Source organism: Pseudoalteromonas sp. NS-SX12 (assembly GCF_057367955.1).
On record NZ_CM170634.1, the window covers coordinates 2,382,127 to 2,439,797 of the forward strand.

The 57,671-nt window shown below is 40.9% G+C and carries 49 protein-coding genes (2 of these 49 only partly in view); 31 read left to right on the forward strand and 18 right to left on the reverse strand.

Going from position 1 to position 57,671, the window contains the following annotated elements; all coding sequences use genetic code 11:
• The 5 genes from AC2IOM_RS11035 to glnS all read left to right on the forward strand — a co-directional run.
• A protein-coding gene (locus AC2IOM_RS11035) for a 2-oxoglutarate dehydrogenase E1 component (RefSeq protein WP_486358380.1) crosses the window boundary here: on the forward strand, nucleotides 1-2,785 show its 3' portion. The gene continues 29 nt to the left of window position 1, outside the view; 2,785 of the gene's 2,814 nt are visible here — the last part of the coding sequence; the start codon falls outside the window, past its left edge; its stop codon occupies nucleotides 2,783-2,785.
• Nucleotides 2,786-2,795: 10 nt separating this feature from the next.
• Nucleotides 2,796-4,277: a 2-oxoglutarate dehydrogenase complex dihydrolipoyllysine-residue succinyltransferase gene (gene odhB, locus AC2IOM_RS11040; protein ID WP_486358381.1), complete on the forward strand. Its 1,482-nt coding sequence runs from the start codon at nucleotides 2,796-2,798 to the stop codon at nucleotides 4,275-4,277.
• Between the two features lie 166 nt (nucleotides 4,278-4,443).
• On the forward strand, nucleotides 4,444-5,610 hold the full coding sequence (sucC, locus tag AC2IOM_RS11045; RefSeq protein ID WP_010560047.1) for an ADP-forming succinate--CoA ligase subunit beta: 1,167 nt from the start codon (nucleotides 4,444-4,446) through the stop codon (nucleotides 5,608-5,610).
• Nucleotides 5,610-6,482 carry a succinate--CoA ligase subunit alpha gene (gene sucD / locus AC2IOM_RS11050; protein ID WP_010560048.1) on the forward strand — a complete coding sequence of 291 codons (873 nt, stop codon included), beginning with the start codon at nucleotides 5,610-5,612 and terminating at the stop codon, nucleotides 6,480-6,482. The genes sucC and sucD overlap by 1 nt, the downstream gene beginning before the upstream one ends.
• A 337-nt stretch (nucleotides 6,483-6,819) precedes the next feature.
• Nucleotides 6,820-8,487, forward strand: a complete 1,668-nt coding sequence (gene glnS / locus AC2IOM_RS11055; RefSeq protein WP_486358382.1) for a glutamine--tRNA ligase — start codon at nucleotides 6,820-6,822, stop codon at nucleotides 8,485-8,487.
• Nucleotides 8,488-8,577: 90 nt separating this feature from the next.
• On the opposite strand, the gene AC2IOM_RS11060 is transcribed toward glnS, so the two are convergent.
• The 4 genes from AC2IOM_RS11060 to AC2IOM_RS11075 form a co-directional block, all read right to left on the reverse strand.
• A complete protein-coding gene (locus AC2IOM_RS11060) occupies nucleotides 8,578-10,302 on the reverse strand; it encodes a proline--tRNA ligase (RefSeq protein WP_010560051.1) in 1,725 nt (574 codons plus the stop codon).
• A gap of 80 nt (nucleotides 10,303-10,382) precedes the next feature.
• Nucleotides 10,383-11,105 carry a tRNA (N6-threonylcarbamoyladenosine(37)-N6)-methyltransferase TrmO gene (tsaA, locus tag AC2IOM_RS11065; RefSeq protein ID WP_486358383.1) on the reverse strand — a complete coding sequence of 241 codons (723 nt, stop codon included), beginning with the start codon at nucleotides 11,103-11,105 and terminating at the stop codon, nucleotides 10,383-10,385.
• Between the two features lie 66 nt (nucleotides 11,106-11,171).
• A complete protein-coding gene (locus AC2IOM_RS11070; protein ID WP_010560053.1) occupies nucleotides 11,172-11,648 on the reverse strand; it encodes an acyl-CoA thioesterase in 477 nt (158 codons plus the stop codon).
• A 118-nt stretch (nucleotides 11,649-11,766) separates the two neighbouring features.
• Nucleotides 11,767-13,413 carry an electron transfer flavoprotein-ubiquinone oxidoreductase gene (locus tag AC2IOM_RS11075; protein WP_486358384.1) on the reverse strand — a complete coding sequence of 549 codons (1,647 nt, stop codon included), beginning with the start codon at nucleotides 13,411-13,413 and terminating at the stop codon, nucleotides 11,767-11,769.
• Nucleotides 13,414-13,582: 169 nt separating this feature from the next.
• Here AC2IOM_RS11075 and AC2IOM_RS11080 point away from each other — a divergent pair, with 169 nt between their 5' ends.
• A complete protein-coding gene (locus tag AC2IOM_RS11080) occupies nucleotides 13,583-14,332 on the forward strand; it encodes an electron transfer flavoprotein subunit beta/FixA family protein (protein WP_100913414.1) in 750 nt (249 codons plus the stop codon).
• Nucleotides 14,332-15,258, forward strand: a complete 927-nt coding sequence (locus tag AC2IOM_RS11085) for an electron transfer flavoprotein subunit alpha/FixB family protein (protein WP_100913413.1) — start codon at nucleotides 14,332-14,334, stop codon at nucleotides 15,256-15,258. The genes AC2IOM_RS11080 and AC2IOM_RS11085 overlap by 1 nt, the downstream gene beginning before the upstream one ends.
• Nucleotides 15,259-15,783: 525 nt before the next feature.
• Here AC2IOM_RS11085 and asnS read toward each other — a convergent pair.
• Complete coding sequence (gene asnS / locus AC2IOM_RS11090; protein ID WP_486358385.1) at nucleotides 15,784-17,181, reverse strand: asparagine--tRNA ligase; 1,398 nt, start codon at nucleotides 17,179-17,181, stop codon at nucleotides 15,784-15,786.
• Nucleotides 17,182-17,350: 169 nt separating this feature from the next.
• Between asnS and AC2IOM_RS11095 the strand changes: the two genes are divergently transcribed.
• Both AC2IOM_RS11095 and AC2IOM_RS11100 read left to right on the forward strand, forming a co-directional pair.
• On the forward strand, nucleotides 17,351-17,698 hold the full coding sequence (locus tag AC2IOM_RS11095; protein ID WP_486358386.1) for a hypothetical protein: 348 nt from the start codon (nucleotides 17,351-17,353) through the stop codon (nucleotides 17,696-17,698).
• Nucleotides 17,695-18,126, forward strand: a complete 432-nt coding sequence (locus tag AC2IOM_RS11100; RefSeq protein ID WP_486358387.1) for an AAA family ATPase — start codon at nucleotides 17,695-17,697, stop codon at nucleotides 18,124-18,126. The genes AC2IOM_RS11095 and AC2IOM_RS11100 overlap by 4 nt, the downstream gene beginning before the upstream one ends.
• A gap of 18 nt (nucleotides 18,127-18,144) precedes the next feature.
• On the opposite strand, the gene bioA is transcribed toward AC2IOM_RS11100, so the two are convergent.
• Nucleotides 18,145-19,422: an adenosylmethionine--8-amino-7-oxononanoate transaminase gene (gene bioA, locus AC2IOM_RS11105; RefSeq protein WP_486358388.1), complete on the reverse strand. Its 1,278-nt coding sequence runs from the start codon at nucleotides 19,420-19,422 to the stop codon at nucleotides 18,145-18,147.
• A 96-nt stretch (nucleotides 19,423-19,518) separates the two neighbouring features.
• On the opposite strand from bioA, the gene bioB reads away from it, so the two are divergent.
• The 5 genes from bioB (at nucleotide 19,519) to htpX (ending at nucleotide 24,230) form a co-directional block, all read left to right on the forward strand.
• Nucleotides 19,519-20,559, forward strand: coding sequence for a biotin synthase BioB (gene bioB, locus AC2IOM_RS11110; protein WP_105171355.1), 1,041 nt, complete (start codon nucleotides 19,519-19,521; stop codon nucleotides 20,557-20,559).
• Nucleotides 20,560-21,690 carry an 8-amino-7-oxononanoate synthase gene (locus AC2IOM_RS11115; RefSeq protein ID WP_486358389.1) on the forward strand — a complete coding sequence of 377 codons (1,131 nt, stop codon included), beginning with the start codon at nucleotides 20,560-20,562 and terminating at the stop codon, nucleotides 21,688-21,690. It begins immediately after the preceding gene.
• On the forward strand, nucleotides 21,687-22,445 hold the full coding sequence (bioC, locus tag AC2IOM_RS11120) for a malonyl-ACP O-methyltransferase BioC (RefSeq protein ID WP_486358390.1): 759 nt from the start codon (nucleotides 21,687-21,689) through the stop codon (nucleotides 22,443-22,445). The genes AC2IOM_RS11115 and bioC overlap by 4 nt, the downstream gene beginning before the upstream one ends.
• Nucleotides 22,442-23,128: a dethiobiotin synthase gene (gene bioD, locus AC2IOM_RS11125; protein ID WP_486358391.1), complete on the forward strand. Its 687-nt coding sequence runs from the start codon at nucleotides 22,442-22,444 to the stop codon at nucleotides 23,126-23,128. Before bioC ends, bioD begins: the two co-directional genes overlap by 4 nt.
• Nucleotides 23,129-23,369: 241 nt before the next feature.
• Complete coding sequence (gene htpX / locus AC2IOM_RS11130) at nucleotides 23,370-24,230, forward strand: protease HtpX (protein ID WP_138632575.1); 861 nt, start codon at nucleotides 23,370-23,372, stop codon at nucleotides 24,228-24,230.
• A 32-nt stretch (nucleotides 24,231-24,262) separates the two neighbouring features.
• Here htpX and AC2IOM_RS11135 read toward each other — a convergent pair whose 3' ends face one another.
• Entirely contained in the window at nucleotides 24,263-24,466 is a 204-nt protein-coding gene (locus AC2IOM_RS11135; protein ID WP_010560066.1) for a hypothetical protein, read from the reverse strand.
• Nucleotides 24,467-24,676: 210 nt separating this feature from the next.
• Here AC2IOM_RS11135 and purE point away from each other — a divergent pair, with 210 nt between their 5' ends.
• Nucleotides 24,677-25,159, forward strand: coding sequence for a 5-(carboxyamino)imidazole ribonucleotide mutase (gene purE, locus AC2IOM_RS11140; RefSeq protein WP_010560067.1), 483 nt, complete (start codon nucleotides 24,677-24,679; stop codon nucleotides 25,157-25,159).
• A gap of 1 nt (nucleotide 25,160) precedes the next feature.
• Nucleotides 25,161-26,306: a 5-(carboxyamino)imidazole ribonucleotide synthase gene (locus AC2IOM_RS11145; protein ID WP_486358392.1), complete on the forward strand. Its 1,146-nt coding sequence runs from the start codon at nucleotides 25,161-25,163 to the stop codon at nucleotides 26,304-26,306.
• 105 nt (nucleotides 26,307-26,411) lie between these two features.
• On the opposite strand, the gene AC2IOM_RS11150 is transcribed toward AC2IOM_RS11145, so the two are convergent.
• Nucleotides 26,412-26,705: a hypothetical protein gene (locus AC2IOM_RS11150; RefSeq protein WP_010560069.1), complete on the reverse strand. Its 294-nt coding sequence runs from the start codon at nucleotides 26,703-26,705 to the stop codon at nucleotides 26,412-26,414.
• A gap of 306 nt (nucleotides 26,706-27,011) precedes the next feature.
• On the opposite strand from AC2IOM_RS11150, the gene AC2IOM_RS11155 reads away from it, so the two are divergent.
• Nucleotides 27,012-29,489, forward strand: a complete 2,478-nt coding sequence (locus AC2IOM_RS11155; protein ID WP_486358393.1) for a S9 family peptidase — start codon at nucleotides 27,012-27,014, stop codon at nucleotides 29,487-29,489.
• A gap of 26 nt (nucleotides 29,490-29,515) precedes the next feature.
• On the opposite strand, the gene rrtA is transcribed toward AC2IOM_RS11155, so the two are convergent.
• The gene (gene rrtA, locus AC2IOM_RS11160; RefSeq protein WP_486358394.1) at nucleotides 29,516-30,106 is read right to left on the reverse strand and encodes a rhombosortase; all 591 of its coding nucleotides are present in this window, start codon (nucleotides 30,104-30,106) and stop codon (nucleotides 29,516-29,518) included.
• A gap of 66 nt (nucleotides 30,107-30,172) precedes the next feature.
• On the opposite strand from rrtA, the gene ggt reads away from it, so the two are divergent.
• Nucleotides 30,173-31,912 (forward strand): gamma-glutamyltransferase, encoded by a 1,740-nt coding sequence (gene ggt / locus AC2IOM_RS11165; RefSeq protein WP_486358395.1) that lies wholly within the window; start codon nucleotides 30,173-30,175, stop codon nucleotides 31,910-31,912.
• A 185-nt stretch (nucleotides 31,913-32,097) separates the two neighbouring features.
• A complete protein-coding gene (locus tag AC2IOM_RS11170) occupies nucleotides 32,098-33,792 on the forward strand; it encodes an NAD-dependent malic enzyme (protein ID WP_486358396.1) in 1,695 nt (564 codons plus the stop codon).
• A gap of 50 nt (nucleotides 33,793-33,842) precedes the next feature.
• Here AC2IOM_RS11170 and AC2IOM_RS11175 read toward each other — a convergent pair whose 3' ends face one another.
• The 7 genes from AC2IOM_RS11175 to ubiG form a co-directional block, all read right to left on the reverse strand.
• Nucleotides 33,843-34,556: a nucleoside-binding protein gene (locus tag AC2IOM_RS11175; RefSeq protein WP_486358397.1), complete on the reverse strand. Its 714-nt coding sequence runs from the start codon at nucleotides 34,554-34,556 to the stop codon at nucleotides 33,843-33,845.
• Between the two features lie 233 nt (nucleotides 34,557-34,789).
• Nucleotides 34,790-37,237 (reverse strand): TonB-dependent receptor, encoded by a 2,448-nt coding sequence (locus AC2IOM_RS11180; RefSeq protein ID WP_486358398.1) that lies wholly within the window; start codon nucleotides 37,235-37,237, stop codon nucleotides 34,790-34,792.
• Nucleotides 37,238-37,393: 156 nt separating this feature from the next.
• On the reverse strand, nucleotides 37,394-37,657 hold the full coding sequence (gene yfaE, locus AC2IOM_RS11185) for a class I ribonucleotide reductase maintenance protein YfaE (RefSeq protein WP_010560077.1): 264 nt from the start codon (nucleotides 37,655-37,657) through the stop codon (nucleotides 37,394-37,396).
• The gene (nrdB, locus tag AC2IOM_RS11190; protein WP_010560078.1) at nucleotides 37,657-38,787 is read right to left on the reverse strand and encodes a class Ia ribonucleoside-diphosphate reductase subunit beta; all 1,131 of its coding nucleotides are present in this window, start codon (nucleotides 38,785-38,787) and stop codon (nucleotides 37,657-37,659) included. The genes yfaE and nrdB overlap by 1 nt, the downstream gene beginning before the upstream one ends.
• Before the next feature lie 64 nt (nucleotides 38,788-38,851).
• Entirely contained in the window at nucleotides 38,852-41,137 is a 2,286-nt protein-coding gene (gene nrdA / locus AC2IOM_RS11195; protein WP_105171367.1) for a class 1a ribonucleoside-diphosphate reductase subunit alpha, read from the reverse strand.
• A 401-nt stretch (nucleotides 41,138-41,538) separates the two neighbouring features.
• On the reverse strand, nucleotides 41,539-42,213 hold the full coding sequence (locus AC2IOM_RS11200) for an HAD family hydrolase (RefSeq protein ID WP_486358399.1): 675 nt from the start codon (nucleotides 42,211-42,213) through the stop codon (nucleotides 41,539-41,541).
• 1 nt (nucleotide 42,214) lies between these two features.
• Entirely contained in the window at nucleotides 42,215-42,925 is a 711-nt protein-coding gene (gene ubiG, locus AC2IOM_RS11205) for a bifunctional 2-polyprenyl-6-hydroxyphenol methylase/3-demethylubiquinol 3-O-methyltransferase UbiG (RefSeq protein WP_486358400.1), read from the reverse strand.
• 154 nt (nucleotides 42,926-43,079) lie between these two features.
• Here ubiG and gyrA point away from each other — a divergent pair, with 154 nt between their 5' ends.
• From gyrA to AC2IOM_RS11255, 10 genes are all read left to right on the forward strand, one after another.
• Nucleotides 43,080-45,776 carry a DNA gyrase subunit A gene (gene gyrA, locus AC2IOM_RS11210; RefSeq protein WP_486358401.1) on the forward strand — a complete coding sequence of 899 codons (2,697 nt, stop codon included), beginning with the start codon at nucleotides 43,080-43,082 and terminating at the stop codon, nucleotides 45,774-45,776.
• Between the two features lie 121 nt (nucleotides 45,777-45,897).
• Nucleotides 45,898-46,977, forward strand: coding sequence for a 3-phosphoserine/phosphohydroxythreonine transaminase (serC, locus tag AC2IOM_RS11215; protein ID WP_486358402.1), 1,080 nt, complete (start codon nucleotides 45,898-45,900; stop codon nucleotides 46,975-46,977).
• Nucleotides 46,977-48,254 (forward strand): 3-phosphoshikimate 1-carboxyvinyltransferase, encoded by a 1,278-nt coding sequence (gene aroA / locus AC2IOM_RS11220; RefSeq protein ID WP_486358403.1) that lies wholly within the window; start codon nucleotides 46,977-46,979, stop codon nucleotides 48,252-48,254. The genes serC and aroA overlap by 1 nt, the downstream gene beginning before the upstream one ends.
• Before the next feature lie 108 nt (nucleotides 48,255-48,362).
• Entirely contained in the window at nucleotides 48,363-49,052 is a 690-nt protein-coding gene (cmk, locus tag AC2IOM_RS11225) for a (d)CMP kinase (RefSeq protein WP_010560086.1), read from the forward strand.
• Nucleotides 49,053-49,129: 77 nt separating this feature from the next.
• Complete coding sequence (gene rpsA / locus AC2IOM_RS11230; protein WP_010560087.1) at nucleotides 49,130-50,797, forward strand: 30S ribosomal protein S1; 1,668 nt, start codon at nucleotides 49,130-49,132, stop codon at nucleotides 50,795-50,797.
• A 64-nt stretch (nucleotides 50,798-50,861) separates the two neighbouring features.
• Entirely contained in the window at nucleotides 50,862-51,149 is a 288-nt protein-coding gene (ihfB, locus tag AC2IOM_RS11235; RefSeq protein WP_010560088.1) for an integration host factor subunit beta, read from the forward strand.
• Nucleotides 51,150-51,218: 69 nt separating this feature from the next.
• Complete coding sequence (locus AC2IOM_RS11240) at nucleotides 51,219-51,425, forward strand: LapA family protein (protein ID WP_232732291.1); 207 nt, start codon at nucleotides 51,219-51,221, stop codon at nucleotides 51,423-51,425.
• Between the two features lie 3 nt (nucleotides 51,426-51,428).
• Nucleotides 51,429-52,565 (forward strand): lipopolysaccharide assembly protein LapB, encoded by a 1,137-nt coding sequence (locus AC2IOM_RS11245; protein WP_486358404.1) that lies wholly within the window; start codon nucleotides 51,429-51,431, stop codon nucleotides 52,563-52,565.
• A gap of 47 nt (nucleotides 52,566-52,612) precedes the next feature.
• Entirely contained in the window at nucleotides 52,613-53,311 is a 699-nt protein-coding gene (gene pyrF, locus AC2IOM_RS11250; protein WP_486358405.1) for an orotidine-5'-phosphate decarboxylase, read from the forward strand.
• An 86-nt stretch (nucleotides 53,312-53,397) separates the two neighbouring features.
• Nucleotides 53,398-53,787, forward strand: a complete 390-nt coding sequence (locus AC2IOM_RS11255) for a hypothetical protein (RefSeq protein WP_486358406.1) — start codon at nucleotides 53,398-53,400, stop codon at nucleotides 53,785-53,787.
• A 24-nt stretch (nucleotides 53,788-53,811) separates the two neighbouring features.
• On the opposite strand, the gene AC2IOM_RS11260 is transcribed toward AC2IOM_RS11255, so the two are convergent.
• Together AC2IOM_RS11260 and AC2IOM_RS11265 are read right to left on the reverse strand one after the other, a co-directional pair.
• Nucleotides 53,812-54,648, reverse strand: a complete 837-nt coding sequence (locus AC2IOM_RS11260; protein WP_100913388.1) for a CvfB family protein — start codon at nucleotides 54,646-54,648, stop codon at nucleotides 53,812-53,814.
• Nucleotides 54,648-55,982: a DEAD/DEAH box helicase gene (locus AC2IOM_RS11265; protein ID WP_486358407.1), complete on the reverse strand. Its 1,335-nt coding sequence runs from the start codon at nucleotides 55,980-55,982 to the stop codon at nucleotides 54,648-54,650. The genes AC2IOM_RS11260 and AC2IOM_RS11265 overlap by 1 nt, the downstream gene beginning before the upstream one ends.
• Before the next feature lie 207 nt (nucleotides 55,983-56,189).
• On the opposite strand from AC2IOM_RS11265, the gene trhO reads away from it, so the two are divergent.
• Nucleotides 56,190-57,176, forward strand: coding sequence for an oxygen-dependent tRNA uridine(34) hydroxylase TrhO (trhO, locus tag AC2IOM_RS11270; RefSeq protein ID WP_138632626.1), 987 nt, complete (start codon nucleotides 56,190-56,192; stop codon nucleotides 57,174-57,176).
• A 326-nt stretch (nucleotides 57,177-57,502) separates the two neighbouring features.
• Nucleotides 57,503-57,671: the 5' end (the start) of a hypothetical protein gene (locus AC2IOM_RS11275; protein WP_486358408.1), read on the forward strand. The gene runs 326 nt beyond the window's last position; 169 of the gene's 495 nt are visible here — the first part of the coding sequence; its start codon is at nucleotides 57,503-57,505; the stop codon falls past the right edge of the window.

Sequence of the window (57,671 nt, forward strand, 5' to 3'; positions counted from 1 at the left end):
AGAGTCTTCTCACTTTAACGGTGGTAATGTCGCATACGTAGAAGAGCTGTATGAAGCGTACTTAGATGACGCGAGTTCAGTTTCTGACGAATGGCGTGAAGTGTTTGATGCACTACCGAAAGTAGAAGGTGTAGATGTCGATGTAAAACATTCCGACATAAGAGCACAATTTGCCGAGCTTGCGAAAAACAAGCATAAAGAAGTAGTCGTTGCAGCAGGTGGCGCATCTGATGCAAAACAGGTTAGGGTTCTGCAATTAATTAATGCATACCGTTTCCGTGGTCACCAAAATGCAAACCTTGACCCATTAGGTTTGTGGCAGCGTGAAAAAGTACGTGATTTAACACTTGAACACCACGATTTAACGGATTCTGACCTAGATAAAGAATTCAATGTAGGGTCATTTGCTTCAGGCAGTGACACTATGAAACTAAAAGACTTATATGCAGCACTTAAGAAAACCTACTGTGGTTCGATTGGCGCTGAATATATGCATATCACGTCTACAGAAGAAAAACGTTGGTTACAACAGCGTTTAGAATCTAACTTTGCCCAGCCTCAATTTAGCAACGAAACTAAGTTACGCATCTTAAAAGGCCTTACGGCTGCTGATGGTCTTGAAAAATACCTAGGCGCTAAATTCCCAGGTGCAAAACGTTTCTCACTAGAAGGTGGTGATGCGCTAGTACCTATGCTTAAAGAATTAATTCACAGAGCAGGGGAAAGTGGTCAGGAAGAAGCCGTTATTGGTATGGCACACCGTGGTCGTTTAAACGTTTTAGTTAACGTACTTGGTAAAAACCCACAAGTGCTTTTTGATGAATTCGCTGGTAAATATGGCGAATTAGCAGGTTCTGGTGACGTTAAATACCACATGGGTTACTCATCTGATTTCGCAACTACGGGCGGTAACGTGCACATGGCACTTGCGTTTAACCCGTCGCATTTAGAAATCGTTAATCCAGTGGTTATGGGTTCAGTACGTGCACGTTTAGACCGTTTAGGTTGTACCAATGGTTCAAAAGCACTACCTATCACGATTCACGGTGATTCGGCAATTGCTGGCCAAGGTGTGGTTCAAGAAACATTCAACCTATCACAAACACGCGCATTCAGTGTTGGCGGTTCGATTCGTATCGTTGTAAACAACCAAGTTGGTTTTACAACCTCTAAGCAAGAAGACGTTCGCTCAACTGAATACTGTACTGATATTGCGAAAATGGTGCAGGCTCCTATTTTCCACGTAAATTCAGACGACCCAGAAGCAGTTGCTTTCGTAACGCAACTTGCGCTTGATTTCCGTAACAAGTTTAAGCGTGACGTAGTAATTGACTTAGTTTGTTACCGTCGTCATGGTCACAACGAAGCGGATGAGCCAAATGCGACCCAGCCGTTAATGTATCAGAAAATCAAAAAGCACCCTGTGCCGCGTCAGATTTACGCTGATACACTTGTGTCTCAAGGCGTATTAAGTGCTGATGAAGCAAAAGCGCTTGCTGATAACTATCGTAACGGTTTAGACAACGGTTTGTGTGTTGTTGATGAAATTCAACCAGACACAAAACACTCATCAGATTGGTCTAAGTTTGTTGGTCACGATTGGGATGTAGCATACGATCCAGCGCTGCCGCTTGATAAGCTAAAAGCATTGGGTGAATCAGTTGCTAATTACCCTGAAAACCACAAAGCACAGTCTCGCGTCAAGAAAATTTACGATGATCGTAAAGCGATGGCAGCGGGCGAAAAGCCGCTAGACTGGGGTATGGCTGAGACACTTGCTTACGCATCACTAGTAGACGAAGGTACAGATATTCGTATTACCGGTCAGGATTCTGGTCGTGGCACGTTCTTCCACCGTCATGCAGTAGTGCACAACCAAGCAGACGCATCAACTTATTTACCACTGCAAAATATCCGCGAAGGCCAAGGTGTTTTTGAAGTATATGACTCAGTATTATCTGAAGAAGCAGTACTTGCGTTTGAATATGGTTATGCAACAGCTGAACCAACATCGTTAGTATGTTGGGAAGCGCAGTTTGGTGACTTTGCCAACGGCGCACAGGTTGTATTTGACCAATTCTTAAGTTCTGGTGAGCAAAAATGGGGCCGTTTATGTGGCTTAACTATATTGCTACCGCATGGCTATGAAGGCCAAGGTCCAGAGCACAGCTCTGCACGTTTAGAGCGCTTCTTACAGCTATGTGCTGACCACAATATGCAAGTATGTGTGCCGTCAACGCCAGCTCAGGTTTACGCAATGATCCGTCGTCAATCAGTTCGCCCTCTGCGTCGTCCATTGATTGTTATGACACCTAAATCATTACTGCGTCACCCACTTGCTGTTTCAAGCCTTGAAGAGCTTTCAACGGGTGTATTCAACAATATGATTGATGAAATCGATGATATTGATGCAAGTAAAGTTGAGCGTGTTGTGTTCTGTAGTGGTAAGGTTTACTACGAGCTACTACAACAGCGTCGCGAACAAGAACTAAACAATGTTGCTATCGTACGTGTTGAGCAATTGTACCCATTCCCACATGCGGAAATGGAAACAATTATGCAGCGTTACCAACATGTTAAAGATTTCGTATGGTGTCAAGAAGAGCCGCAAAACCAAGGTGCTTGGTATTGCTCGCAACACCATTTCTGGGAAGCAATTCCACAAGGTGCTAACTTAAGCTATGCAGGCCGTAAGGCATCAGCTTCACCAGCATGTGGTTATATGTCAACCCATACTAAAGAACAAACTGCGTTGATCGCCGACGCTCTAACAATTAAAAAATAAGGAATAAGAGATGACAACCGAAATTAAGGTTCCTGTTCTTCCTGAATCTGTTGCAGATGCAACAGTTGCAACTTGGCACGTGAACGTTGGTGATACAGTTAGCCGCGATCAAAACCTTGTTGATATTGAAACAGATAAAGTAGTGTTAGAAGTAGTTGCACCTGAAGATGGTGTAGTTACAGAAATTTCTCAAACGGAAGGTGCAACGGTACTTGGTGAACAAGTGATTGCACTATTAGGTGCGGCAGATGCAGCAGCTGCGCCAGCAGAAACAACAGCAGCGCCAGCAGCGGCGCCAGCAGCAGAAGGTAAAGAAGTGGATATTAAAGTTCCTGTACTTCCAGAATCAGTAGCAGACGCTACGATTGCAACATGGCATGTTCAACCAGGTGAAGCGGTAAGCCGTGACCAAAACCTAGTAGACATCGAAACTGACAAAGTTGTTCTTGAAGTTGTAGCGCCAGAAGATGGTGTAATGGGTGATCACATTCACGCAGAAGGCGACACAGTACTTGGCGAACAAGTAATCGGTAAACTAGTTGCAGGTGCAGCACCTGCGGCGGCAGCGCCAGCTGCAACAGCTGAAGCACCAGCAGCATCTGACGAAAATTCAGACGTATTAACGCCTTCTGTTCGTCGTCTAATTGCAGAAAAAGGCCTTGATGCTTCACAAATCAAAGGTTCTGGTAAAGGCGGTCGTATCACTAAAGAAGACGTAGACGCGTTCTTAAAAGCACCTGCAGCTAAATCAGCAGCACCTGCGGCGGCAGCACCAGCGGTTGCACTTGGTGAGCGTACGCAAAAGCGTGTTCCTATGACACGTCTTCGTAAGACAATTGCAAACCGTCTTCTAGAAGCTAAGAATTCAACAGCAATGCTTACAACGTTTAACGAAGTAAACATGAAACCAATCATGGATCTTCGTAAGCAATACAAAGATGTATTTGAAGAGCGTCACGGCATCCGTTTAGGTTTCATGTCTTTCTACGTGAAAGCAGTTACTGAAGCGCTTAAGCGTTTCCCTGAAGTAAACGCATCTATCGACGGTGATGACATTGTTTATCACAACTACTTCGATATCAGCATTGCAGTTTCTACGCCGCGCGGTCTAGTAACTCCAGTACTTCGTGACTGTGACAAGCTGTCAGTTGCTGAGATTGAAAAAGGTATTCGTGAACTAGCACTTAAAGGTCGTGACGGTAAACTTACTGTTGATGACATGACAGGTGGTAACTTCACAATTACTAACGGTGGTGTTTTTGGTTCACTACTTTCTACGCCAATCATCAACTTACCGCAATCATCTATTCTTGGTATGCACAAAATCCAAGATCGTCCAATGGCGGTAAATGGTAAAGTTGAAATTTTACCTATGATGTACCTAGCACTATCGTATGACCACCGTCAAATCGATGGTAAAGAATCAGTTGGTTTCTTAGTTACAATTAAGGAACTACTAGAAGATCCAACGCGTTTATTATTAGACGTATAATAGATTTGGATTAAAAAATAAGCTGTGGAGTGATTCGCAGCTTTTTTTTTGCGCCTTTGGTCGTACTGGGGTTTTCATACCTGATTGGTGCGACTATACTAGGTGCGCAATTTGGGATGGTTGAACAACGGTTCAACCCTTTACGTAATACAATTGGAAAAGCATCATGAATTTGCATGAGTATCAGGCAAAGAAATTATTTGCCGACTATGGTTTACCAGTTTCTGAGGGTTATGCATGTGACACTCCTCAGGAAGCTGCAGAAGCTGCTGATAAAATTGGCGGTGACAAGTGGGTTGTTAAATGTCAGGTTCACGCAGGTGGACGTGGTAAAGCGGGCGGTGTAAAGCTTGCTGACAGCAAAGAAGAAATCAAAGAATTTGCACAAAACTGGTTAGGTAAAAACTTAGTTACTTACCAAACTGACGAAAATGGTCAGCCAGTAGCTAAAATCCTTGTTGAAAGCTGCACAGATATCGCTAACGAATTATACCTTGGCGCTGTAGTAGACCGTGCTTCTCGTAAAGTTGTTTTCATGGCATCTACTGAAGGTGGCGTTGAAATCGAACAAGTTGCTGAAGAAACACCAGAACTAATTCACAAAGCTGAGATCGATCCACTAGTAGGTCCTCAAGCTTACCAGGCACGTGAACTAGGCTTCAAACTAGGTTTAAACCCTACGCAAATGAAGCAGTTTGTTAAGATCTTCATGGGTCTTGCTAACATGTTCAACGACCACGATTTCGCACTATTAGAAATCAACCCATTAGTAATCACTGACGAAGGTAACCTTCACTGTCTAGACGGTAAAATCGGTGTAGATGGTAACGCTTTATACCGTCAGCCTAAAATCCGTGAAATGCACGATCCGTCACAAGAAGACGAGCGTGAAGCACACGCAGCTCAGTGGGAACTGAACTACGTAGCACTAGACGGTAACGTTGGTTGTATGGTTAACGGTGCAGGCCTTGCAATGGGTACGATGGACATCGTAAACCTACACGGCGGCAAGCCAGCTAACTTCCTAGACGTAGGTGGCGGCGCGACTAAAGAGCGTGTAGCTGAAGCATTCAAGATCATCTTATCTGATGACAATGTTAAAGCAGTACTAGTTAACATCTTCGGTGGTATCGTACGTTGTGACATGATCGCAGAAGGTATCATTGGTGCAGTTAAAGAAGTTGGTGTAAATGTACCTGTAGTTGTACGTTTAGAAGGTACTAACGCTGATCTTGGTCGTGACGTTCTTGCTAACTCTGGCCTAGACATCATCGCAGCTGAGTCACTAACTGACGCTGCTGAGAAAGTTGTTGCTGCTGCGGAGGGCAAATAATGTCTGTATTAATTAACAAAGATACTAAAGTAATCTGTCAGGGTTTCACTGGCGGCCAAGGTACTTTCCACTCAGAGCAAGCGCTTGAGTACGGTACACAAATGGTTGGTGGTGTTTCTCCAGGTAAAGGTGGTCAAACTCACCTAGGTCTTCCTGTATTTAACACAGTACGTGAAGCAGTAGAATCTACTGGTGCAACTGCATCTGTAATCTACGTTCCAGCACCTTTCTGTAAAGATGCAATCCTTGAAGCTATCGATGCAGGTATCGAGCTAATCGTTTGTATCACTGAAGGTATTCCAACGCTAGACATGGTTGACGTTAAAGTTAAGCTTGACGAAACTGGCGTTCGCATGATTGGTCCAAACTGCCCAGGTGTTATCACTCCGGGTGAAACTAAAATTGGTATCATGCCTGGTCATATCCACAAGCCAGGTAAAGTAGGTATCGTATCACGTTCTGGTACACTTACTTACGAAGCTGTTAAGCAAACAACTGATGCTGGTTTCGGTCAATCAACATGTGTTGGTATCGGTGGTGACCCAATCCCAGGTACTAACTTCATCGACGTTCTTGAAATGTTCGAAAAAGACCCACAAACTGAAGCGATCGTAATGATCGGTGAGATCGGTGGTACAGCTGAAGAAGAAGCTGCTGAATACATTAAAGCTAATGTAACTAAGCCTGTAGTTTCTTACATCGCTGGTGTTACTGCTCCTCCAGGTAAGCGTATGGGTCACGCTGGTGCGATTATCGCTGGCGGTAAAGGTACAGCTGACGAGAAATTCGCAGCGCTAGAAGCAGCAGGCGTTAAAACTGTTCGTTCACTAGCTGATATCGGTAAAGCACTAGCTGAAAAAACTGGCTGGTAATCTACCTATCAATTGAAAAAGGCTGCATCTGCAGCCTTTTTTATTGTCTCAATTTCACATCTTGAAATTAATGATCATCACCCCAAGTTATATCAACTCATAAAAATGCGTTGAAAGTATATTTATTACTCGCACATGGAATTAGTCTTTAACGGGTTAGTTATTGGATTCAATGCGCTAAATTAGCGTGTTATTTGGTTACATACTTAACAGATTCGAAATTAGTTTTTTATTTCACATTTTTTTAGCCCTTGGTTAGTTTGCACCTAGGCGATACGGTTTTTATTTGTAATAATTAGGCCGTTAATTTATTTAATGAATATAGGAAAATTTCGCAATGGCGGAAGCAGAAAATCGAGCAACAAACTTTATCACTAATTTAATTGATAAAGATTTAGCATCAGGAAAACATGCAGCAACACATACACGTTTTCCACCAGAGCCGAATGGTTTTTTACATATTGGTCACGCCAAGTCTATCTGCCTAAACTTTGGTATTGCACAAGACTATAAAGGCCTATGTAACTTACGTTTTGATGATACAAACCCTGAAAAAGAAGACATCGATTACGTAAACTCAATTCAACAAGATGTTAAATGGCTTGGTTTTAACTGGGATGGCGATATTTGTTATTCGTCAAACTATTTTGACGAGTTATACGGCTACGCGGTAGAGCTAATTGAAAAAGGCTTAGCGTACGTATGTTTCTTATCACCAGATGAAGCACGAGAATACCGCGGTACTTTAACAGAAGCAGGTAAAAACAGCCCTTACCGTGATACCAGTGTTGAAGAAAACTTAGCGCTTTTCGAAAAAATGAAAAATGGTGAGTTTAAAGAAGGCGAATGTGTTTTACGCGCAAAAATTGATATGGCGAGTTCATTTATGGTGCTACGCGATCCAATTATTTATCGTATTCGCTTTGCACATCACCACCAAACAGGTGATAAGTGGTGCATCTACCCAATGTACGATTTCACACACTGTATTTCAGATGCGCTAGAAGGTATTACTCACTCGCTTTGTACTCTTGAGTTCCAAGATAACCGTCGTCTATACGATTGGGTTTTAGATAACATTTCACTTGAATGTCATCCACAACAAATTGAGTTTTCTCGTTTAAATCTTGAATACACACTAATGAGTAAGCGTAAGTTAAATGCATTAGTTGAAGAAAAGCATGTAGAAGGTTGGGATGACCCGCGTATGCCAACGATTGCGGGTTTAAAGCGTCGTGGTTATACACCCGCTTCGGTACGCGAATTCTGTAAGCGTATTGGCGTTACAAAACAAGATAATATGGTAGAAATGGGCATGTTAGAAGCGTGTATCCGTGATGACCTAAACGAAAATGCACCGCGTGCAATGGCAGTACTTGATCCGATTAAAGTAGTTATCGAAAATTTCCCAGAAGATAAAGTGGAAGAGCTGACTGTTCAAAATCATCCAAATATCGAAGAAATGGGCACGCGTATCGTTCCTTTCACGCGTGAAGTATTTATCGAGCGTGAAGATTTCCGTCTTGAGGCGAACAAGAAATATAAGCGTTTAGTGCTTGGTAAAGAAGTGCGTTTACGTGGTGCGTATGTTATTAAAGCAGAACGTGTGGACCAAGACGATGCAGGCAACATTACTACTATTTACTGTACTTACGACGATGAAACACTGGGTAAAAATCCAACTGATGGTCGTAAAGTAAAAGGGGTTATTCACTGGGTAAGTGCAAGCCAAGGTGTTCCTGCAGAAGTACGTTTATACGACCGTTTATTTACTGTGCCTAACCCGGCAGCGGAAGAAGACTTTGCCACAGTATTGAACCCAGAGTCTTTAGTACGTTTAACTTCTGCGGTTGTTGAGCCAGCACTTGCCAATGCAGAAGCTGAAGTAGGTTACCAATTTGAACGTACAGGCTATTTCTGTCGAGATAGTAAAGCAGAAGGGTTAGTATTTAACCGTACTGTTGGCTTACGTGATTCTTGGGCGAAAGAAGAAAACAAAGGCTAATTTCAAATAAGGATAGGGGTTATGCCTATCCTTTTTAAAAGACACAAAAAAAGCGCTGTGATAACACAGCGCTTTTTTATTATCTTACAATTATGATTTAACTAGGTTAATAATTGCTTCAATCGCGTTATCTAGGTCAATAAGTTCTTTTTCACCTGTAATACGATTTTTGTATTCGATTTGGTTGTTATCTAGATTACGCTCACCGATCACTAACGTATGCGGTACGCCAACTAATTCCATATCGTTAAACATTACGCCCGGGCGTTCTTTACGGTCATCAAATAGTACATCAATACCAGCAGCTTGAAGATCTGCGTATAACTTGTCGGCAATCTCTGGAATACGATGCGACTTGTGCATATTCATTGGTACAATTGCCAGCTCAAACGGAGCGAGGGCAGTCGGCCATTTAATACCGTATTGGTCGTGGTTTTGTTCGATTGCAGCAGCAACGATGCGCGAAACACCGATACCATAACAACCCATGGTCATAATTTGGTTTTTACCGCTTTCAGCAAGTACGCCTGCTTTCATTGCCTCAGAGTACTTTGTGCCAAGCTGGAAAATATGACCAACTTCAATACCACGTTTGATATTTAATACGCCTTTACCACATGGGCTAGGATCGCCTTCCACAACATTACGAATATCTTCAACTGTGTAGTCGGTAACGTCACGGTCAAAGTTAATGCCACTGTAGTGAACACCATCTTCGTTCGCACCCGCAACAAAATCCGCCATTACAGCCGCTGAACGGTCAACAATAATTGGCATATTTAGACCAACCGGGCCAAGGGAACCTGGCTTTGCACCCGTTGCTTTAACAATGTCTTCTTCCGTTGCAAACTCAAGTGGTGAATCAACCAGTGTTAGCTTTTCAGCTTTAAGCTCATTCAGTTCATGATCGCCACGTACGACGAGCGCAACTAGACCACGTTCTTCATTCTCATTTGGCGCGCCGTAGGCAATTAACGTCTTAACGCCGCGGTGTGGTTTAACACCATGCTGCTGTTTTAGATCTTCAATTGTTTTTGCATTAGGCGTATCGAAACGGTTTAGCTCTTTTGCTGGTGCAGGGCGTTCGATACTTGGTGCTACCGCTTCTGCTTTTTCAATATTCGCTGCGTAGTCTGACTCTGAGCTAAATGCGATGGCATCTTCACCAGATTCTGCAAGTACGTGGAATTCATGCGAAACTGAGCCACCGATTGAACCAGTATCTGCAATTACTGGGCGGTAATCTAACCCTAAACGCTCAAAAACATTACAGTATGCTTGGTGCATTTTCTTATACGTTTCATTTAGGCATTCTTCACTTAAATGGAAAGAATAGGCATCTTTCATGGTGAATTCGCGCGCGCGCATTACACCAAAACGTGGGCGAACTTCGTCACGTACTTTAGTCTGGATTTGATAAAGATTTACCGGCAGTTGTTTGTAACTGCTGATTTCTTTACGAACAAATTCAGTAATAACTTCTTCGTGTGTAGGACCTAACGCAAAAGGACGGTTGTGACGATCATTAATACGCAGTAATTCAGGGCCAAATTGCTCCCAACGACCAGACTCTTGCCAAAGGTCGGCTGGTTGGATAATGGGCATTAACATTTCAATCGCACCGGCTTTGTTCATTTCTTCACGAACAATGTTTTCTACTTTACGTAGTACTTTTAAACCACTTGGTAACCAAGTGTATAAACCCGATGCTAGTTTGCGGATCATTCCCGCGCGTAACATAAGCTGATGGCTGATAATTTCAGCATCAGATGGCGTTTCTTTTAACGTCGCTAAAATATATTGACTAGTACGCATTTGCTTTCCGAAATGTTAAATCTATTTTTATAAGGTAAGGCGCTAAGTTTATCAGTGTATGTAAAAATTCAAAAGCCTTACTATGCTGGCTTTTCGCTATTTTTACTAATTTCTAATACGGTAACGTCGCTTTCAATCACTTGCCATTTAATATTTAAATCAAACAAGCTCATGCCGTATTCTTGTAACCCGGCTTTCGTTTTTTTATAGGCCGGTCGTGGGTCTTGTTTTAATACCTTCTCAATAAAGCTTTGTAGCTCAGGGTAAAGTGCCGAGTTATTCTCACAAAACGTAATGGCTTTATCTGCAAACTCAACAACTAATGGCGTTTCTGGGCGCGTATCGGCAAATCCTGCGGTCGCGTTTGGCAAACTATCCGAATAAGGCAAGTAGGGCTTAATATCTAAGATTGGCGTTCCATCTAGTAAGTCTATACCTGACAACTCAAGCCAAAGTTGACCATGTTCATAGTGCACACCTTCGAGCTTAACCGCACTCATACCAATGCCATTTGGTCTAAAGGTCGCGCGGGTTGCAAACACACCTTTTTTATCGTTGCCGCCTAAACGAGGTGGGCGAACTAATGGCGACCAGCCTTTATCGGCTGTTTCATGAAAACGAAAAATAAGCCAAACATGGCTAAAGCCTTCAATACCACGGACAAACTCTTCACGGTTAAACTCACCAACAAATTTGCACTTGGCTTTTGCTTCTGGAATAAGGCGAGGCTGGCGAGGTATCGCAAATTTTTGTTTATAGGGAGATTCGATAAAGGCAATTGGACTTAATTGGTAGTCATTCATAACACTAACAAACTTAAATAGGCACTGTAAAAGTGCCTATTTTGCCATAAAACGTCTTGAATAAAATTATTCTTCTTTCATTTCTTGTTCGAACACTTTTTCCGCTTGCAGTGACATGTCTTTCATCTTCTGCGCGTATTTTTGAATACGCTTTTCATTTGCGGTTTTTGCTTCAAAGGCAGGAACCGGTACAGGGTAACCCGCTTGATCCGTAGCGACAAAATTGATGATGCAATTATTCGATTCTACCATCTGCCCAGATTTCGGATCGCCACAGCGAACAGCGATAAATATTTGCATACTGGTTTTACCTGTATTAGCTATTTTGGCTTCAACTTCAACGAGTTGCCCAACAAGAATAGGGCGATGAAATTTTATTGCCGCAACTGATACGGTAACACAGTAATGACCACTCCACAGCGCTGCACAAGCATAACCCGCTTGGTCAATCCACTTCATAACAATGCCACCGTGTACTTTACCGCCAAAGTTAACGTCGGTAGGTTCTGCCAAAAATCTAAATGTAACGCTGTCTTTATCCATAATTACTTGATAATCAGTGTGTTGTTTATTGAGTATTAGCGATAACTAAGGTTTTAACAAGTAATAAAAAAGGCATGCTCACGTGGGAGAGCATGCCTTTGACAAATACAATTGGAAATTACATATTCGGGTAATTTGGTCCGCCAGCACCTTCAGGTGTGACCCAAGTAATGTTCTGGCTCGGATCTTTAATATCGCAAGTTTTACAGTGGATGCAGTTTTGCGAATTAATAACGAACGTCGGTTGCCCTTCAACTTCGTTAATTTCATACACGCCTGCTGGGCAATAGCGCTGTGCAGGCTCATTGTACTCAGATAAGTTTTTACCAAGCGGTATGGTATTATCTGCCAGTTTCAAGTGACATGGTTGATCTTCTTCATGGTTAGTGCTTGATAAAAACACCGAACTTAGTTTATCAAAACTAAGTGTGCCATCGGGTTTTGCATAGTTAATTTCCGAATGGCGACTCGCTGGTTCAAGGCAGGCATGATCAGGTGTGTCATCTTTAAAGTTAAACGGTAAACCGCCATTAAACAAGTTTTGATCAATGGTGTTATACATACCACCAAAAAACTTACCAAGCTTATGCATTGCTGGACCAAAGTTTTTGCTGCTGTTTAATTCTTGATAAAGCCATGAATTCTCGAAACGCGATGCAAAGTCATCGAGTTCTGTATTAGCTTTATTTTCCTGTATCGAAGTAAAGATACTTTCCGCGGCCAGCATGCCTGACTTCATTGCGGTGTGATTACCTTTAATCTTGGCAAAATTAAGCGTACCAGCATTACAGCCAACTAACACACCACCTGGAAACGTCATTTTAGGTAATGAGTTCAAACCACCTTTTGCGATGGCCCGTGCGCCATAAGCTATGCGTTTACCGTGTTTCAGTGTATCTGCAAACACCGGGTGATGTTTCATGCGCTGAAATTCATCAAACGGTGACAGGTGCGGATTGCTGTAGTTTAAATCAATGATTAGACCAACAACCACTTGATTGTCATCGCCATGATACATATAAGAGCCGCCGCCGGTATCTTTATCAAGTGGCCAGCCTGCACCATGTACAACAAGCCCGGGTTTATGGTGTTCGCTCGGAATTTCCCAGATTTCTTTAAACCCTAAACCATAATGTTGTGGTGATTTACCTTCATCTAGTTTAAATGTACTGATCAGCTCTTTGCCTAAATGGCCGCGGCAACCTTCAGCAAAAATAGTGTATTTAGCGCGAAGTTCCATACCTGGCATAAAGCCATCTTTTTCTTCGCCAGATTCACTTACGCCCATATCACCTGTGATTATGCCTTTTACCGCATTATCTTCAATAATCAGTGAATGCGCACTAAACCCTGGAAAAATTTCTACGCCTAGGTTTTCTGCTTGTTGTGCTAAAAAACGACATACATTACCCATGGAAACGATGTAGTTGTCGTCATTATGGAACGTTTTTGGCGTGGCAAAAGCAGGTAGCTTTTTCGCACTACGTTCATCATTGAACCAATAAATGTCATCTTGACTCACTTTAGTATTAAGTGGGGCGCCAAGTTCTTGCCAATTTGGTAGTAATTCATTAAGTGCACGGGGTTCAAATACCGCGCCTGATAAGATATGAGCTCCGACCTCTGAACCTTTTTCAACAACACAAATCATTAATTCTTGTTCATTTTCTTGTGCTAGTTGTGCCAGTTTTATAGCGCTTGATAAGCCTGCAGGCCCAGCGCCTACAATAACTACATCAAACTCCATGGTTTCACGTTGTACCATGATATTGCCCCTGTTGAATTAAGCTGGTCTTTGTTAACCAAATAACCTGTTATAGGCTTTAGCATATTTTAGGTTGACGTTTACGTCAACAGGAAGTAGCCTTAAAACCAAATAACGGTTAAATAAGTTTACCTAGGTTTACGTACGCGTAAACATTAAAGGAGAGGTTATGAAAATCCTAGTTCCGGTCAAACGAGTGATCGACTATAACGTAAAAGCGCGCGTAAAAGCCGACAATAGTGATGTTGATCTTAATAATGTAAAAATGGCCCTTAACCCATTTTGTGAAATTGCGGTGGAAGAAGCTATCCGCATTAAAGAAGCAGGCAACGCAACCGAAGTGGTCGTTGTATCAATTGGCGATAAGGCTTGCCAAGAACAGCTTCGTACAGCACTTGCACTCGGTGCAGACAAAGCAATCCAAATTGACACCAGCGAACGTTTGGAGTCGCTGCATGTAGCTAAGCTACTTGCCAAAGTTGTAGAGCAAGAAAACCCAGAGTTAGTCATTTTAGGCAAACAAGCGATTGATTCAGATAACAATCAAACAGGTCAGATGCTTGCAGCGCTAACAAACCGAGCACAAGCAACATTTGCCTCAGAAGTTGTAGTTGATGGCGATAAACTTAATGTGACACGTGAAGTTGATGGTGGTTTACAAACAATTTCGGTTAATTTACCAGCGGTTGTGACTACGGACCTTCGTTTGAATGAGCCTCGTTATGCAACGCTTCCTAATATTATGAAGGCTAAGCGTAAGCCGCTTGATGTATTAACCGCAGCGGATCTTGGCGTTGATGTTACGCCGCGTATTACAACCTTAAAAGTAGAAGAGCCAAGCAAGCGTGAAGCAGGCGAAATTGTCGCAGACGTTGCAACGCTAGTTGAAAAACTAAAAAATGAAGCGAAGGTGATCTAATGTCAGTACTTATTATTGCAGAGCACGAACATGGCGTGCTTAAAAACGACACAGCTAAAGTAGTTTCAGCCACGCAAAAACTCGGTAAGTCGATCACAGTTTTAGTTGCAGGCTTTAATGTAGCCGCAGTAGCAGAAGCTGCAAGCAAAATTGAAGGTGTATCAAATGTGATTGTTGCCGATAATGCAACATTAGAGCATCAACTTGCAGAAAATATGGCAGATCTTGTTGTCGATTTAGCAGGTGATTATTCACATATTTTCGCAGCTGCAACCACAACAGGCAAAAACTTTATGCCGCGAGTGGCTGCACTGTTAGACAAAGTGCAAATTTCTGACATTATCGAAGTGATTGACGAAAATACATTTAAGCGTCCAATTTATGCTGGTAATGCAATTGCTACGGTACAAAGTAGTGAAGATAAACACATTGTTACGGTACGTTCGAGTGCGTTTGATGTAGTAGGTGAGCAAGCGCCAGTAGCTGTTTCATCGTTTGATGCAGTTAAAGAGAACGCGCTAAGCAGTTTTGTTTCACAACAAGAAACAGAAAGTGAACGCCCAGAACTTACCGCAGCAGATGTGATCATCTCAGGTGGCCGTGGTATGCAAAATGGCGAAAACTTTGCATTGTTAAATGGTATCGCAGACAAACTTGGTGCAGCGATTGGTGCATCGCGTGCAGCTGTTGATGCGGGCTTTGTACCAAACGATATGCAAGTAGGGCAGACAGGTAAAATTGTTGCGCCTCAGCTTTATATCGCGGTAGGTATTAGCGGTGCAATTCAGCATCTCGCAGGTATGAAAGACTCTAAAGTGATTGTTGCAATCAACAAAGATCCCGACGCGCCAATCTTCCAAGTTGCCGATTACGGTCTAGTTGCTGATTTATTTGATGTACTTCCAGAACTAGAAGCATCTTTGTAACAACACAACCTTATTCCAATTGTAAAAGCCTTGCTTCTTTAGCAAGGCTTTTTTTATGGTTCTTTTTAGTTTAATTTTCCAAACCTAAGCTGGTTCGTCACAAAACACTACACGTGTAAAAAGTTGCGTGAGCAGATTATTGATTATCATGTGCTTTATAAGCCTGTTGATGTAGTAGATTACTAGGGTCTGTTGACCTTTCAAGTTCGTTTTTGCAGCAGTTTGATTGGGTTTTATACAAGGCGGAGGCTGCGTGGCATAGTTATTCTATGTGAGCCAGCCGATAACACAGTTGAAAAGCCAATCAAGCGCTGGCGAACGGTTCTTTTGAGCGCACTTTTCTCATTGTTGCTCGATATTCGCTTAGATTACTAGGCCACACATCGAGCGCCGCGATAAAAGCACGCTCAAACAGAACAAAAATAGAACAGCAAAGATCAACAGACCCTAGGCTAAAATGACAAAAACAAAAAAACCGGCATTTGCCGGTTTTTCATTAAGTGTGCTTAATTAAACGATACGCGTTTAGTAACTAGCTGAACCTTTTGTACGCGGGAAGGCGATAACGTCACGTACGTTACCCATACCCGTTACGTATGCTACAAGACGTTCAAAACCTAGGCCGAAACCTGAGTGAGGAACAGTACCGTACTTACGTAAATCGCGATACCAAGAGTAATCTTCTTTGTCTAAGCCCATTTCTTCTAAACGTGCATCAAGTACGTCTAAACGTTCTTCACGTTGTGAGCCGCCAATGATTTCACCGATACCAGGTGCAACAACGTCCATTGCTGCAACTGTTTTGCCGTCTTCGTTTTGACGCATGTAGAAGGCTTTAATGTCTTTCGGGTAGTTTTTAATAACTACTGGTGCATTAAAGTGCTCTTCTGCAAGATAGCGCTCGTGCTCTGATTGTAAATCTACACCCCATTCAACTGGGAATTCGAATTTCTTACCACAGCCTTTAAGAATTTCAACAGCGTCTGTGTAGTCAACTTGCGCGAAGTCTTTTTCAACAAAGTCTTCTAAACGTGAAATAGCGGTTTTCTCAACACGTTGTGCAAAGAATTCCATGTCATCACGGCGCTCTTCAAGTACTGCTTTAAATACGTATTTCAGCATATCTTCTGCAAGCGCTGCAATATCGTTAAGATCTGCAAATGCAACTTCAGGCTCAACCATCCAGAATTCAGCTAAGTGACGAGAGGTATTTGAGTTTTCAGCACGGAATGTTGGGCCAAAAGTGTAGATTTTTGACATTGCTGAACAGTAAGTTTCGCCGTTTAGCTGGCCTGATACTGTTAAGAACGCTTCTTTACCGAAGAAGTCTTCGCTGTAATCTACATCGCCTTTATCAGTGCGCGGTAAGTTTTGCATATCAAGCGTAGATACACGGAACATTTCGCCCGCACCTTCACAGTCACTTGCTGTGATAATCGGTGTAGAAATCCAAACGTAACCACGCTCGTGGTAAAAACGGTGAATTGCTTGTGATAAGCAGTTACGAACACGCGTTACTGCACCGATAATATTAGTGCGAGGACGCAAATGTGCGTGTTCACGTAAATATTCAATACTGTGACGCTTTGCAGCCATAGGGTATGTATCTGGGTTTTCTACCCAACCTACTACTTCTACAGATTCAGCTTGAATCTCAAACGATTGGCCTTGTCCTTGTGATTCTACGATTGTACCAACAACCGTTACTGAACAGCCTGCGGTTAGCCTGGTCACTTCTTCATAATTATTGAGTGAATTCGGTACCACAGCTTGAATAGGATCGAAACAACTACCGTCATGAACGGCTAAAAAAGAGATTCCTGCTTTTGAATCGCGACGTGTGCGGATCCAACCTTTAATAGTAACGGTTGCACCTACTTCTACACGGCCTTTCAAAAGGTCTGTGATAGCTATATGGCTCATTTTCACTCCAATGATTAAAATGCCTAAATAAATTCTTGTTGTTCTTACTTAGCATGCGCTAAGAAAGTTTGTTATCTTACCTGTGAAAGAAAAATAAAAAAACAGCAAATTTCCCGATAATGTGTAATATGCTTAAAAATAGTGAAATTTCATTGAATAACTGACGCGTATGATAAAAGAAAGGCGCAGCAAATCACCTGTAAGGCAAAACGTATTACATGCGTTATCAATTATCGCGTGGTTTTTCTTTTTGCTTGCGCTGATTATGTTTCACTACGCAAGACCAGAGCTTGAATATGGCATTATCCGTTATTTTGGTTTATCGCATCGTGATCATTGGTTGATGACGCCACGTAACTTGCTGATTCTTTTTTTAATCTTAACTGGTATTATATCGAGTATTTCAATCATCATGCGTCAGCGTTACAACCGCCGCAGTGATGATATTATCGCGGTTAATCAAATCAGTTTATTAGTTATTTGTATTATTTGTTTATTGGTAATTTTGTTTAGATGAAACAAGTATTTATTTTAAGGGGTCTGCCAGGCTCAGGGAAAAGTCATTACGCTCAGAGTTTGTGTGATGAAATGGTAAATGGCGATGAAGGCCAATTTGTCATTTGTTCAACCGACGATTTTTTTATCAGCGACGGTCAATATCGTTTTGATAAAGCCAAGCTAAGTGAATACCACAACCTTAATTTAGCGCGTTTTATACGTGCGTTGAGCCAACACATTCCTTTGGTGATTTTGGATAATACCAACATTAAAAAGTGGGAATTTATTGCGTATGCTGAAGCAGCGCACGCGCTTGGTTATCAAGTAAAAGAAGTGGTGGTGGGTGAAATTAAAGATAAAGCGATGCAGCACCTTTATTATCAGCGCAACATTCATAAAGTACCGCTAAAAACCATCAACAAAATGGCTTACCTATTTGAATGGTAAGCCATTAGGCCTTAAATCCTACAAAATCGATTTAATTGCATTACACATTTTGATGATTGACTCATCTTGCATTATGTAAGGCGGCATCATATAAATCAGTTTGCCAAACGGCCTTAACCACACGCCGTGTTCAATTAGCTGTTTTTGCACTTTGGCAACGTCAACAGCTTGCTTCATTTCAACAACACCAATTGCCCCGAGAATACGAACATTTGCCACAGAATCCACATTTTCAAGCTTTTGTAAGTGTGTTTTAAAACAATGTTCAATGCGCGTAATGTTACTTTGCCAGTCTGTTTTAAGCAGTAATTCAATGCTTTTATTGGCAACGGCACACGCGAGCGGGTTGGCCATAAATGTAGGTCCATGCATCATCACACCTGCATCGCCTTCACTAATACCAATTGCAACTTTATCCGTTGTTAAGGTTGCCGATAGCGTCATATAACCACCGGTCATTGCTTTACCAATACACATAATATCAGGCTCAATATTGGCATGTTCAACGGCAAACATTTTTCCTGTACGGCCAAAGCCCGTAGCGATTTCATCACAAATTAGCAGTATGTCGTACTCATCACATAATTCGCGCACCGCTTTTAAATAGTCGCTGTGATAAAAATTCATACCGCCAGCATTTTGTACAATCGGCTCTAAAATAAAGGCGGCAATATCCAAGTGATGCTCGTCAAAGTATTGCGCTAATATATCGCGCTCTGCACGGTCGAATGCGTCACCAAACTTACTTTTTGGTGCGGGAACAAAATAGTGCTCTGGTAAAAAGCCTTTGTACAACGAATGCATGCTATTAACCGGATCGCATACACTCATCGCCGCAAATGTATCGCCGTGATAACCTTTACTTAGTGCCATAAGTTTGTTTTTACGCGTATTACCTTTACTGCGCCAATATTGCATTGCCATTTTAATGGCAACTTCTACAGCAACGGAGCCTGAATCGGCTAAAAAGATACGCGTAAGCGAGTGTGGTGTAATGTCGAGTAGTTTTTTGCCAAGGTCAACTGCAGGTTGGTGGGTTAAACCGCCAAACATCACATGACTCATTTTATCAACTTGTTGCTTTATTGCGTTGTTAAGTTCAACGTTATTGTAGCCATGCAAAACGCTCCACCATGAGGCCATTCCATCAATTAATTTTTCACCCGTTTCCAAATGAATATGCACGCCATCAGCATGTGTAACTGGGTACACCGGCAGAGGATTTATCATTGACGTGTAGGGGTGCCATAAATGATTTTTATCAAAATCCAAATCAATTGTTTCTTTATTATTCAAATGTAAACCCTTAAAGGTTGCGTTTGGTTGACAATGAGATGTTGCTGCGTAGACTAGCGAAATTAAGTTCGAGAAACAAATAAAAACGAGAATTCCATGGAACAAGCTCAGGTGCGTAATAACTGGACACTCAGTGAAGTCAAGGCATTATTTAATATGCCGTTTAACGATTTACTGTTTCAAGCTGCCAGTGTTCATCGTCAACACTTTAATCCAAACAAAGTACAAATATCTACGCTGTTATCTATTAAAACGGGCGCATGTCCTGAAGATTGTAAGTACTGTCCTCAATCAGGTCATTATAAAACGGATCTAGAACGCGAGCGTTTGATGGAAGTTGAGAAAGTAGTCGAACAAGCGCGTATTGCTAAAAATAAGGGTGCTACACGTTTTTGTATGGGGGCTGCTTGGTCTGATCCGAAAGATCGCGATATGCCGTATATTGCAAAAATGGTGAAAGAGGTGAAAGAACTGGGTCTTGAAACCTGTATGACGCTGGGCATGCTTGATAACGATAAAGCACATGCACTGCGTGATGCGGGACTTGATTATTACAATCATAACTTAGATACCTCACCTGAATATTACCAACAAATCATCACTACACGAACCTACCAAGACAGACTCGATACCCTTGATCACGTGCGTGACGCGGGTATGAAAGTATGCTCGGGTGGCATTGTTGGTATGGGAGAACAAGCAAAAGACCGTTACGGTTTATTAATGCAGCTTGCAAATTTACCAAAGCAGCCAGAAAGTGTGCCAATTAACATGCTAGTAAAAGTAAAAGGCACGCCACTTGAAGATGTGGACGATTTAGATCATTTTGAGTTTATTCGTACGATTGCGGTTGCGCGCATTATGATGCCAAAAAGTTACGTTCGCTTAAGTGCAGGGCGTACGGCGATGAATGAACAGATGCAATCAATGTGTTTCTTTGCTGGTGCTAACTCAATTTTTTATGGTGATAAATTACTAACTACGGATAATCCAGAAGCAGACAGCGATATGATGCTAATTAAAAAGCTGGGTATGTCACCTGAAAGTGCTGAAGATTATTCCGATGAGGCATATCAAGCGTCGTTAGAATCAGCAATCGCTGATAAAGAAACATCAGAACTATTTTATCCAGCATAAATGGCGTTCGAATATTTAAGTAAGACGCTTGCCGCTAGGCAGCAAGCGTCTTTATACCGTCAGCGCATTGCCTTTGAGCGTGTTGGTCCACGTTTTTTGCTTAGAAATAATACACAGTATTTAAATTTCGCATCAAATGACTACCTTGGTTTAGGTGAAGAGCCAATTACGGGTTTAGAAAACACCTTAGGTGCGAGTAGTTCATCGTTAGTCACCGGCTACCAAAATGCACATATTGCACTTGAAAATTACCTCAAGTCTAAGCTCAATTATCAAGCGTGTTTATTGTTTAATTCGGGCTTTAGCGCTAACGCTAGTGTGCTTAAAAGTTTGATGAATGAAGCCAATAGTGAAATATTTCAAGATAAACTAAATCATGCCAGCTTGATTGACGGCGGCCTCGCAGCAAACGCAACGAATACTCGCTTTAATCATAACGATTTAAAACATTTAACACGTCGCTTAGAAAAATCTAAAGCGCAGCATAAGTTGATTGTGAGTGAAGGGGTGTTTTCTATGGATGGTGATAGTGCACCAGTTGCTGAGCTTTCGCACATCGCAAAACAACACAATGCCTGGTTAATGATTGATGATGCACATGGTTTTGGTGTAATGGGTAATCATGGTTTAGGCAGCTGTGATGACGTTAAACCAGAAATACTGATTATCACTTTTGGCAAAGCTTGCGCAAGCAGCGGGGCAGCTGTGTTATGTAGCCAAAATGTGGCCGACTATTTATTGCAATTTAACCGCGATTATACCTATTCAACCGCAATGTCGCCTTGGCTTGCATCGGCAACGCTTTCGCGATTAGAACGGCTTTATAGTGCCGATGAAAAACGGGCACGCCTTAAAGACAATATTGCGTATTTTAAAACCCTTGCAAGTAATCATAACCTTGCACTCATGCCGTCAAATAGCGCCATTCAACCGCTGGTGCTTGGCGATAGTGAAAGCTGTTTAGCGCTGAGTGAGTATTTAAAATCAAATGGTATTTGGCTTACGGCAATTAGACCACCAACGGTCCCTCATAATACAGCACGGCTAAGAATAACGATTACCGCTGCACACCAAGCAGCAGATATAGAACAGTTGATAAATCAGCTTGTTGATGGGTTAAAATTGTTATGATGTTGTCTGCGTTAACCAAAAAGCAAGCCACTGCGTCTCATTTTTCTAAAGCGGCCGAGCGCTATCAAAGTCATGCCCATGTGCAAAAGCAAGCAGCCGATATACTGTTAAAATCATTGGGTGCAAGGTATAAGGTCGCGCTTGATTTAGGCTGTGGCCCCTTTGTTAATTCGTTTGAACTTAAAAAACGCTGCGATTATCTTGTAAGCATGGATTTAAGTGAAAGCATGTTACAGCAAGGTGTTACACCTAGTATCTGCGCTGATATGGATACCTTACCGTTTCAGGGCGACTGTTTTGACCTGATATTTAGTAATTTTGCAATGCAATGGAGTAGTGATTTAGCGGCACTTTTAACCCATTTTTACCGTGTTTTAAAACCAGGTGGTCGCGCACACTTTAGTATTGTGGCCGATGGCACGTTGCAAGAAATTAAACATGCTTTCTCAGTGCTCGACAATGAACCTCACATAAATCGCTTTGTAACACAAAACGATATCGCCAATGCAGTTGCACATACGCCGTTTAAATTAATCAGTAGTAGCTTTTGTCATCATAAAATATTTTACGATAGCCCTAAGCTTGCCTTAAACTCTATTAAAGAAATTGGTGCAAATCATAAAGTTAATAGTAGCGAACAACCCAGTGGATTGATGGGTAAACGTAAATACCGTGCATTGTTAGCAAATTATCCAAAAGAGCAGGGGCAATTTCCGGTAAGTTACCAAGTTGCTTATATAGTGATAGAGAAATGAATCAAGTTTTTATAACTGGCACAGATACAGAAGTAGGTAAAACCTATGTATCGAGCCTTTTAATTAAATATATTAAACAGCATAAGCGAGCCGTTACCGGTTTCAAGCCGATTGCCGCAGGGGCTGAGCAGGCGTTTGGTGAGCTCGTCAATGAAGACGCGTTAACACTGCTGGAGTCTGGCAATGTAGCACTGCCGTACAAATTGATTAATCCGTTTTGCTTCGAACCACCCATTGCGCCACATATTGCAGCAAAAAAAGCCGGAGTAGAGATAAGTAAAACCGCACTATCAAGCCATTTAGGTGTGTTAAAGCAACAAGAGCTTGACCATTTGATAATCGAAGGTGCAGGCGGTTGGGCATTGCCAATTAATGATAATGACTTATTGTCAGATTGGGTTGCCGAACAAAACTTAACGGTGATTTTAGTTGTTGGTCTAAAATTAGGCTGTTTAAATCATGCATTATTGACGTTAAGTCATATCAAACAAAGCGGCGTGAAATGTGTTGGTTGGATAGCCAATTATGTTGACGATGGCATGTTAGAACAAGACGAAAATCTGCAAACCCTAAAAGCACGTTTAGATTGCCCCTTATTGGCCATTGCACCTAACTGTAAAAACGAAAAACCTAAGCTTCAAGTTTATCAAGCTCTTAACACTGCGCTTAATTTAGCTAATTGAAACGAGAGCGTGTTGTCGCTTTTTGATTTAGCCCACTAAATCTACAAAGCGACGCCGCGACCAAAGTGGTTTGGATTTGAACAAAATTTAGACCATAAAGATCAACACCCTCTAAATAACTTTATGTAAATTTCATGGTGTGTTTAGTTTTAAATAATATGTGTGTCATTTTGTAAATTTATCTTGAAACGTAATCAAAAGACACTATATAAAGCGGTAGAAAACACATTTTGAGGTAACAATGAAAAGAGTCGTATTGTTTTTAATTACTAACCTAGCGGTGATGCTGGTGTTAGGTATTGTGCTGTCGGTTATTATGTCAGTACTAGGCATAGAACACCGAAGCTTAGGTGGCATTTTATTAATTGCCACGTTGTTTGGTTTTGGTGGCTCGTTTATTTCGCTGTTTATGTCGAAATGGATGGCGAAAAAATCAACCGGTGCCCATGTTATTGAGCAACCGCGTTCTGACGTAGAAAAGTGGTTAGTTGAGCGTGTTGCAGAGCAAGCTAAAAAAGCCAACATTGCAATGCCAGAAGTAGCTATTTACGACAGTCCTGAAATGAACGCGTTCGCAACAGGGCCAAGTAAAAATAATTCACTGGTTGCGGTAAGTACTGGTTTATTACACAACATGAGTCAAGACGAAGCAGAAGCCGTTCTCGCCCATGAAGTGTCTCATATTGCCAATGGCGACATGGTTACACTTACGCTTATTCAAGGCGTTGTAAACACGTTTGTAATTGCCATCTCGAAGGTACTTGCAGGTATTGTCGATAACTTCTTAAATAGCGATGAAGAAGAGTCGGGTGGTTCTTGGACATACTTTATCTTTGATATGATCTTCCAAGTATTATTCGGTATTTTAGCAAGCTTTGTTGTGGCGTATTTTAGCCGTCAACGAGAGTTTGCTGCTGACAAAGGCGCTGCAGATCTTGTTGGTGCAGACAAAATGCGTGCGGCACTTGAGCGCCTTAAAGTTAATCATCCGTCACAACTAGAAGGATCGATGATGGCATTTGGTATTGCATCTGGTAAAGGTTTAATGGACTTAATGAGTTCACACCCTCCACTTGATGCGCGTATTAATGCATTAAAATAAGTACTGATTTAATACATATGAAAAAGGCGCCATTAGGCGCCTTTTTGTTGTTCTCGTTTTAGTTGATTGGGTAATAACGTTTCAACAATTTCTTTTGCTGGAATGGTATATCGCGTTCCGTCAAACATTACCGAAGCATTTTCGTCAATGCCAGTAATGCCTGTGAGCGTCCAGCCTTCACCACGCTTTTCACAATACACAGTTGTCGTTGGTGGTATCACTTTAAATTCAGGCATTGGTTTTTCTAACTAGTGAAACAATTGGCTTAATTTACCTTACAGATTAGAGAATTCACAGTTTTTAATTGAGAAAACGAAGGGATTATTGGATAATTCGCAACTCGCAATCCCACATCGCGAAAACAATTTTTAACATTCACAATGCGCTTGTTAATAATCTAAAAGTGCAATTAATGTGAATTGAGTGCCTAACTATGAGGAGTGACTATGACTGTTGGCATTATTATGGGTTCAAAATCAGATTGGCCTACCATGCAACACGCTGCAGATATGCTAGATAAATTCGGTGTTGAATATGAAACAAAGGTTGTTTCTGCACACCGTACGCCACAGTTATTAGCCGATTATGCCAGTACAGCAGCTGAGCGCGGTATTAAAGTAATTATTGCAGGTGCAGGCGGTGCAGCACACTTACCGGGTATGGCAGCTGCATTTACCAGCTTACCGGTACTGGGCGTTCCGGTTAAATCTAAAGCACTTAATGGTGTTGATTCACTTCTATCAATTTGCCAAATGCCAAAAGGTGTAGCGGTAGGTACGCTTGCGATTGGTGATCCGGGCGCTGCAAACGCTGGATTATTAGCGGCGCAAATTCTGGGTTGTCAGCAGCCTGAATTGCTAGCGAAAATCGACGAATTTAGAAAAAACCAAACTGACACTGTGTTAGCACATCCAAACCCAGCAGAATAATATGAATATTTTAGTTCTCGGCGCAGGCCAACTTGCCCGTATGATGAGTTTGGCAGGTGCGCCTCTTGATATAAATATCAAAGCCTATGATGTTGGTTCTAAGCACGTTGTTCACCCGCTAACACTCGCAGTGTATGAGCAAGACTTAGCCGCTGCTATTGCGGAATGTGACGCGATCACCGCAGAGTTTGAACATATTCCTGATGATGTATTAGCGTTATGTTGTCAAAGTGGCAAATTTTACCCAGGTAAAGATGCCATTAAGGCTGGCGGCGACCGTAGCATTGAAAAAGCACTATTAGATCAAGCGAATGTACCTTGTGCACCGTATTTACTTATTACCGAACGTGAACACTTAGACCGTGCCATTATCGATTTAGGATTGCCACTTGTGATCAAAACCTGTCAAGCAGGCTACGATGGTAAAGGGCAGTGGCGTATTAAAGCAGATTCTAATGTAGATCACATTTGGTCAGAAATGGCTGAGTTTATTGCTGCAGGTAGTGAAGATTTCCCACACACCATTATTGCTGAAAAAATGATTCCGTTTAAGCGTGAAGTTTCAGTGATTGGTGCACGCGATAAGCAGGGGAATACTGCGGTGTACCCTGTCACTGAAAACGAACATACCAACGGTGTACTTACGTTATCAGTTGCTACTGATATTGATGAGCAAATTCAAAGCCAGGCGTTAGCGGCATTTAATAAACTATCAGCAGCGATGGATTATGTTGGTGTACTGGCAATTGAGTTCTTTGATGTTGATGGCCAATTAATGGTTAATGAAATTGCACCTCGCGTTCATAACTCAGGTCATTGGACACAGCAAGGTACACTGTGTAGCCAGTTTGAAAACCACTTACGCGCTGTAGCTGGGTTGCCATTAGGTGATACTGCTATGATTGGGCCAAGTGCAATGATCAATGTGCTTGGTGAGCCGAGCATTCCTGCTGATGTGTTATCCGTTGCTGGAGTAACCAGTCATTGGTACGGCAAAGCAGTTCGCGCAGGTCGTAAAATGGGTCATATCAATGTCGTAGCGAGCAGTAATGTTGAGCTAGGTAAAAAACTTGCAGTGCTTGCAAACTATTTACCAGAAGATGCTTATCCAGGCGTTGCAGCACGTGCAGTTGAACTGTCTAAATAAGCTGTTTAGTTAACAATACAGCATGTGCATTAAAAAAAACGGTTGTACGCGTTAGTGTGTATAACCGTTTTTTATGCGTTTAATTATGCGTAAAGATAAAACCATTTAATTTAATTCTGATTGAATATCTACTTCAACATAAAATGGTACTGCGTTGTTGGTAATGTATTTACCTTGCAATAACCGTTCGTGTCCTTCTAAGTATTGCTCATGGTGACTTTGTTTATTGTTTATCATGGTTTGCCAAAAACTTCCGATATCAAGCGAAATAATTGACTCGTTTCCATCACAATAAAAGTGTTGATAGCGTGACCAGTTTTCAAGTTCATCTTGTTTAAGCCATTTAGCTAAACTTGTTTTATCAGGTCCGCGATAAATACGTAATCTAAACTTGCTCATAACAGGCTATTCAAATTGGATATAGTTAAAGGGTAGTCAATGACTATTGGATTTGAGAAATTAAAATAAATTTTTTGAATAAATTTTGAACTAATCGATGAATCGCACGGTCTATTACTTTGAAACGAGAAATTACTTTTCGTTTCGACCTAAATTGCTAGCGCAGAGTATTCGGCCAACACCTTGTTGGCCTTTTTTTGTTACAAATGTAATCGCTAAAATCACATAATAAAACGATAAGCGCAGTTTTATTATTGCCAATTGTTTGGTTAAATTAGTGTAATTTTAATTACAAAAAAACACACAATGTATAATAAATCTATTATTGCTCTTGCTGTAACTGCGTGTATTAGTTTGGCGGGTTGTAAAACCACTGAACAATCGACTATCGCAGCTGCTAACGAATTTTCACCAGTAGTTGAAACAACGACTCATAAAGGCCCAGAAACCATTACGTTAAAACAAGCTATGGCACACCCAGATTGGTTAGGTCGTCAACCTGAGCGTGCATTTTGGTCGTTTGATTCTAAGTCGGTAAATTATGCGCGCAAACAAGCGGGTAACGAATTACGCGATACCTACACTCGTATGTTGGACAAGCAAGGCAATGGTGATTTAGTATCGCTTGATAAATTGCACACACTCGGTGCGAAACAATTAACCTTTAGTCAAGATAACAAGTGGGTAGCGTATACCTTTAAAGGCAATATTTTTGCCGTTGAGCAAGCAACGGGTAAATTAAAGCAGCTGACCTTGAGTGATGATAATGCATCACAGCTTTTATTTTTAACTAGCGGTGAACTTGCATATCGAGTTAACAATAATTTCTACAAAATTAATGTAGAAACGGGCCTACGCTCACAAATAGCAGCACTTAAAGTTGCTGATAAACCAGAAGGCGTAAAAGAGCCAACAAGTTATATTGCTAAAGAGCAACATAAACTCATTGACTATGTAGCACTAACCCACAAGAACAAACAAGATAAACACGCCTACAACGAGTCATTAAAAACGCAAAACGAAAGCGTTATGAACGATACATATTACCTTGGTAAAGGTAATCGTATTGTCAGTGCAGTGGTATCACCAGCGGGCGACAAACTCATTACAGTTGTTACTAAAAGTTCACCATGGCGTGATGATGGCGATATTATGCCAAACTACATTGGTCAAAACGGTGAAATTGTTGCTGAAAAAGTAAGACGTCGTGTTGCCGATACTAAGCCATCTGGCTCAGAGTTGGTAATGATTGACCTCACTGAAAATACCCAAACAAGCCTACCATTCGATACATTACCAGGGTTTGATGAAGACGTATTAGCAAGTGTAAAAGCCGAAAACGCAAAAGCACAAGGTAAAACATACAAATCAGAAAAAGCACCTCGTCATATTAATTTAATGATGGACTGGGGTTGGTCACAAAATGCAATTCAGTGGAATAGTGATGGTTCACAAGTGGCTGTGATGCTTGAAGCGTTTGATAATAAAGATCGCTGGATTGCAACTGTAGACTTTGCAAGCAACAAACTGGTTTCACAACATCGCTTACATGATAAAGCCTGGGTTAACTATACGTACAATAATTTTGGTTGGTTAAATCAACAACCAGATACGCTGTATTATTTATCTGAGGAATCTGGTTACAGCCATATTTATACAAAAGCGCTTAAGGGTAAAGCACAGCAGCTAACAAGCGGTCAGTTTGTGGTATCAGAACTAACACAAGCTCGTAATAGCCAGTCAATTTTTTATAAAGCAAACAAAAAACACCCTGGCATATACGAAATCTACAAGCTAGATCTGACAACGGGTGAGAGCGTTGCTCAAACCGATTTAAACGGCATGACCGATTACCAGCTTAGCCCGGATGAATCAAAGCTATTGTTAACACACTCAAAATTAGCATTACCACCAGAGTTGTACGTAACTAATGTTGATGGCGATACGGTAACGCGTTTAACCAATACCGTATCTGATAAGTTCCTAAATACGCAACTTGTTGCACCAAAAATTGTAGCCGTTCCATCAAGCCATACTGAGCAGCCTATTTATGCAAAAGTGTATTATCCACGTGATTACAAAGAAGGTGAAACAGGTAAAGCACGCAAAGCGGTTATCTTTAACCACGGTGCAGGTTATCTACAAAATTCACATTTAGGTTGGTCAGGTTATTTCCGCGAATTTATGTTCCACTCATTCCTAGCAGAGCAAGGTTATGTGGTGATGGACATGGATTACCGTGCATCTAAAGGTTATGGACGCGATTGGCGTACCGCAATTTACCGCCATATGGGTAAGCCTGAAATTGAAGATTTAGCCGATGGTGTAAAATGGATGACTGAAAACGCTAATGTTAACGACCAGCGCGTTGGTACATATGGTGGTTCTTACGGTGGTTTTATGACCTTTATGGCATTGTTAACCCGTCCAGAATTATTCCAAGCGGGTGCCGCACTTCGTCCTGTATCGGACTGGGCATATTACAATAATCCGTATACATCGAATATTTTGAACCACCCAGATGTAGATCCAATTGCCTATAAGCGCAGCTCACCGATTTATTTCGCTGAAGGGTTAGAAAAACCATTGTTAATTAATGCGCCAATGATTGATGACAATGTATTTTTCCAAGACGTAGTGCGCTTAGTACAGCGTTTTATTGAACTTGAAAAAGAAAACTACGAAACGGCAATTTACCCGGTTGAGCCACATGGCTTTAAACAGCCTTCTTCGTGGTTAGATGAGTACCGTCGTATTTATAAGTTGTTTGAACAAAACTTATAATTTAAAAAGGCCGCATAGCGGCCTTTTTATTGGGTAATATTTTCGCGAAGTGCATGGCGGTTTAATTTCGCATAAACAAAAATACCGGATATTGCACCAATCAAGTGTGCTTCGGTAGCCACCCGTGCATTAATTAGTTGTCCTAATTCAGCACTTGGTCCAGCATATTGCTCCCATGCAATTTTTAACCAAACACCAATAAACAAAAGATAACCCGTTTTCATACCTTGTTGGCAGTCAATTAACGCGCCAACAATGATTAAACCATGTAAAACACCACTTAACCCATTGTAAAGTGTATTTTCTGGATAAAAAATATAAAGCCCACCGCCGGTGTATAGCGCCAGTAAAAGAAGTGCTAATGCGTATTTTCTCGCATCATAATATTCGCCGTGTAACGCCCAGATGAGCGCAACGCCTGCTAGGTTTAACATTAAATGGTAGCTATTTGAGTGACTAAAATGAGCAGTAATAAGTCGCCAGTATTCACCATGAGAAAATAAGCTTCGGTTATATTCAAATAACTCACTGAGCGGCGTTGCAAAAATAATTATCGCGGCAAAAATAAGAACAAGCGGGGCAGTGATATAACGTTTATCGGTTGGAAGGTTTAACATTCGCTATCTGTGTTAATCAATATCAAATGTCTGTAAGATTATCACAAATAATAGATTTGCTTAATTATGAAAACATTAAAACAGACTCTCTCACAAATACTTATCGCATCGAGCTTATTCTCATTCAATGTTAGCGCCACCATCGTTGGTGAACCAGAAGCAAATACCGGCTTTACTAAAAAACAACAAGTCATTGCTGATAAGTTTATGGTTGCGGCTGCTAACCCTTATGCGGTAAAAGCAGGTCACGCAATTTTGGCTAACGGTGGTAGCGCCGTTGATGCCGCAATTGCAGTTCAATTAGTACTAACATTAGTAGAACCTCAATCGTCTGGTATTGGCGGCGGGTTGTTTCTGATGCATTACGATAAAGCTAATAGTCATTTAACTAGCTTTGATGGACGTGAAACTGCGCCAGCGAATGCGAGTGAATCTTTGTTTTTAGATGAAAATGGTAAACCAATTCGCTGGATTAATGCGGTAGTAGGTGGACGTTCAGTGGGAGTACCTGGCGCGCTAGCTGCGCTAGAAAAAGCGCACAGTCGTTATGGTAAATTGCCATGGCATACATTATTTACTGATGCGATACAATTGGCGCAAGAAGGCTTTGTGGTATCACCGCGACTTGAAAAACTGGTCAGTCTGCAAATAAACCCTGGGGTTGCATTAATTGATGCCACCAAAGATTACTTTATGCCAAATGGCGCAGCGCTAAAGGCAGGCACAGTTAAAACTAATGTAAAGCTAGCGAACTTATATAAAGCGATTGCTAAAAACGGTATCGGCGCGTTTTATCAAGGCGAAAATGCAAAGCAACTTGTTGAAACCGTAACAAATTCATCCATTGCGCCAGGCAAAATCAGCCTTCAAGATCTAGCCAATTATAAAAGTGTTGAGCGAAAGCCCGTATGTGCACCGTATAGAACATATAAAGTGTGCTCTATGGCGCCGCCGAGTTCAGGTGGTATTACGGTACTGCAAATTATGGCGTTACTTGAAAACAGTAAAGCACCACTTAATACATCGTGGGAAGTTGAATCAATTCATGCGTTTACTCAGGCATCACGCCTAGCGTTTGCGGATCGTGACCACTATATTGCTGATCCTGACTTTATCGACGTACCTGTCGCGCAAATGTTGGATAAAAATTATCTACAAGAGCGTAGTAAACTAATTAGTGATAAAGACATGGGCATGGCGTTACCTGGCGAATTTTCACAAGATTGGTCTGTCGCGCAGGTTAATTACGAACAACCATCAACGTCTCATGTGTCAATTGTAGATAGCGCGGGTAATGCGGTTTCAATGACAACATCAATTGAAATGGGTTTTGGCTCAGCGTTAATGGTGAATGGTTACCTGCTAAATAACCAACTTACTGATTTTACCTTTAATCCTAAGATTGACGGTAAACCTGTGGCAAATCGTGTTGAGCCAAATAAGCGTCCGCGTTCTTCTATGTCGCCGGTTATGGTGTTTAATCACGACGGTAGTTTAAAAATGGTTATCGGTTCGCCGGGTGGTTCACGCATTATCAATTATGTAGCCAAAGCACTTGTTGGCGTACTTGATTTTGGTTTAACGCCACAACAGGCGATAGAGCTTGCCAACATTACTAACCGTAACCGTGTGACGACACTTGAAAAAGGCAGTGACGTAACACGTTATAAAGCAGCACTTGAAGCACGCGGCCACAAAGTCGTTATTCGCGATTTAAATTCGGGTATTCACGCGGTAATGATTGAGGGTAATAAACTTATCGGTGCTGCGGATCCGCGCCGTGAAGGCATAGCACTCGGACAATAAACTGAGGCAAAGTAAATAGATTGATAGCAATACGTTAAACTTGGTTAATTTGAGGCAAGAATCATTGCTTTAACGTGTTGCTACTTAGATAATGTTTTCAATTATTCGTTATTTATCTTATAGTTTTGCATTTTTAAACTTTAGTCTAATAATTAAAGCTATTACAACACACCTCCAAGAATACAATGACAGAACACACACATAAAAATTATTTGTACATCCCTTATGCTGGGCCGACGCTAATTGAAACACCGCTATTAAATAAAGGCAGTGCTTTTAGCCAGCGCGAACGCGAACAGTTTAACTTAGCGGGTTTATTGCCGCCAATTTTTGAATCAATCGAAGAACAAGTTGAGCGTTGTTATCAGCAGTACAAAAGCTTCACCAATAACTTAAATAAGCACATTTATTTACGTGCCATTCACGACACTAACGAGACCTTGTTCTTCCGTTTAGTACGTGATCACTTAGAAGAAATGATGCCGATTATTTATACTCCAACGGTAGGTGAAGCGTGTGAGCGTTTTTCTGATATTTATCGCAAACACCGCGGTTTATTTATTTCGTATGAAGACCGCCATAGTATCGATGATATTTTACGTAACGCCACCAAAGGTAAAGTAAAAGTAATCGTAGTTACTGACGGTGAGCGTATTCTTGGTTTAGGTGACCAAGGTATTGGTGGTATGGGTATTCCTATTGGTAAATTATCACTTTATACCGCAGTAGGCGGCATTAGCCCAGCGTATACATTACCGGTAATGCTTGATGTGGGTACCAATAACCAAGCGCTACTAGATGATCCTATGTATATGGGGCGTCGTCATAAGCGTATTTCGCAAGAACAATACGACGAGTTTTTAGAGCTATTTATTAACGCAGTTAAACGCCGTTGGCCAAATGTTATGTTGCAGTTCGAAGACTTTGCACAGCCAAACGCAATGCCGTTATTACAACGTTACCGTGACCGCATTTGTAGCTTTAACGATGATATTCAAGGCACAGCTTCGGTTACCGTAGGTTCATTATTAGCTGCGTGTCGTGTTAAAGGTGAAGCGCTATCTGCACAAAAAGTGGTATTTGTTGGCGCCGGCTCTGCAGGTTGCGGGATTGCCGAGCAAATTATTGCGCAAATGGTAAGTGAAGGTATTAGTGAAGCGCAGGCGCGTTCGCAAATTTTTATGGTTGACCGTTTTGGTTTATTAACCGAAGGTATGCGCGATTTACGTGACTTCCAACAAGTATTAACACAGAAAAAAGATGCTATTAGCGATTGGAATTACAGCGGCGATTATGCATCTTTGCTTGATGTAATGAACTGCGCAAAACCAAATATTTTAATTGGTGTATCGGGTCAACCAGGTCTATTTACTGAGCAGGTAATTAAGGCAATGCATCAAGGTAGTCAGCAGCCGATTATCTTCCCGCTAAGTAACCCAATCAAACAAGTTGAAGCGATGCCTGAAGACGTGATTGCGTGGACCAACGGTGAGGCAATTGTGGCAACGGGTAGCCCATTTGAACCAGTTACCTTTAATGGCAAAGAGCACATTATTCCACAATGTAACAATAGCTATATTTTCCCTGGCATTGGCCTAGGTGTAGTTGCAGTGGGTGCCAAGCGTATTACCGACGAAATGCTGATGATAGCGAGTGAAACCCTTGCCGCAGAATCGCCAAGAGCAAATACAGGTGAAGGTAGTTTGTTACCGCCGCTAACTAAAGTTGAATCGCTTTCTAAAAAGATTGCGTTTAACGTTGCGAAAAAAGCCATTGAACAAGGCGTGGCGCTTGAGATTTCAGATGAAAAATTAGCGAGCCTAATTGAAAAGAACTACTGGTTACCTGAATACCGTGATTATAAGCGCGTAAGCATTTAGGTTTATCGTTTGATAATAAAAAGCCCTGCAAATATGCAGGGCTTTTTAGTTTAAAAATGATATTTAACTAGCAAATTGACATTGTTTTCGTCAACACCACGTATGCCAAATTTATCAAGCCAATAAACGTATTCGATACCTATGTATAATTTTGAATCGATATTTAAATGCGGGGCAACATCATATTTTAGCTGCGACGTGAAATTCATCTGTGCGTCGCTGTTGTCTCTGCTTGTTGCATAATCAATAAAACCATCATAATAAAGCGGACCAATTGGTAAACCCCATGTAACGGTTGTTTGGTAGTTATTATCACCATGCTCATTGTTACGGTAGTATAGGTTTACATTGAAAAAATCAAAGTAGGGCACATCAAACCCTGCACCTACGCCGTATAAGTAGTTTGTTAAGCTTGAACCAAAACCATCATGGGATGAAAACGTGCCGTACTCAATTGTAGTGGCAACATAAAGCGCTTTAACGGGATTGTTTTCAAAGTCGGTGATTTTAAAGCGTGGCGAAAATTCGCCGTAGGTTTCTTTATCACCATTGTCAGATTCCAGACGGTCAACAAAAGTAAAGCTGTCTCCCCAGCTTGTAACCGCAAAGTGTTCTAGCGTTACGATTTGTTTTTTATTGTCGCCTACTTCATAGTTATTACCGTTTAAGTAACTCACACTAAAGTCAGAGAAATGTGTTTTTGCAGAAACCGTTGTTGAAAGACAAAGCGCTGCGAGTGATACAAGATGTGTTGTTATTTTCACAAAAGCCTCAGGTAGGGTTTTATTATAAATTTAATAGAATTTTAGCAGATTGTAGGAATGTTTCAGATAACTATCATTGATTTAGCGGCTAACAGGCTAAACAATAACCCTTTGTGATATGGCAACATGCCGTTTGATGACGTTTATATTGATGATTTCTCGGTATGTTACTACAGGTAGACAATAAAAAAGGGCGTGTTAATACGCCCTTTTTGTTGGTATTTTCTCGGGTATTAGAAATAAACGCGTAGGCCTAACTGTACGTTACGACCTGGTAATGGTGCGATATCTTTAATAAACGATGTATGGCTGAAAGCAAGTTCGTCTGTAATATTTTGCACTTTTGCAAATACAAACGAATCGGTGTTTAACACATCAAGATTGTACTTCGCAGATACATCAAATAATGTGTAGCTGTCGGTGTGAGTTTCGTGTGCGCCTAACTTGTCTTGCTCAAAGTAATGCGTAGCAGCAAAGTTTACTTGCAATGCATGCCAGTCATACTCAGCCTCAAAACCTAATTTATTTTGCGGGAAACGCGGTAAATATTCCGATGAGTCTTTAACATCATTACGAATATGATCACCAATTAATTTAACTAGCAGTTGATCATTTACTTGGTAGTGAACATCAAACTCAATGCCGTATAAATCAACATCTGCATATTGATATTGGAAAACACGTGTCGCTTCATCTTCGTCGTGACCATGCGATAAATACTCATCCATAGAAAGCATTTCGTCATGGTGCGCATCAATTACTAAGCCTGTATCTTGCTGGAAATAGAAGTTATCAATCTGATTGTAAAAAGCGTTTATGGTATAGCCAAAATCGCCATTGAATTTACGTAGTGTTAGGTCGATATTATTCGATGTTTCGCTTTCAACGTTTTCTGGCTCAAAGTGAATTTCGCCGTCTTCAATTTCATAGCCTAAACCAAGGTCATAAGTACTCGTTGCGATATGCAGACCATTTGATAGTAGTTCAGCTGCACTTGGCGCACGTTCTGAATGACCGAGAGCAAGTGCGACTGAATGACCTTCTTGGAAATTCCAGATAGTACCTGCAGATAAGCTTACGCTGTCGAATTCACCAACATATGCGTATTCTTCACCGTGATGTTCCTCTTCATCATGTGCTTCATGATCGTGTTCGTCATGACCAAGGTGAATTTCTGGTGCATCGATTTCTGTATTTTCAAAACGACCGCCTAATTCAACGCGAAAATCGCCGAACGTTTTCTCTTCTAAAACGAAAAGTGCATGTTGTGTTGTATCGCTGTGTGGCGTAAATGCTTCTGCACCATCAGCGCCATAATCCGAATCATAATAGTGGTAACCGACAACACCGTGCCAACCTAACAGGTTATGTTCTGCTGTTGCGCGTAATTCTTTCGATTCATTGGTGAATACTGTGCCTTCCATGCCTTCTTCAATTTCAGCGTGGCGGTAATCGGTATAACCAAGTTTCACATCAAAACGCTCAATCATAGAATCATGTAGGCTGTAAGTGAAACGCGCTTGATAACGGTCTTGAGTTAATCGTGCGAATACATCACCATGTTCTTCGTGCTCATCTTCCTGTACATGGTTTTCTTCTTCGTGTTCATGCCCATGATCATGGTCGTGATGTGCATGAGAGTGACCCGGAATACCGTAATCTGATTCTAGCTTGCCATAAGAAACACCTACAACTAGGTGTTCGTTCACATAACTTGTGCCTAAATTAAATGCAGTTGTATCAATAAAGCTGTTTTCAACTGAGTTTAAAACTTCTTCATCATGCTCATCTGCGTGGTCTTCACCTTCATGTTCTTCTTCGTGCTCTTCATGATGCGCTTCAAACTTTGGCACTTCAGTGTCTTCTGTTTTACGGTTTAAACCATCTAAGTGGAAGTTAAAACCGTTATCACCACCATTTAGTACAAATGCAGTTGTATTACCTTCGTTAACGGTATCGTGTTTGTATTCAACGGCACCTTCTAACGACTCGTAGTTAGTTGTCGGAATGCGACCATCAACAACGTTAACAACACCACCAATTGCACCTGAACCGTACAGTAATGTCGCAGGGCCTCGCAGTACTTCAATTTGCTCTGCGCTGAGTGTTTCGTTGGTGTTCGCATGATCAGGTCCGACACGCGATGCGTCGCTACTTTCTAAACCATTTTGCATTACGCGTACACGTGGACCATCCAATCCACGAATTACCGGAGATGACGAAACAGGACCAAAATATGTTTGGCTAACACCCGGCAGTTTATTAAGGGTTTCACCGAGTGTATTTGATGATTTGTCTTTTAATTCTTCACCTGATAGCACGGTTACCGGTGAGGTCATGTCTAAGTTACTTTTATGAAGTGCTGAAGCGTATACAGTGATCGCTTCAATTGATGATTTTTCTAGTACAAAGTTGATTGTTTGAGCTTCGTTTTTAACGCTAATACGTTTATCTAAAAAACCATCTTTACTGAAATGTAGCTGACTATCGGCATCCAGTTCAATTTGATATTGACCCGCATTGTTGGTTGTAACGGTTTTTTCTTTACCATGAACATGCACTGCAACACCAGCGATTGGCTGGCCTGAATTATCAGTTAATTGTCCTGAAATCTGTGCTGCGTGTGAGCTAAGAGGGAATACTACGCTTAGCACTGCCAAGCTGATGAGAGATTTTTTCATAACGAATACTTCAGTAAGAATAAAACAAATACGTGTTATGAGATACTGTAACATCATCGCACGCACAAATAAATAAATTGTTATATCATTACATATATTAATTATTTCTAATTACGAAACGATGAAGGTAATTCACAGAAAGGGCAGTAAATAGGATTAAAACTTTGGAATGTCTATTTCAATATCTTCAAGTGGCGTGGCGCAACACAATAAAATCTCACCTTTACGAACAAATGCCAACGGTTCCTGTTGGTAGTCGACTTTGCCACTGACTAGTTTACAGCGGCAGGCACCGCAAAACCCTTCACGGCAGTGAAATTGTGTTTGGATTTTATTTTTTTCTAAGAAGGTAAGTAGATTTGGCTGATCAGAGTCGAATTCAAGACTCTGATCAGTATTTACAACAGTAACTTTGCTCATTAAAGATCAAAGTCACCAAAGTCAGAAGCATTTACTTCAGAATCAATTTGACCAACAAGGTAAGAACTAATTTCAGCTTCTTGTGGTGCTACCTGTACGTTATCTGAAACTAACCACGCGTTGATCCAAGGAATTGGGTTTGAGCTGGTTTCAAATACAGTTGGTAAGCCAACGGCTGCCATACGTACATTTGTAATGTATTCAACATACTGGCAAAGAATGTCTTTGTTTAAGCCAATCATTGAGCCGTCTTTGAATAAGTATTCTGCCCATTCTTTTTCTTGCTCTGCTGCCTTGGTGAACATTGCAATCGATTCTTCGCGGCATTGCGCTGCAACAATGGCCATTTCAGGGTCGTCATCGCCTTCTTGCATAATGTTTAGAATGTGCTGTGTGCCCGATAAGTGAAGCGCTTCATCACGTGCGATAAGCTTGATGATTTTCGCATTACCTTCCATCAATTCACGTTCTGCAAACGCAAACGAGCAAGCAAAACTAACATAGAAGCGGATCGCTTCTAAAATGTTTACTGACATGATGCAAAGGTACAGTTTCTTTTTAAGATCGAATAAGTTGATCTTTACTTCTTCACCGTTAATTTGGTGTTTGCCTTCACCGTATTCGTTGTAAATCGTCGTTAAGCTGATTAATTCATCGTAGTAACGCGTTACTTCTTCTGCGCGCTCTGCAATTTTTTCATTGGTAACAATGTCGTCAAAAATCAGTTCAGGCTGTTTTGTTACGTTGCGAATAATGTGGGTGTACGAACGGCTGTGAATTGTTTCACTGAACGCCCACGTTTCAATCCACGTTTCAAGTTCTGGAATTGATACGATAGGGAGTAACGCAACATTTGGTGAACGACCTTGTACACTATCAAGTAGTGTTTGGTATTTTAAGTTGCTCAAGAAAATGTGCTTTTCGTGTTCTGGTAAACCTTCGAAGTCGATGCGGTCTTTGCTTACGTCAACTTCTTCAGGACGCCAGAAGAACGAAAGTTGCTTTTCAATTAGCTTTTCAAAAATAGGGTGCTTTTGTTGATCATAGCGCGAAACATTAACAGTTTGTCCAAAGAACATTGGTTCTTTTAGTTGGTCATTATGCTCGCGACTAAATGTTGAATACGACATATTATTATTAACTCTAGAGAAAACAAACTAGCGGGCAAAGAGTGTATACTTTGCCCGCTGGGATTTAGATTTTACACGCGCCGCCTGCACAGCCGTCATCTTCAGGCTCTGGCTTAAGCTCGTCCTGAGAATCCGATGCACCATCACGAGTGTTGTGGTAGTAAAGTGTTTTAACACCAAGTTTGTATGCAGTTAGTAAATCCTTAAGCAATAGCTTCATTGGAACTTTACCGCCTTCAAACTTATTTGGATCATAATTCGTGTTAGCAGAAATAGTTTGGTCGATAAACTTCTGCATAATACCCACCAATTGCAAGTAACCATCGTTGCTTGGAATATCCCAAAGTAACTCGTACGCATCTTGCAAACGCTCGTACTCTGGTACTACTTGCTTTAAGATACCGTCTTTACTCGCTTTAACACTGATGTGTCCACGCGGTGGCTCAATACCATTGGTTGCGTTAGAGATTTGTGATGACGTTTCTGACGGCATTAACGCAGATAATGTTGAGTTACGCATACCGTGTTTAACAATGCTTTCACGTAGGCCATCCCAATCAAGGTGCAATTGCTCATTACATACCGCATCAAGATCTTTCTTGTAGGTATCAATTGGCATAATGCCTTTTGCGTACGTTGTTTCGTTAAACTTAGGACATGCGCCTTTTTCTTTAGCAAGTTCATTTGACGCTTTCATTAAGTAATATTGAATTGCTTCAAATGTACGGTGAGTTAACGCGTTTGCTGAACCGTCTGAATACTTAACACCGTTTTTCGCAAGGTAATAAGCGTAGTTAATTACACCAATACCTAACGTACGACGACCCATAGTTGCGTTATATGCAGCCGGTACAGGGTAATCTTGATAATCTAGTAAGTTATCTAGTGCACGTACAGCAAGTTCTGCTAATTCGTCTAATTCATCAAGTGATTTAATCGCACCAAGGTTGAACGCAGAAAGCGTACACAATGCAATTTCACCTTCTTCGTCCATTACGTGTTTTAATGGCTTAGTAGGAAGCGCAATTTCTAGACACAGGTTAGACTGACGAATTGGTGCTACTTTTGAATCAAACGGGCTATGTGTATTTGTGTGGTCTACGTTTTGTAGGTAAATACGACCTGTGCTTGCACGCTCTTGGGCAAACATAGAGAATAATTCAATCGCTTTAATACGTTTTTTACGAATTGATTCATCTTGTTCGTATTGTACGTATAAGCGCTCGAACTCATCTTGATCTTCAAAGAATGCATCGTAAAGACCAGGCACGTCTGACGGGCTGAACAGCGTAATGTAATCGTCTTTAATTAAACGCGAATACATTACTTTGTTAAACTGAACGCCGTAATCTAAGTGACGAACACGGTTGTCATCAACACCACGGTTGTTTTTAAGCACCAGTAGGTTTTCAACTTCTAAGTGCCATAACGGGTAGAATAGGGTTGCCGCGCCACCACGTACACCGCCTTGTGAACAGCTTTTAACTGCCGTTTGGAAGTGCTTGTAGAAAGGAATACAGCCAGTGTGGAATGCTTCACCGCTGCGAATTGGGCTACCTAGTGCGCGAATTCGACCTGCGTTAATACCAATACCAGCACGTTGGCTTACGTATTTTACAATCGACGATGACGTTGCATTAATTGAATCTAGACTATCGTCACATTCAATCAGTACGCATGAACTGAATTGACGTGTAGGGGTACGCACACCCGCCATAATTGGCGTTGGTAATGAGATCTTAAACGTCGATGTCGCGTCATAAAAACGTTTTACATAGTCTAAACGCGTGTCTTTCGGATATTTCGAGAATAGACATGCTGCAACTAAAATATAAAGGAACTGCGCGCTTTCATAAATCTCACCGGTAACACGGTTTTGCACAAGATATTTACCTTCTAACTGCTTAACAGCAGCATAGCTAAAGGTAAGATCACGAGAATGATCAATATATGCGTCAAGCTCTTCGATTTCCTGCAGGCTATAGTCGGCAAGTAGATGTGGATCATACTTGTTCATTTCAACCATCTTAACCATATGATCATATAGTTTCGGTGGCTCAAATTTACCATAGGCTTTCTTACGCAAATGGAAAATTGCCAAACGCGCAGCAAGATACTGATAATCTGGTGTTTCTTTCGAAATTAGATCAGCAGCAGCTTTGATAATGGTTTCGTGAATATCTTCTGTACGGATACCGTCGTAAAACTGAATGTGTGATTTTAGTTCTACTTGCGATACAGATACGTTATTTAGGCCTTCTGCTGCCCATGCAATAACGCGGTGAATTTTGTCTAGGTCAAGCGGTTCCTTGCGACCGTCACGTTTACTGACTGAAAGCTCTTGGTTCATAGTTATGCCTGCAATTTCCTTCAAACGAGCAAAAAATTTTTATTATGTCGAAATATTAAACTGGACTTTTGTCCTATTATTTAAGCGCACGGCTCAGGCGAAATTACCACTAGTGCTCGTTTTTCGCTTAGCTACTAGATATGGTGTCGCCATCACAGATGATCACAAGATAGAGGGGTATGCGTCTTTTTTCAAGGCCTAGAAAAGCGAGATAATTTGTGATCAATTTTTTACTAACTAGTCTGTTAGCATCCACTAACTTGTTAAGTAAAGTGTATTTGGTCCATGTGAAAAAACAACGAAAAAAACACGATAAAAAAAAATATTTAAAATTTATTTGTTGCAAATTCACAAGGTATTGTTTTTGGGTCCGAGATTAAAATAACCACTATATCTAGTGGTTATTTTTTATCAAAGCAACTAGATATATGGTTAAGCAGTGAGCAGGCGTTGGTAAAGCTAAAGTCAGATTGCCAGCTTGAAACAGGGTTGCCATTTAAATATCCCCAAAGCGCCGAAGCTGTTTTCATCCCCGCAGATTTGCCAGCAATGATATCGCGCTCATCGTCACCGATATAGATGCAACACCTAGGATCAACCTTCATTAATTCACAGCTGTAAAGCAAAGGATCAGGGTAGGGCTTGGCGCGTTCAAGTGTGTCACCCGATACAATATTTTTGCAGTTTGCAAATTGTGTGATTTGCGCAACAAGGGGGTTAGTTAAGTGCTTTGGTTTATTTGTCACAATCGACCAAGGAACTGCGTGCTCATCTAAAAACGTAATTAGTGGCACAATACCTTGGTAAAAACTGCTTTTACACCATAAATTGTTCGCGTAATAAGTAAGAAACGCTTCTTTTAAATGTGTGTGTTCGTCGTTTGAGAAATGTTGCCATTCATCACCAAAACCAAGTTTGAGTAATGCAAGCGTACCGTTAGAGGCCTGCGTACGATATGTTTCTGCACTTATCGTCGGTTTATTATGTTTGGCCAACACAAAGTTAAGCGCAGCACCTAAATCATCCGCACTGTCGATTAAGGTGCCATCTAAATCAAACAATACTGCTTGATACATTTTATGCTAACTTTTCGAAATGGATCATATAGTTAACTGACACATCGTTGGTTAAACTATACGTTTGACCAAGCGGATTGTAACTTAACCCTTTCATAACGCGCGCTTTAAGGCCGTATTTTTCAGCCCAATTAATTAACGTTGCAGGCTTGATGAATTTGTCGTGGTCGTGCGTGCCTTTTGGCACAATCTTAAGTAAGTGCTCAGCACCAACAATGGCAAATAAATACCCTTTAAGTGTTTTATTTAGCGTTGACATAAATACATGACCACCGGGCTTGACCAATGTTGCTAATGATGCGATTACCGATTCAGGATCCGGTACATGCTCAAGCATTTCCATACACGTAACAACATCAAATTGCTGAGGGTTTTGCTCGGCAAAATCTTCAGCGGTCACTTTTTCATAGTTAAGGGAAACGCCCACTTCTAATGCATGTAATTTAGCAACATTTAAGGGCTCTTCACCCATATCAATGCCCGTCACTTGCGCGCCTAGCTTAGCCATGCTTTCAGCTAATATACCGCCACCGCAGCCAACATCTAATACATTTTTTGAGAAAATGCCTTGGCTATATAAGTTAATAAAGTCTAAACGAAGCGGGTTTATTTCGTGTAGTGGTTTAAATTCACCATTAAGGTCCCACCAACGGTCGGCCATGGCTTCAAATTTTGCAATTTCACTTGCATCTACATTTTGTTGAACGGTCATAAAAAGCATCCAGAGTGATTTGAGGGCATTATAAAGGGATTTTTTATAAAAAGACTACCGCTTACAACCTGTAAATAATGATTTTTTGTGTTAGCATGCTTTGGTTATAAAAATAATAACTGAATTAATACACGATTGAAGGAAGAGAAATCGGATGACAGATCTCGCCAATGAAATCCTTCCAATCAATATTGAAGATGAATTAAAAAATTCATACCTCGATTACGCCATGAGCGTAATTGTAGGACGTGCGCTTCCTGATGTACGAGATGGTTTAAAACCAGTTCATCGCCGCGTACTTTTCGCAATGAATGAACTCAATAATGATTGGAACAAACCTTATAAAAAGTCTGCACGTGTTGTAGGTGACGTAATCGGTAAATATCACCCACATGGTGATAGCGCGGTTTACGATACGATTGTACGTATGGCTCAGCCGTTCTCACTTCGTTATTTATTAGTTGATGGTCAAGGTAACTTCGGTTCGGTAGACGGCGACAGCGCGGCTGCGATGCGTTATACCGAAGTACGTATGGCTAAAATGGCCCATCAATTATTAGCGGATCTCGAAAAAGAAACGGTTGATTACGTTGATAACTATGATGGTACGGAAAAAATCCCAGCGGTACTACCAACACGAGTTCCTAACTTATTAGTAAACGGTGCATCGGGTATCGCGGTAGGTATGGCGACTAACATTCCGCCACACAATTTATCAGAGGTAATTAACGGCTGTTTAGCGGTTATTGAAAACCCTGAAATACAAATTGAAGAGCTTATCGATTATATCCCAGGTCCTGATTTCCCAACAGCGGGTATTATCAGCGGCAAAAAAGGTATCGAGCAAGCGTATAAAACAGGCCGTGGTAAAGTTTATATCCGCGCCAAAGCAGAAGTTCAAGTTAACGATAAAACGGGTAAAGAAACAATCATTGTTCACGAAATCCCGTACCAAGTTAACAAAGCACGTTTAATTGAAAAGATTGCTGAACTTGTTAAAGACAAGAAAATTGAAGGCATTAGTGCACTGCGTGATGAGTCTGATAAAGACGGTATGCGCATTGTTATCGAAATTAAACGCGGTGAAGTAGGCGAAGTTGTTCTAAACAACCTTTATGCACAAACACAAATGCAAACAGTGTTTGGTATGAACATGGTTGCGCTAGATAATGGTCAACCTAAACTACTTAACCTAAAAGAAATGCTTGAAGCGTTTGTTACGCACCGTCGCGAAGTAGTAACGCGTCGTACGGTATTTGATTTACGTAAAGCACGTGACAGAGCACATACCCTTGAAGGTTTAGCAATCGCGCTTGCGAATATTGATCCTATTATCGAGGTTATTCGTCGTTCTCAAACTCGTGAAGAAGCAAAAGTAGCCTTACTTTCTCGTAACTGGGAACTTGGTAACGTTAAAGGCATGCTAGAAAAAGCAGGTGAAGACGACGTTGCTCGCCCTGAATGGCTTGCACCAGATTTAGGTATTCGCGATGGTCAATACTACTTGTCAGAAGCACAAGCGAATGCAATTCTAGACCTTCGTTTACATAAGCTAACAGGTTTAGAACACGAGAAAATCTTAAATGAATATAAAGAGCTATTAGATCTAATCGCTGAGCTACTTTATATCCTTTCAACTCCTGAGCGTTTAATGGAAGTTATTCGTGAAGAACTTGTTGAAATTAAAGAAAACTTTGGCGATGAGCGTCGCACTGAAATTACTGCAGCTGCGCACGATATTAGTCTTGAAGACTTAATCACTGAAGAAGACGTTGTGGTAACACTATCACACGAAGGTTACGTTAAGTATCAACCGCTTTCTGATTACGAAGCGCAGCGTCGTGGCGGTAAAGGCAAGTCTGCAACTAAGATGAAAGATGAAGACTTTATTGAACGTCTGTTAGTTGCAAACACCCACGACACTATTTTATGTTTCTCTACGTCAGGTCGTTTATATTGGCTGAAAGTATATCAGTTACCATTAGCGAGCCGCGCGGCGCGTGGCAAGCCAATTGTTAACTTACTACCACTTGAAGCTGATGAGCGTATTACCACTATCTTACCAGTACGTGAGTATGAAGAAGATAAGTATGTATTAATGGCCACAGCGAACGGTACAGTTAAGAAAACTCCACTTACGGCATATAGTCGCCAGCGTGCTTCGGGCATCATCGCAATCAATCTAAACGAAGGCGATAGCTTGATTGGTGCTGATATCACTGATGGTACAAACGATATCATGCTATTTACCGATCACGGTAAAGTAGTACGCTTTAACGAAAAGCAACGTGATTCAGAAACAGGTGAAGTGAAACTTGACCCAGAAACAGGTGAAGAGTTACTAGCGTTACGCCCAATGGGCCGTACAGCGACAGGTGTACGCGGTATTAAGATGCCAGATGACGTGAAAGTTGTGTCACTTATTGTACCTAAGAACGATGGTCCGGTATTGACGATCACTGAAAATGGCTACGGTAAACGTACACTACTTGAAGATTACCCAGCGAAGAGCCGCGCAACACAAGGTGTTGTGTCGATTAAAGTATCTGAGCGTAATGGTAAAGTAGTTGGCGCGGTGCAAGTTGAAGATAATGATGAAATCATGATTATCTCTAACAAAGGTACATTAGTACGCACCCGTGTTAATGAAGTATCTACCGTTGGTCGTAATACACAAGGTGTTATTTTAATTCGTACAGCTGATGACGAACAAGTTGTTGGTTTACAGCGTATCGATGAAATTGAAGAGTCTCAATTCCTTTCTGAAGAAGGTGAAGATGAAGCAGTTTCAAGCGAAAGTAATGAAACACCAAATACAGATGAAAATAATTCAGAGCAACCAGCTGAATAGAAAAATATTCATCTTTATCATGCGGTAATTTGATATTTAATCAGTTACAGTATGAACAATGTTAAAAGCGGCTAACAGCCGCTTTTTTGTTTTCTAATTATGTACAAATGAGGTTTTGGGAATGAGTGTATATAATTTTTGTGCAGGGCCAGCAAGTTTGCCCCGAGCAGTATTAGAAAAAGCGCAAAAAGAGTTTTTAGATTGGCAAGGGCTTGGCGTTAATGTGATGGAAATAAGTCATCGCAGTAGCGAATTTATTGCGCTTGCTGAGCAAAGCGAACGTGATTTACGTGAGTTAATGAACATATCTGATGACTATGCCGTGTTATTTATGCACGGTGGTGGTCGCGGTCAGTTCGCTGCAGTACCGCAGAATCTTCATGTTGCAAACAAACAGGCTGTCTACATCAATAGTGGCATTTGGTCTGATGGCGCATTTAGCGAAGCACAAAAGTTTACTGATGCTATTGAAATTAATGTACGCGATGATAAAAACGGCGAGTTTAATTGTTTAACGCCTGAACTTTGGCCATTACCGAGCGATGCGTCATACATTCACTATTGCCCAAATGAAACAATCGACGGCATTGAAATTTTTGATACGGTAAAACACAGTGCACCAATCGTTGCTGATATGTCTTCAAACATTCTTTCGCGTGAAATTGACGTTAATCAGTTTGATTTGATCTATGCAGGCGCACAGAAAAATATCGGCCCATCAGGCCTTGCGATTGTTATTGTGAAAAAATCACTGCTTTCACGTGAAGGTACAGAGAAGCCGAGTATCTTTGATTACGCCTTAGAAGCTAAAAAAGAAAGCATGTATAACACGCCGCCAACGTATTCTTGGTATTTAGCTGCGGAAGTTTTTAAATGGTTAAAAGCACAGGGTGGCGTTGCCGCAATAGAACAACAAAATATCGAAAAAGCGGCATTACTTTATGACTTTATTGATAATAGCAAGTTTTATAAAAATACCGTTGCTCGTAACTTCCGTTCACGCATGAATGTGCCATTTTGGCTCAACGACGAATCACTGAACAAAGCCTTTTTAGCAGAGTCGAAACAAGCTGGTTTACTCGCCCTTGAAGGCCACCGTATGGTAGGTGGTATGCGTGCCAGTATTTACAATGCAATGCCAATTGACGGCATAAAAGCATTAGTAGACTTCATGCATAAGTTCGAACAGGAGCATAAGTAATGGAACAGTTACACTTAAAAGCGATTAAGCGTGTAAATGGCGAAGTCACGTTACCGGGCTCTAAGAGTTTATCTAACCGCATTCTATTACTAGCAGCACTATGTGAGGGCACAACGCAAGTAGAGAATCTTCTCGATAGCGATGACATTCGTCATATGCTTAAAGCGCTTAATGCTATGGGCGTTGAGGTATCGCTAAATGAAGATAAAACAATTGCCCAAGTTCATGGTAAAGGCGGCAATTTCGAAACGCCTTCTGAACCACTATTTTTAGGTAATGCAGGTACCGCATTTCGTCCACTTACCGCAGTATTAGCGACTTCCAATGGTGAGTATGATTTAATCGGCGAACCTCGCATGGAAGAAAGGCCAATTGGTCACCTTGTTGATGCGCTTCACGCATTAGATGCAGATATTAGCTACTTAAAAAATAAAGATTATCCGCCACTTAAAATCGTGGGTAATCAACTAGCCGGTGGTAAAGTAGAAATTGACGGTAGTATTTCGAGCCAATTTTTAACTGCACTGTTAATGGCGGCGCCGCTTTTTAAAAACAACACAGAAATCACGATAAAAGGTGAGCTTGTTTCAAAACCTTATATTGATATTACGTTAGGCGTAATGGCCAAATTTGGCGTTCGTGTTGAAAATAACGATTATCAATCATTTGTAGTGACCGGTAACCAGCAGTATCAATCGCCTGGTCGAATTATGGTTGAAGGTGACGCATCAAGTGCGTCTTACTTTGTTGCGGCGGCAGCGATTAACGGCGGCACAATTCGTATTAATGGTGTTGGCGCAGCAAGTGTGCAAGGCGATATTGGTTTTGCAAAAGTGATGGAGCAGGTGGGTGCAAAAATCGAATGGCATGACGATTATCTTGTTGTGTCTAAGGGGGAGCTTAAGGGCGTAGATATCGACGCCAATGCAATCCCAGATGCCGCGATGACACTCGCAACCGTTGCGCTTTTTGCAAAAGGTAAAACAGCGATACGCAACATTTATAACTGGCGAGTAAAAGAGACGGATCGTCTTTACGCGATGGCAACGGAGCTTAAAAAGCTCGGTGCAGAGGTGGTAGAAGGGCATGACTTTATTGAAGTAACCCCAACCGATAACATTCAACTTGCCGAAATAGACACCTATGATGATCACCGAATTGCCATGTGCTTTTCAATGGTGGCGGTAGGTGGTCATGATGTAATTATCAATGATCCTAAATGTACCTATAAAACATTTCCTACCTATTTTGAAACACTTGCAAGTGTGTCGGAATAATCGTCTAAAATAGAAATCACAGATTTTTCACCGTAAAGTAGCGATAATTTTTTAATTATCGCGTATACTGCGCGGCGATTTTAGTTTTGTACATTTTGGGAGGTTGTAATGTTGGGTAGTCAACCAGTAATTACAGTCGATGGACCAAGTGGTTCAGGTAAAGGAACCGTTTGCCGTTTATTAGCAAATAAGCTTGGATGGGACGTATTAGATAGTGGCGCGATTTATCGTGTTTTAGCGCTAGCAGCGAGCCACCATATGATAGCGCCAACAGACGAAGAAGCTTTATTGCCGTTAGCGGCTAATTTAGATGTGCAATTTGTGGTAGATAATGAAACCGGCAATGGTAAAATTATTTTAGAAGGTGAAGATGTTACCAAATCGATTCGTACTGAAGAGGTTGGTGGCATGGCATCTAAAATTGCCGCGTTGCCGAGTGTTCGCGAAGCGTTATTACGCCGCCAGCGTGCATTTAGAAGCGAATCAGGCTTAATTGCTGATGGTCGCGACATGGGCACTGTAGTGTTCCCTGATGCAGTGCTAAAAGTATATTTAACAGCATCAGCAGAAGAGCGTGCAAATCGCCGTTTTCTTGAGTTGAAGCAACGTGGTGTTGATGTTAAAATAGACAGCCTAGTTGCAGATATCAAAGCACGTGACGACCGCGATATGAATCGCCCAGTTGCTCCGCTTGTGCCTGCTGAAGATGCAATTGTTATAGACACTACCGAACTCGATGCAAATCAAGCATTTGAGCAAGTGGTGTCTTTGTGTATCGAAAAGAATTTAATTGGTTAACTCATAGGAAGAGTTAATTTTTACAACAACCCCACGCGGCAGGATAGCCAAATGGATATTTTATTTAGAGACTTATAATGTCAGAAAATTTTGCACAGTTATTTGAAGAAAGCCTAAAGGGTTTTGAAGCAGAACAAGGTTCAATCGTTAAAGGTACTGTTATTTCAATTGAAAACAACATCGTACTAGTAGACGCGGGTCTTAAGTCTGAAAGCGCAATCCCTGCTGAGCAATTCAAAAACACTGCTGGTGAATTAGAAGTAGCAGTTGGTGATGAAGTAGATGTTGCACTAGATGCAATCGAAGATGGTTTCGGTGAAACTATCCTTTCTCGTGAGAAAGCAAAGCGTCACGAAGCTTGGATCCGTCTTGAAAAAGCATGTGAAGAGCAAGAAACTGTTACTGGTATCATCAATGGTAAGGTTAAAGGCGGTTTCACTGTTGAAGTTGACACTATCCGTGCATTCTTACCAGGTTCACTAGTTGACGTGCGCCCAGTACGCGACACAGCTCACCTTGAAGGTAAAGAGTTAGAATTCAAAGTTATCAAGCTTGACCAGAAGCGTAACAACGTTGTTGTTTCTCGTCGTGCTGTAATCGAGTCAGAAAACTCACAAGAGCGTGAAGAACTTCTACAAAACCTTGTTGAAGGTCAAGAAGTTAAAGGTATCATCAAGAACCTTACTGACTACGGTGCATTCGTTGATTTAGGTGGTGTTGACGGTCTTCTACACATCACTGATATGGCTTGGAAACGCGTTAAGCACCCAAGCGAAATCGTTAACGTTGGTGACGAAATCTTAGTTAAAGTACTTAAGTTCGACAAAGATAAAACACGTGTTTCTCTAGGTCTTAAGCAGCTTGGCGAAGATCCATGGGCAGCTATCGCTGGTCGTTACCCAGAAGGTTCTAAGCTTTCTGGTCGTGTAACTAACCTTACTGACTACGGTTGTTTCGTTGAAATCGAAGAAGGCGTAGAAGGTCTAGTACACGTTTCTGAAATGGATTGGACTAACAAGAACATCCACCCTTCAAAAGTTGTTAACTTAGGTGACACTGTAGAAGTTATGGTTCTTGAAATCGACGAAGAGCGTCGTCGTATTTCTCTAGGTCTTAAGCAATGTAAAGCTAACCCATGGCAAGAATTTGCTCGTCTACAAAACAAAGGCGACCAAGTTACTGGTAAGATCAAGTCAATCACTGACTTCGGTATCTTCATCGGCCTAGAAGGCGGCATTGACGGTCTAGTTCACCTTTCAGACATTTCTTGGAACACGCCAGGCGAAGAAGCTGTACGTGAATTCAAGAAAGGCGACGAAATCACAGCTATCGTTTTACAAGTTGACCCAGAGCGTGAGCGTATCTCTCTAGGCGTTAAGCAAATCGAAGCTGATCCTTTCAATAACTACCTGGACGCAAACAAAAAAGGTGCTATTGTTAAAGGTAAAGTAACTGAAGTTGACGCTAAAGGCGCTACAGTTGAACTTATCGAAGGTGTTGAAGGTTACATCCGTGTAGCTGACGTAGCAGTTGAGCGTACTGAAGACGCTTCAACAGTTCTTTCTGTAGGTGACGAAGTAGAAGCTAAGTTTGTTGGTGTTGATCGCAAGAACCGCGCAATCAGCCTTTCAATCAAAGCAATTTCAGAAGCTGAAGAGAAAGAAGCGCTAGATAAGCTTAAGAAAGAAGAGCCACAGTTCGAAAACGCTATGGCAGCAGCTTTCAAAAATGCTCAAAAAGACTAATTAGTCGACTTGGAAGAGCAGCTTAATAGCTGCTCTTCCTATTACAATTATAAAGGGTACTTACATGACAAAATCAGAACTGATTGAAAAACTTGCTGAACAGCACGCAAATATTCCAGCGAAAGATGTAGAAAATGCAGTAAAAGAAGTGTTAGAACTTATGGCTGATTCTTTATCAAGTTCAGATAGAATTGAAATCCGTGGTTTTGGCAGTTTCTCTCTACATTATCGTGCACCACGTGTTGGTCGTAACCCAAAAACGGGTGATAAAGTAGAATTGCAGGGCAAATACGTACCTCACTTTAAGCCAGGAAAAGAACTGCGCGACCGCGTGAATGCAAGTATTGCATAATTTGAGGCTGTTTTGACCAAAATTCTCAAAGTAACTTTTCTCCTGTGCTTGCTATTTGTTTTATTTGTATTGGGGTCGCAAAACCCTCATCTGGTAAAAATTAATTTTATAATAGCAAGTGCAGAAATCCCTCTTGCTTTCATAATAAGTATTTGTTGTGCTTTAGGCCTATTTTTAGGTATTGCACTCAGTACAATTCTATTGTCAAAAGCTAAACTGCAAAACCGTCGTTTAAGAAGACAAAATCAGAAGCTTACTTCTCAAAGTCATGGATAGTTAATGATCGAATTGCTGTTTTTGTTGTTACCAGTAGCGGCAGCTTACGGTTATATCATGGGTAAAAACAATGCTAATAATGAAGCCCAACAACAAAACCAAGAAATTATTAATGAGTATAGTAAAGGTTTAAAGTTCTTACTTGACCGTGAAGAAGACCAAGGCTTAGAACACCTAATTGGTTTACTAGAAATTTCAGCAAATTCTGTTGAACATTATTTAACGCTCGCAACATTATTCCGTCGACGTGGTGAGTTAGACCGCGCAATTAAAGTACACGAATTACTGTTAAAACATGACGGCCTTTCATTAGAGCAAAAAAAACATGTTCTTTATGAACTTGCGCAAGATTATATGATAGCTGGATTGCTTGACCGCGCAGAAGAAAACCTTGTTTATCTGCTCTCATTAAAAGATAACAACGCGCTATGTCAGTTGATGCTATTGTATTTGCAAAGTCATGATTGGGATAAAGGCATTGCACTATTTCAATCTCACGAGTCCGACTTTAACACCAGCCAATTAAAGAAAACAATCGCTAATTTTTATTGCGAAAAGGCGATTCAAGACAAAGACTTAAAACCTCTTGATGTCGTAACGGAACTGACACAAGATCTCGTTAGACCAAAGTACATGCTTGGCGAAAAAGCATTTGATGATGGTGATTTTCTTCAAGCGATTAAATACTGGGGCAGTTTACTCGATAAAAATATCGCATTCGCACCAATTTTTTTAGATAGATTAGAAGTAAGCTACGAAAAGCTTAACTTACAAGATAATTATTTTTCTCATCTTTCTAAGCATTTAAAAAGCGATAGTGTACTTATAAAAATACATTATTGTAAAAGCCTTATGGCCCAAGGTAAGGTTGATGAAGCGAGAAACTATATTACACAAGTTTTGCGTAAGCAGCCCAATATTAGGGGCTTTAGTTACTTATTAATGTTGATGTCTGAACAAAGCCAAGACATTAAAACAGTATTAACGGAAATAAATAATCTAGTCCAAGACTACATCGCCACAAAATCATTGTATCAATGTAACCATTGTGGCTTTACAAGTAAAAAAATGTATTGGTTTTGTCCTTCTTGTAAACATGTTGAGTCATTGGTGCCATTGAGTGGCGTAGACGGGTTTTAAACAAAACACATAATATGTTATTCCTTTTTTTGAGTTAGGATTTATTAATGAACCACGATGCCAAAGTATTAATTGCATTAGATTACGCAGATGAAAGCGCCGCGTTAGATTTTGTAAAACGCGTTTCACCACAAGATTGCCGCTTAAAAGTGGGCAAAGAAATGTTTACGTATTTTGGCCCTCAATTTGTGAAGAAGTTGATTGATTTAGGCTTTGATGTATTTCTAGATTTAAAATTTCACGATATTCCAAATACAGTTGCAAAAGCAGTTGCTGCAGCGGCGGAATTAGGCGTTTGGATGGTCAATGTACATGCCAGTGGCGGCCCAGAAATGATGCGCAAAGCCAAACAAGCACTTGAAAAGTATGGTGATGACGCACCATTGCTGATCGCAGTAACAATACTAACATCAATGGACGAAGCAGAATTAAAACGCTTAGGTGTTGATAAAACACCAAACGAACAAGTTCAGTTTTTAGCGAAATTAGCAAAAGATGCAGGCCTTGATGGGGTAGTGTGTTCAGCTCAAGAAGCGTCGGTATTAAAGTCGACTTTGGGTAGCGAATTCAAGCTAGTCACTCCAGGTATTCGACCTGCAGGTTCTGATAAAGGCGATCAAAAACGCATTATGACACCACGAGACGCAATTGATGCCGGTAGTGATTACCTTGTTATTGGTCGCCCAATTACCCAATCTCCTGATCCACAAGCTACTTTAATTGAAATAAATAACACTTTAAGTTAACCTGATTAAAGTAGTTGCACTAATGTAAATTAAGGCATTAGTGCATTCCCGTTTGAAGCTAAAAAGAATAAGAAGAGTAGTACTTCATGCGTTTTATTTTTGTAATTGCTGCTATTGTTGCAGCCTACCTAGGTTATCAACATTACGATAACGAAACACGCCAAAATGCGTTTATAGATATACTAGATACCATTAATCACCAGCCAATTAATCAATTTGAATTAAAGCTTTCATTAAATACGCAAGTTGAAGCTCGTTGCCAAGCAATTGGTAAAAACGAAACTGATTTAGCAAAAATGAAAGAGTGCTTGAATTTAATTGAAACATATAAAGACGAATGCGAGCTGCAAATTTTCCGTTTAGCGCCTATCGAGTTCGAAGACGGTAATGAGGCATTAGATTATGGCAAACGTTATCAGAAATGTGTTTATAGTAATCAATTTGCTGATCTCGTAGATTCAACAAATCATTTATAGAAAAAGGCACGCAATGTGCCTTTTTTATTTAACTAACGTAATCTTAGTCGCGGCAAGATCAATCTTACCTTCCTTAAACAAATGCCCTATAGCACGTTTAAAGTTTGCTTTACTGCAACCAAATGCTTTTTTGATGGCGATTGGATCTGACTTATCACCTAAATGAATAACACCATTTTCCTGTGTTAACTTATCGTAAATTACATCAGATAGTTCATTTGAACCTGCGACGCCAGGCTTACTTAAACGAATATCTAATTTGCCATCTTCACGTAATTTTGCGACATAAGCTTGCAGCTTTTGACCAATAAATAGAGGTTTAAAAACTTGGTCAGTAAACACCATGCCCCAGTATTCATTATTCACAATTACTTTAAAACCAAGATCTGTGCGACCAGCAACAATAATGGATACTTCTTGAGACTTTTTAAAGCCTGTTGCTTCTTGTTTAACAAATTTGTTTAGGTTTGATGAACCACATAAACGCTGTGATGCTTTGTCCAAATAAAGGTGTACTAAGTATGAACGTGACAACTCAAATTTTGGACGCTGCTCGTTGTAAGGCACCAGTAACTCTTTGCCAATGCCCATATCAACGAACGCACCAATGGCATTAATTGATGTGACTTGGAGTAGGGCAAAGTCACCTAATTGTGCTATTGGGGTTTTGGTTGTTGCGGTTAAGTTTCCTTGCTCCTCAAATACAAATACTTCAATCACTTGTTTTACTGCTAAGCCATTGGGCATTTCTTCTTTTTTAAGAAAAACTTCACCATTACCGCTGTCATCTGTTAAATACGCACCTTCATACGCAATTTCGTTAACAACTAAACTATTCATTTTACCAAGTTGAATTGTCATTATTCTTCATCCTTTTTTGGGCGACGCTTTAACGGTGCAACACCATCAACATCAAACGGTGCCGGAATAGCCTTTGCAGTTTTGGCTTTATTTGGCTTTTTGAATGGTTTTTTATGTTTGCTTGTTTTTTGATTGACGGATTTTGCTTTAACATTCTGTTTTGGTTGATGTGTTTTTTCTTTAAACCCTTTAAATTTACCTACTAAGCCATCAATTTCTGAAAAACCAATACGCTTAGATAAGTAACTTTCAATTGCTTTAAAACTCTGCCAATCTTTTGCACTTACTAAAGACAATGCGTTGCCTTTAAAGCCAGCGCGTCCGGTGCGACCGATACGGTGCACATATTCTTCAGCTTGCTTCGGTAAGTCGAAATTAATAACTTGCGATACATTGAGCAAATCTAGACCACGAGATGCAACATCTGTCGTCACTAAGATTTGTGCTTGGCCACGAGAAAACACATCCATAATAGAATTACGTTTGCTTTGATTCATATCACCCGATAACGCAAGCGTTTTATAGCCTTCTTGCTCTAAGATTTCGGATAACTTTACTGTGTCATCACGGGTTGCGGTGAACACGATTTGTTGGCCGGATTCAGCGCTTTTTGTTGCGGCGATTAATAGCGCAATCTTGTGATCTAAGTGATCCGCTAAGAAAAACTTTTGCGTAATGTCGTTGTGTTCTTGTGTACTGGCATCAATGGTTACGCGTTTTGGATTCTTAAGTAAATTACGCGAAAGCGCATCTACTTCGGCATGCTCTAATGTAGCCGAGAAAAATAAAGTTTGGCGTAAACGGTGATTTGCCGCAGTGTTTATTTTTTCGATTTGTTCTTTAAAACCAAGCTCTAATACACGGTCCGCTTCGTCAAGAATCAATAATTCAAGACCTTCTAAGTAGAAATTACGGTCATCAAGGTGGTCAACTAGTCGACCTGGTGTTGCAACAACAAATTGTGGGTCTTTAGAAAGCGCTTTAACTTGGTCGTTATAATTATCACCGCCAACAATTTTTGTCGCTTTTAATCCTGTGCCTGCAATAATCAAGGTTAACTGTTTATACACTTGATTCGCCAATTCACGTGTCGGCGTAATGATTAACGCACGCGGATCACGTTTACTTAACGCTTTTTGCTTACTTAAGCGTGTAATTGCAGGTAATAGAAATGCAAATGTTTTGCCCGAACCTGTTTTTGATTGGGCAAGTAAATCGTGTCCAGCAATGGCAACAGGAACTGCTTGTTGCTGAATATCCGTCGGCGTAGTAATACCAATGTGTGAAAGTTGACTTGCAATTCGCTTATCAACACCTAAATCTTCAAAGGACAAATGTGTCTCTCCACTCAATGTGTTTGTGGCATAAAATAAAGCGAGCATTTTACATGAAAGACAAAAACATAGCTAATTAGCGATGGTTTTGTGTGCAAAATATAGACAATAGAATTGAACAGCACAAAGTTTCTGATACAATAGCGACCCATTTTGGCGCCGGAATTACGCTCCGGTTAGTATTTAAAGCTAAACATTAGGAAAATTATGTCTCAACAATACGTCGTGTGTGCCCTTTATAAATTTGTTTCTTTACCTAACTATAAAGAAATTCGTCAACCTTTACTTAATACTATGGAACAACATAATGTGCGCGGTACATTATTGTTAGCTGAAGAGGGTATTAACGGAACGGTTGCCGCAAAGCGCGAGGGTATCGATGCATTATTAGCGTGGTTAGATAAGCAACCAGGACTTGATAATATTGTATCGAAAGAATCGTTTGATGACGAATGTCCGTTTTACCGCACCAAGGTAAAACTTAAGAAAGAAATCGTTACTATGGGTGTACAAGGCATTGACCCTAAAGAAGTTGTTGGTACTTACGTAAAACCAAAAGACTGGAATGCACTTATTTCAGACCCTGATGTTGTGCTAGTTGATACACGTAATGATTACGAAATCGAAATTGGTACTTTTGAAAATGCCGTTGATCCAAAAACCAAAACATTCCGCGAGTTTCCCCAATGGGCTGAGAAAAACCTCGACCCAAGCAAAAATAAAAAAGTAGCAATGTTCTGTACCGGTGGCATTCGCTGCGAAAAATCAACAGCTTATATGAAAGAGCAGGGCTTTGAAGAAGTTTATCACCTTGAAGGCGGTATTCTTAAGTACTTAGAAGAAGTACCAAAAGAAGACACCATGTGGAAAGGCGAGTGTTTTGTATTTGATAATCGCGTTGCTGTAGACCACGACTTAAATAAAGGCTCATACGATCAGTGTCATGCGTGTCGTATGCCTATTACCGAAGAAGAAAAGCAACTTGAAGCTTATCAAGAAGGCTTATCATGTCATCATTGTATCGATACAGTAAGTGACGAGCAACGTGAGCGTTTTGCAGAGCGTCAAAAACAAATTGAGCTAGCAAAAGCACGCGGAGAAGGCCACATTGGTAACGAAGCACAAGAAGCTATCATCAAACGTAAAGCTGAAAAAGCCGCGCGTAAAAAGGCACAATCTGAAAAAGCTTCATAACAATATAAAAACGTTGTTTTACATTAAAATCCGATGGCGTGTAGTCATCGGATTTTTTTATTCTTTCAATAAACACTACTCAATAATAAACGCAAAAAAACACATGAGATAAGGCTATAAAAAATAGGGGGTTTTTAGTAATATTTATTTTCTTTCCTTAAAGCACCTTCCTGTAAAAAAGTGAGTACTGGTAACAAATAAACTATGGGATTATAAAATTCTTATCTATTGATGAGCATTCAGTAAAAACATGGCCTGATATTTGTAAATTAACATACGTATTTAACTGTTCGCACAGCGAACAACATAAAGGTTAAGGGATTATTATGTTGTTATTTAGCACATCATCAACCAACGCAGATCACAAGATTAAGCAACCAAACCACAACAACAACGTTAATGAAAATAAAACTGGCAAGGAAATGCCGTTAGCTGATGAAAATTCGGCAACATTTAGCCACGCATTGACAAAAGAAATGCCCAGTCAGACTGCAT

What these genes read in the sequence shown, in the direction of transcription:
- sucD (WP_010560048.1), top strand. Translation starts at nt 5,610, where the DNA reads ATGTCTGTATTAATTAACAAAGATACTAAAGTAATCTGTCAGGGTTTC.
- tsaA (WP_486358383.1), bottom strand. Translation starts at nt 11,105, where the DNA reads ATGAATGACTACCAATTAAGTCCAATTGCCTTTATCGAATCTCCCTAT.
- AC2IOM_RS11135 (WP_010560066.1), bottom strand. Translation starts at nt 24,466, where the DNA reads ATGCCTGAATTTAAAGTGATACCACCAACGACAACTGTGTATTGTGAA.
- ihfB (WP_010560088.1), top strand. Translation starts at nt 50,862, where the DNA reads ATGACAAAATCAGAACTGATTGAAAAACTTGCTGAACAGCACGCAAAT.
- AC2IOM_RS11260 (WP_100913388.1), bottom strand. Translation starts at nt 54,648, where the DNA reads ATGACAATTCAACTTGGTAAAATGAATAGTTTAGTTGTTAACGAAATT.
- serC (WP_486358402.1), top strand. Translation starts at nt 45,898, where the DNA reads ATGAGTGTATATAATTTTTGTGCAGGGCCAGCAAGTTTGCCCCGAGCA.
- AC2IOM_RS11150 (WP_010560069.1), bottom strand. Translation starts at nt 26,705, where the DNA reads ATGAGCAAGTTTAGATTACGTATTTATCGCGGACCTGATAAAACAAGT.
- AC2IOM_RS11080 (WP_100913414.1), top strand. Translation starts at nt 13,583, where the DNA reads ATGAAAATCCTAGTTCCGGTCAAACGAGTGATCGACTATAACGTAAAA.
- odhB (WP_486358381.1), top strand. Translation starts at nt 2,796, where the DNA reads ATGACAACCGAAATTAAGGTTCCTGTTCTTCCTGAATCTGTTGCAGAT.
- AC2IOM_RS11170 (WP_486358396.1), top strand. Translation starts at nt 32,098, where the DNA reads ATGACAGAACACACACATAAAAATTATTTGTACATCCCTTATGCTGGG.
- AC2IOM_RS11085 (WP_100913413.1), top strand. Translation starts at nt 14,332, where the DNA reads ATGTCAGTACTTATTATTGCAGAGCACGAACATGGCGTGCTTAAAAAC.
- cmk (WP_010560086.1), top strand. Translation starts at nt 48,363, where the DNA reads ATGTTGGGTAGTCAACCAGTAATTACAGTCGATGGACCAAGTGGTTCA.
- AC2IOM_RS11100 (WP_486358387.1), top strand. Translation starts at nt 17,695, where the DNA reads ATGAAACAAGTATTTATTTTAAGGGGTCTGCCAGGCTCAGGGAAAAGT.
- rrtA (WP_486358394.1), bottom strand. Translation starts at nt 30,106, where the DNA reads ATGTTAAACCTTCCAACCGATAAACGTTATATCACTGCCCCGCTTGTT.
- AC2IOM_RS11245 (WP_486358404.1), top strand. Translation starts at nt 51,429, where the DNA reads ATGATCGAATTGCTGTTTTTGTTGTTACCAGTAGCGGCAGCTTACGGT.
- rpsA (WP_010560087.1), top strand. Translation starts at nt 49,130, where the DNA reads ATGTCAGAAAATTTTGCACAGTTATTTGAAGAAAGCCTAAAGGGTTTT.
- AC2IOM_RS11145 (WP_486358392.1), top strand. Translation starts at nt 25,161, where the DNA reads ATGAATATTTTAGTTCTCGGCGCAGGCCAACTTGCCCGTATGATGAGT.
- ggt (WP_486358395.1), top strand. Translation starts at nt 30,173, where the DNA reads ATGAAAACATTAAAACAGACTCTCTCACAAATACTTATCGCATCGAGC.
- AC2IOM_RS11255 (WP_486358406.1), top strand. Translation starts at nt 53,398, where the DNA reads ATGCGTTTTATTTTTGTAATTGCTGCTATTGTTGCAGCCTACCTAGGT.
- bioC (WP_486358390.1), top strand. Translation starts at nt 21,687, where the DNA reads ATGATGTTGTCTGCGTTAACCAAAAAGCAAGCCACTGCGTCTCATTTT.
- bioB (WP_105171355.1), top strand. Translation starts at nt 19,519, where the DNA reads ATGGAACAAGCTCAGGTGCGTAATAACTGGACACTCAGTGAAGTCAAG.
- bioD (WP_486358391.1), top strand. Translation starts at nt 22,442, where the DNA reads ATGAATCAAGTTTTTATAACTGGCACAGATACAGAAGTAGGTAAAACC.
- yfaE (WP_010560077.1), bottom strand. Translation starts at nt 37,657, where the DNA reads ATGAGCAAAGTTACTGTTGTAAATACTGATCAGAGTCTTGAATTCGAC.
- nrdA (WP_105171367.1), bottom strand. Translation starts at nt 41,137, where the DNA reads ATGAACCAAGAGCTTTCAGTCAGTAAACGTGACGGTCGCAAGGAACCG.
- AC2IOM_RS11060 (WP_010560051.1), bottom strand. Translation starts at nt 10,302, where the DNA reads ATGCGTACTAGTCAATATATTTTAGCGACGTTAAAAGAAACGCCATCT.
- AC2IOM_RS11200 (WP_486358399.1), bottom strand. Translation starts at nt 42,213, where the DNA reads ATGTATCAAGCAGTATTGTTTGATTTAGATGGCACCTTAATCGACAGT.
- AC2IOM_RS11155 (WP_486358393.1), top strand. Translation starts at nt 27,012, where the DNA reads ATGTATAATAAATCTATTATTGCTCTTGCTGTAACTGCGTGTATTAGT.
- AC2IOM_RS11070 (WP_010560053.1), bottom strand. Translation starts at nt 11,648, where the DNA reads ATGGATAAAGACAGCGTTACATTTAGATTTTTGGCAGAACCTACCGAC.
- AC2IOM_RS11095 (WP_486358386.1), top strand. Translation starts at nt 17,351, where the DNA reads ATGATAAAAGAAAGGCGCAGCAAATCACCTGTAAGGCAAAACGTATTA.
- asnS (WP_486358385.1), bottom strand. Translation starts at nt 17,181, where the DNA reads ATGAGCCATATAGCTATCACAGACCTTTTGAAAGGCCGTGTAGAAGTA.
- gyrA (WP_486358401.1), top strand. Translation starts at nt 43,080, where the DNA reads ATGACAGATCTCGCCAATGAAATCCTTCCAATCAATATTGAAGATGAA.
- pyrF (WP_486358405.1), top strand. Translation starts at nt 52,613, where the DNA reads ATGAACCACGATGCCAAAGTATTAATTGCATTAGATTACGCAGATGAA.
- glnS (WP_486358382.1), top strand. Translation starts at nt 6,820, where the DNA reads ATGGCGGAAGCAGAAAATCGAGCAACAAACTTTATCACTAATTTAATT.
- ubiG (WP_486358400.1), bottom strand. Translation starts at nt 42,925, where the DNA reads ATGACCGTTCAACAAAATGTAGATGCAAGTGAAATTGCAAAATTTGAA.
- AC2IOM_RS11115 (WP_486358389.1), top strand. Translation starts at nt 20,560, where the DNA reads ATGGCGTTCGAATATTTAAGTAAGACGCTTGCCGCTAGGCAGCAAGCG.
- sucC (WP_010560047.1), top strand. Translation starts at nt 4,444, where the DNA reads ATGAATTTGCATGAGTATCAGGCAAAGAAATTATTTGCCGACTATGGT.
- AC2IOM_RS11180 (WP_486358398.1), bottom strand. Translation starts at nt 37,237, where the DNA reads ATGAAAAAATCTCTCATCAGCTTGGCAGTGCTAAGCGTAGTATTCCCT.
- nrdB (WP_010560078.1), bottom strand. Translation starts at nt 38,787, where the DNA reads ATGTCGTATTCAACATTTAGTCGCGAGCATAATGACCAACTAAAAGAA.
- trhO (WP_138632626.1), top strand. Translation starts at nt 56,190, where the DNA reads ATGTCTCAACAATACGTCGTGTGTGCCCTTTATAAATTTGTTTCTTTA.
- purE (WP_010560067.1), top strand. Translation starts at nt 24,677, where the DNA reads ATGACTGTTGGCATTATTATGGGTTCAAAATCAGATTGGCCTACCATG.
- aroA (WP_486358403.1), top strand. Translation starts at nt 46,977, where the DNA reads ATGGAACAGTTACACTTAAAAGCGATTAAGCGTGTAAATGGCGAAGTC.
- AC2IOM_RS11075 (WP_486358384.1), bottom strand. Translation starts at nt 13,413, where the DNA reads ATGGTACAACGTGAAACCATGGAGTTTGATGTAGTTATTGTAGGCGCT.
- htpX (WP_138632575.1), top strand. Translation starts at nt 23,370, where the DNA reads ATGAAAAGAGTCGTATTGTTTTTAATTACTAACCTAGCGGTGATGCTG.